The organism is Streptomyces sp. NPDC059668 (genome assembly GCF_042734135.1).
In the GTDB taxonomy this organism is placed as follows: domain Bacteria; phylum Actinomycetota; class Actinomycetes; order Streptomycetales; family Streptomycetaceae; genus Streptomyces.
The window spans coordinates 62,443-117,713 of the sequence record NZ_JBHWEL010000016.1 but is presented as its reverse complement, the minus strand read 5'-3'; the positions used below and the strand labels follow the sequence as shown (position 1 = coordinate 117,713).

Sequence of the window (55,271 nt, the reverse complement as noted above, 5' to 3'; positions counted from 1 at the left end):
CGGTCTGGTCGGCGGCGGCGCGCTCGGCTACGACGTCGTGTTCGGCCTCGCGCAGGGCGACCTGGCGACCGGCCTGGTGGCCGGAGCGGCGATCGTCTGCCTCGGCCTGATGCTCGACCGGGTGACCCAGCCGACCCGGCGGTCCACGAAGAAGGGAGCGTGACATGCGACTTCGTACGATGTCGATGACGGCCGGCGTGTCCGCGCTGCTGCTGCTGACCGGCTGCGGCGCGGCCGACATGACCAAGCAGGCCTCGCCCTTCGCCGGCGCCCAGGGCGCCGGGACGGTGACCCTGTCCGTGCAGTCCTGGGTGGGCGCGCAGGCCAACGTGGGGGTCGCGCAGTACCTGCTGGAGCACGAGCTCGGCTATCGCGTCGACACCGTGCAGGTCGACGAGGTCCCCGCGTGGGACGCGCTCAGCCAGGGCCGGGTCGACGCCATCCTGGAGGACTGGGGCCACCCCGACCAGGAGAAGCGGTACGTCGAGGACAAGAAGACGATCGTCCCGGGCGGCGGGCTGGGGGTCACCGGACACATCGGCTGGTACGTGCCCACATACTTCGCCCGGCAGCACCCGGACGTCACCGACTGGAAGAACCTGAACAAGTACGCCGGCCGGCTGCGCACCGCGGAGAGCGGCGGCAAGGGCCAGCTGCTGGACGGCTCACCGTCGTACGTCACCAACGACAAGGCGCTGGTCGGCAACCTGAAGCTGGACTACCAGGTGGTGTTCGCCGGTTCGGAGGCCGCGCAGATCACCCAGATGAAGCAGTTCGCGAAGGAGAAGAAGCCCTTCCTCACCTACTGGTACTCACCCCAGTGGCTCTTCGAGAAGGTTCCGATGACGGAGGTGAAGCTGCCCGCCTACAAGGAGGGCTGCGACGCGGACGCGGCGAAGGTCGCCTGCGCCTATCCGCACACCCCGCTCCAGAAGTACCTCAACACGGACTTCGCGAAGAACGGCGGCAAGGCGGCCGCCTTCCTGAAGAAGTTCAGGTGGACCACCGAGGACCAGAACGAGGTCTCCCTGATGATCGCCAACGACAAGCTGTCGGCGCAGGAGGCGGCGAAGAAGTGGGTGGACCACCACGCGTCGACCTGGCGGGCGTGGCTGTCGTGATCCCGGTCCTCCCCGTGCCGTGGCGACCTCCCGCGGCCTCCGTGCCGCGCGTCACCGCGCCCCCGGCCCGGACCTGATCAGGGGCGGCTCCCCGCTCACCCGCCCGGCGGGCGAGGAGCCGCCGGGCCGGGGCCGATACGCCGGGGGGCCTGGAACGCCCGCTCCCGGCGAGGGGAGCACGCCGGCGACACGCTCGCCGGCGCCGGCGCTGTTACTTGTACTGGCCCGGCGTGTAGTGGCCGGGCACGAGCCGGCAGGTCACGCCGAACCGGTTCCACGCGTTGATCACCGTGATCGAGGCGATCAGCTGTGCCAGCTCGGCCTCCTCGAAGTGCCGGGCGGCGCGCGCGTAGACCTCGTCCGGGACGAAGCCGTCGGTCAGTACGGTGACCGCCTCCGTCAGCTCGATCGCCGCGAGCTCCTTCTCGGTGTAGAAGTGCCGGGACTCGTCCCACGCGCTGAGCTGCACGATCCGTTCGACGCTCTCGCCCGCCGCGAGCGCGTCCTTGGTGTGCATGTCGAGACAGAACGCGCAGTGGTTGAGCTGTGAGGCGCGGATCCGCACCAGCTCGCCCAGCTTCGGGTCGAGCCCCTGCTGGGCCGCCGTGTCGAGCCGGACCATGGCCTTGTAGACGTCGGGGGCCAGCTTGGCCCAGGCCAGACGGGGGCTGTGCTCGGGGGCGTACTCCTCGGTGGTGGCGGTTTCGGTGTCGGTGGGGGCTTGGTTCGTCGTCATGCCTCGACCCTATGAAGCAGGCAGCCCAGGAGTATGGTCCATTTCCATGGTGGAATCTTGGGCCACTTTCGGGATCGACCTGCACGTCGAGCCGACCGGATCCGGTGTCCGCAAGGGGTTGACGGACGCCCTGCGGGAGGCCGTCCGCGGCGGCCGGCTGGCCCCCGGCACCCGGCTGCCCTCCTCCCGTTCCCTCGCCGCCGACCTGGGCGTCGCCCGCAACACGGTCGCGGACGTGTACACCGACCTGGTGGCGGAGGGCTGGCTCACCGCACGCCAGGGCTCGGGCACGAGCGTCGCCGAACGTCCGGTGCCCGCGCCGTCGGCCGCCCCGGAACCGGGCCGCGCCCGCTCCCGGCCGGTGTACGACCTGGCCCCCGGCACCCCGGACCTGTCCTTCTTCCCCCGCGCGGCCTGGCTGAAGGCCTCCCGCCGGGCTCTGGCGACGGCTCCGAACGACGCCCTCGGCTACGGCGACCCGCGGGGCCGGGTGGAACTGCGCGCCGCCCTGGCCGGCTATCTGGCCCGGGCCCGCGGAGTCCACGCCGACCCGGAACGCATCCTGATCTGCTCCGGGTTCGCGCACGGGCTGATGCTGCTCGGCCAGGTGCTGCGCGGGCGGGGAGCGCGGGCGCTGGCCGTGGAGCCGTACGGGCTGGACGCGTACTGGAACCTGCTGGAACGAGCCGGCCTGCGGACGCTGCCGCTCGGCTTCGACGAACTGGGCACGCGCACGGAGGAGTTGACGGCCGGTGGCCCCGCCGGGGCGCGGGCGGTACTGATGACCCCCGCGCACCAGTTCCCGATGGGGATGCCGCTGCACCCCGAACGGCGGGCCGCGGTGGTGGACTGGGCGCGGCGCTGCGGCGGGCTGATCCTGGAGGACGACTACGACGGGGAGTTCCGCTACGACCGCCAGCCGGTCGGCGCGCTCCAGGGCCTCGACCCCGACCACGTCGTCTACCTGGGCACGGCCAGCAAGTCCCTGGCCCCGGGCCTGCGGCTGGGCTGGCTGGTGCTGCCGCCGTCGATCGCGCCGGAGGTGGTCGAGGCGAAGGGCTGGGCGGACTGGTCCTGCGGGGTGCTGGACCAGCTGACACTGGCGGAGTTCCTCACCTCGGGCGCGTACGACCGGCATGTCCGCGCGGCCCGCCTGCGCTACCGCCGTCGCCGGGACGCGCTGGTGACGCAGCTCGCGACGCGGGCCCCCGGGGTCCGGGCCACCGGGATCGCGGCGGGTCTGCACGTGGTGCTGCGGCTCCCGCCGGACACCGAGCGGGCCGCGCTGCGGGCGGCGGCCTGGCACGGTCTCGCCGTCCACGGACTGGACCGCTACCGCCATCCGGACTCGACGGCCGGGCGGACGGACGCGCTGGTGGTGGGGTACGGGACACCTCCGGACCACGCGTGGTCCGGAGCGCTCGAGGCGCTGTGCGCGGCCTTGGCCCCCGCGGGCCGATAGCCCGGAACCGCCGTAGGGGAGCGGAGCGGCTCGCCGCCGAGCCGAGCCGTGTCGTGTCATGTCGTGCCGTGCCGTGTCGAGCCGTGCCGGTGGCTGGTGGCTGGTGTCGGTGTCGTGGTCATCGACGGTGGCGTGACGTCGTGGCCGGCCAGCCACCGCTTCAGACAGGAGAAGACGCTCGCCCGGCCCCTGCGCGGGGGCCGGCCGGCCCGCTCCCCTTCACACCGTCAGGACTCCTCCACCGGTGCCTCCCCGAACCGCGCCAGGGCCAGGGCCCCCGCCACCGCCACCAGGAACCCGAGCACGGCCAGCCACTCCAGCCCCTCGCGCGTACGGTCCCCCAGCCAGACCACCCCCACCAGGGCCGGCCCGATGGTCTCGCCGATCACCAGGCCCGCGGTCGCCGTCGTCACCGAGCCGCGCTGAAGTGCCGTGGTCAGCAGCAGGAACGCGGCACCTCCCCCGACCAGCAGCGCGTACACCGCCGGATTGCGCACCAGCGTTCCCGGCGCGAGGTCGTCGATCAGCCGCACGGACACCTCGACCACCCCGAACCCGAACCCCGCGCCCAGCCCGAGCACCAGCGCCCGCCCGCGCCCCGACAGCCGCCCGCCCACCAGGCCCAGCAGCAGGACCAGCACCGCGGTCCCCAGCATCACGTACTTCAGCGTCATCGAACCCGCCCGGTCGCCCTCGGCCCCGGACGCCAGCCCGAGCATCGCCAGCCCCGCGCACACCACCCCCACCGCGGCCCACTCCGACCCGCTGAGCCGCACCCGCAGCAGCCGCGCCGCCACCACCGCGGTCACCGCGAGGCTCGACGCCAGCGCGGCCCCCACCGCGTAGATGGGAAGCGACCGCAGCGCCGCGATCTGGAACACGAACCCGAGCCCGTCCAGCGCCAGCCCCGCCAGATACCGCCACTGCCGCAGTGCCCGCAGCAGCAGCGCCGCGTCCCCGCCCGGGCCGCCGGCGCCGGCCGCCGTCCGTGCGGCGACCGCCTGCAACACCGTCGCCGTACCGAAACAGACCGCCGCGCCAAGCGCGCACATCATTCCAAAGAGCACGAAGTGACTGTAGGGGAAGGCGAATCGAAGGGGGCCACCGAGTGCGGGCCGCGACCGCTCTCTACGCTGATCGCCGGCACTGAGCCGGACGAACTCGATCTGGACCACGGGGGACCGAACATGGCGGACACACGACGGCGACTGCGCTCCGGCACGGTGGTGCTCGGCGGAATGGGACTGCTCGCGGCGACCCTCGCCGCCTGCTCCTCGGACCCCGACAAGCGCTGTGTCGACCGCGACAGCTACCAGGCGCTCAAGGGCTACAAGGTCGTCGCCGACAAGAACTGCACGTCCACGAAGAGCACGACGCACACCACCTGGTACTACGGCGGCAAGAAGAAGAGCAGTTGGGTCGACGGCGGCTCGTTCACCAAGCCGGGCAAGGGGTCCGGTTCCTCGGGCGGCGGCCACGGCCACGGAGTGGACCGTGGCGGCATCGGCGGTGGCAAGGGCGGCAAGGGCGGCTCCGGCGGCTGACCGCCCCGACGCCACCGACCCCGTACCGCCCAGCACCCGATCGGACACATGCCGCCGTGGAACGCCTGCCCATCGAACCCCGCCCCGACTGGCAGCAGACCGTCGAGCGGCAGGGCCTCATCTACCCGCTGACCCGCTATCCGGACGACTCCCTGCGCCCCTACTGGGACGAGAGCGCGTACTACGCCTTCTCGCTCCCCGAGGTCGAGGCCCTGGAGGACACCGTCGCGGAACTGCACCGCATGTGCCTCGCGGCGGCCGGGCACATCGTCGAGGAGAACCGCTTCGCCGATCTCGGCATCACCGACCCGAGGGTCGCCCGCGCGGTCACCGAGGCCTGGCACCGCCGCGCCGAACTCCCCTCCGTCTACGGCCGCTTCGACCTGCGCTACGACGGTACGGGCCCCGCCAAGCTGCTGGAGTACAACGCCGACACCCCGACCTCGCTCGTCGAGGCCGCGAGCCCCCAGTGGTTCTGGATGGAGGACCGTTTCCCCGGCGCCGACCAGTGGAACTCCCTGCACGAACGCCTCGTCGCCGCCTGGCGGAAGCAGGCCCCGCTCCTCCCGCCGGGCAGCCCCCTCTACTTCGCGCACTCCGCGGAGGACGAGCTCGGCGAGGACCTGATGACCGTCGCCTATCTGAAGGAGACCGCCGAGCAGGCGGGCCTCGACACCGACTGGACATCGGTCGAGGAGATCGGCTGGGACCCGCTGTCCGGCCGCTTCGTCGACAACCGGCTCCGCTTCATCCGCAGCTGCTTCAAGCTGTACCCCTGGGAATGGCTCACCACCGACCGCTTCGCCGGCCACGTCCTGGACACCCTCGACAACGGCGGCGGTACCGGCTCGACGATGTGGATCGAGCCCGCCTGGAAGATGCTCCTCAGCAACAAGGCGCTCCTGGCGATCCTCTGGGAGCTGTACCCGGGCCACCCCAACCTGCTGGCCGCCCACCTCGACGGCCCGCGGGAGCTGGCCGCGACCACGGGGTACGTCGCCAAGCCCCTGCTCGGCCGCGAGGGCGCCGGCGTCACCGTCCACGAACCCGGCGCGGACCCGGTCCTGCGGGACGAACCCTGCTGCTACCAGGAACTGGCCCCGCTGCCGTCCTTCGACGGCAACCGCGTCGTGCTCGGCGCCTGGGTGGTGGACGGCGAACCGGCGGGACTCGGTATCCGCGAGTCGACAGGCCTGATCACCGACGAGTACGCCCGCTTCCTGCCCCACGTGATCGTCTAGCGGCTGCCGTGCCGTCCCTGGCGTGATCGTCCAGCGGCTGCCGTGCCGTCCCCGGCGGATGCGCCCGCCCGCAGTCACGGGACGTCACGGGACAGCGCCCGGAGACCCAGCACACCACGCAGCTGCGCCAGCCCCCAGTCCAGGTCCTCCCTGGTGATCACCAGCGGCGGGGCGATCCGGATCGTCGCCCCGTGGGTGTCCTTGACGAGGACGCCCCGGTCCATGAGCTGTTCGGAGACCTCACGGCCCGTCCCGTACGCCGGGTCGATGTCGACGCCCGCCCACAGTCCGCGCCCGCGGACCCCGGTCACCCGGCCGGTGCGGGCCAGCAGACCCAGCTCCCGGTGCAGATGGGCTCCCAGCCGCGCCGCCCGCCGCTGGTACTCGCCCGTCCGCAGCATCGCGATCACCTCCAGGGCCACCGCGCAGGCCAGCGGATTCCCGCCGAACGTGGACCCGTGCTCACCGGGCCTGAACACACCGAGCACCTCACCGCTCGACACCACCGCCGACACCGGCACGACCCCGCCGCCGAGCGCCTTGCCCAGCACGTACACGTCCGGCACCACACCCTCGTGCTCGCACGCGAAGGTCTTCCCGGTCCGGCCCAGTCCCGACTGGATCTCGTCCGCGACGAACAGCACGTTCCGCTCGCGGGTCAGGGCCCGTACCTCGGCGAGATAGCCGGCGGGCGGCACCACCACCCCCGCCTCGCCCTGGACCGGTTCCAGCAGCACGGCGACCGTCTCGTCGGTGAGCGCCGCCCGCAGCGCGTCCGCGTCCCCGTACGGCACGATGTCGAAGCCCGGCGTGAACGGACCGAAGTCGGCCCGCGCCGCCGGGTCCGTGGAGAAACCGACGACGGTCGTGGTGCGCCCGTGGAAGTTGTCGGCCGCCACCACGATCCTCGCCCTGCCGTCGGGAACCCCCTTGACGCGGTACCCCCACTTCCGGGCCGTCTTCACCGCCGTCTCCACCGCCTCCGCGCCCGTGTTCATCGGCAGCACCATCTCCATGCCGCACAGCTCCGCCAGCTCCGCGCAGAAGGCACCGAACCGGTCGTGGTGGAAAGCCCGCGACGTCAGTGTCACCCGCTCCAGCTGCGCCTTGGCCGCGTCGATCAGCCGCTGGTGACCGTGTCCGAAGTTCAGCGCCGAGTAGCCGGCCAGCAGGTCGAGATAGCGCCGGCCCTCGACGTCCGTCATCCAGGCGCCGTCCGCCGTCGCCACGACGACCGGCAGCGGACGGTAGGTCGGCGCGCCGTGCGCGTCGGCAGCGGCGATCAGCCGTTCGGTGAGGGTCACGGGGTCTCCGTCTCCTGCGGCACCAGGGCCTTCCTCCCATCGTCGCGCGCCCGGGGCGCCGGCGGCGAGCGCGCGCCCTCCGGCGTCGCGTGGCCCGTGATCCGGCGTGCCCGGTAGGCTGACCGGCGGAGCCGTGACTGGCGCGCTGGGATGGGACCGACCATCGGGGAGCGGCTCCGTGAACTGTGTGCCGTGCGCCTGGGCCGACCCGTGAACGCCGAACGCCACGTCCGGAGGCCGTCATGTCCCAGCCCCTGTCCAACGAGTCCACCGCCTTCCGCAGCGCCCTCGACGTGATCCGGGCCGTGGAGCCCCGCGTCGCGGACGCCATCGGCCAGGAAGTCGCCGACCAGCGCGACATGCTCAAGCTGATCGCCTCCGAGAACTACGCCTCCCCGGCCACGCTGCTGGCCATGGGCAACTGGTTCAGCGACAAGTACGCCGAGGGCACCGTCGGCCGCCGCTTCTACGCCGGCTGCCGCAACGTCGACACCGTCGAGGCCCTCGCCGCCGAGCACGCCCGCGAACTCTTCGGCGCCGAGCACGCCTACGCTCAGCCGCACTCCGGCATCGACGCCAACCTCGTCGCCTTCTGGGCGGTCCTCGCCGCCCGCGTCGAGGCTCCCGCCCTCGCCAAGGCCGGCGTCCGCAACGTCAACGACCTCTCCGAGGCCGACTGGGCCGAACTGCGGCAGGCCTTCGGCAACCAGCGCATGCTCGGCATGTCCCTGGACGCCGGCGGTCACCTCACGCACGGCTTCCGCCCGAACATCTCCGGCAAGATGTTCGACCAGCGCTCCTACGGCACGGATCCCGCCACCGGCCTCATCGACTACGAGGCCCTGCGCGTCTCCGCCCGCGAGTTCAAGCCGATGATCCTCGTCGCCGGCTACTCGGCCTACCCCCGTCTGGTGAACTTCCGGATCATGCGGGAGATCGCCGACGAGGTCGGCGCGACGCTGATGGTCGACATGGCGCACTTCGCCGGCCTCGTCGCCGGCAAGGTCCTCACCGGCGACTTCGACCCGGTCCCGCACGCCCAGATCGTCACCACCACCACCCACAAGTCGCTGCGGGGCCCGCGCGGCGGCATGGTCCTGTGCGACGAGTCCCTCGCCGAGCAGGTCGACCGCGGCTGCCCGATGGTCCTCGGCGGCCCGCTCCCGCACGTCATGGCCGCCAAGGCCGTCGCGCTGGCCGAGGCCCGCCGGCCCGAGTTCCGCGACTACGCCCAGGCCGTCGTCGACAACGCCCGCGCCCTCGCCGAGGGCCTGATGCGCCGCGGCGCGACCCTGGTCACCGGCGGCACCGACAACCACCTGAACCTGATCGACGTCGCCTCCTCCTACGGCCTCACCGGCCGCCAGGCCGAGTCCGCGCTGCTCGACTCGGGCATCGTCACCAACCGCAACGCCATCCCCGCCGACCCCAACGGCGCCTGGTACACCTCGGGCATCCGCATCGGTACGCCCGCCCTGACCACCCGTGGTCTCGGTACGGCCGAGATGGACGAGATCGCCGGCCTGATCGACCGCGTCCTCACCGTCGCCGAGCCCGGTACCACCGCCAAGGGCAGCCCGTCCAAGGCCCAGCACGTCCTGGACCCGAAGATCTCCGACGAGATCTCGCACCGTGCCACCGATCTGCTGGCCCCCTTCCCGCTGTACCCGGAGATCGACCTCGGCTGACCCTCCTCGGAGGCGGCCCCGACCTTTCCTACAGGTCGATCAGTTCCTGTCGTGGTTCCCGCGGCGGTCCGGCGACGTCGTGCCGGGCCGCCGCGCGGCGTATCAGCCCTGTGCCGCCCGCACCGAGGAGCAGGCCCACCGCCAGTCCGGCCACCGCCCACTTCGCGCACACGGCCGGCCCGGCGGCCCGCGCCGCGGCGGGTGTTACCGGCGTCCCGGGACCCAACGGACCCCCGCGCTCCACCAACTGGTCGAACACCGAGCGGGGCGCCCGGTGCCAGCGGACGTCGTCGTCCGCCACGTCCGGGGAGGGGTCCGACCGCACCCAGGGCGTGCCGTCCGACGCCAGGAACACCTGGTCCTCACGCTCGATGGCGACGTCTCCGCCGGGTGCCCGGCTCGTCTGCGGCCAGCCTCCGACGCCCGTCATCCCCCAGATCACGGTGGCGCGCGCCGGCGGATGGTCGCCCGCCGCCCAGGCGTCGGGCACCGCCTCCGTCCCCGTGAACCGCGGTGCCAGCAGGCGCCAGAGCAGCGCGAAGTCCTGGTCCCCGGAACGCAGGAGGGTGGTGTGCCCGGTGCCCGCGGCGACGACCAGGGCCATGTCCGGTGTGTCGGCCCGCGCGGCTGCCTCGCCGGGTGCCGAGGCCCGGGCCGCGGGCGCGCCGAGCACGGTCAGCACCAGTGGCACCAGGATCGGCAGCCACCGTCCCGCACGCCCGCCGGACCACTCCGTCCGACTCCCTCGCCACCGCACCGCCCAGCCTTCTCGCCACCACACTGCCCGGCCCGCCCAGCCTTCTCGCCACCACGCCGTCCGGCGCTCGCGCCACCTCGCCGCCCGCTCGTCCCGGCCCACGGCCCCTTCGCCGGGGCGGTGTTCCGTGTGCTTGCCCAGGTCCTCGGTTCCGGCGGCTCGCCGCCACACCGCCCGCTCGTCCCCGGCTCCCGCCGGCTCGTTGGGGCGGTGGCCCGGCCGCGCGCCCCGGCCCTCGGCCGCTCCGCCGCGGCGGTGTTCCGTCCCTCCGCCCCGGCATCCCGTCCCGCCTTCCCTCCGACGCTCGGTCCGCCCGTCCCGTACCCCCTCCCGAGGGACCGCCCCGCCCGTCCGTCCTCCCCGGCCACCCGTACGCAGGTCCTGCCACCTCATCCGTTCCCCCCGACGCTCGTAGGCCCGAACCGCCCCTCATCCATTCCCCGGCCCCGGGGCGATCCGCGCGCCCGGCCGCCGGTCCTGGTACTTCACCCACCGTCTCCGCCCGCCGGAGTGGGCTGCTGCCTGTCGCCCCCGCATCCCGCCCCCGCTCCCCGCATTCCGATGGCCGCTCCACGGGTCCCGCGGCGTGCGGGGCCTCCGCGGCCCCGCACGCCGTGTGTCACTTCTGGTACACCGCTCGACCCGCCGGGGTTCCCACTTCCGGGCCGCCGCCTACGGCCGCCGCCTACTTCCGCCGCTCCAGCGACCGCGCGATCTCCACCGCGCGCGCCTTCGACGCCACACCCTCCAGACGGAGGGTCACCTCGCCCCCGCGCGTCCACAGCAGCGTGGGCCCCGCGGTCCGCTCCGAGCGGGTGAAGCGGTCACCGGACGCGTCGATCAGCCAGAAACCGAGCAGATGCGGCCGGGGGAACCACAACGCCGGATCACCGAAGCCGGCGTCCCCGTCCCCGTCCCCGCCCCCACTCGCGTCCCCGCCCAGCGACAGCCACTCCGGCGGCTCCCGCACCGTCTTGGCGAAGGCGATGTCCAGGCCGGCCGGGTACTCGTCCAGCCGGATCGTGTGCCCCCGCTCGCGCCAGCACAGAGTCATCAGGAACCGCACCTTCGGCTCCCGCGTGACCGTCACCGCGTCCGGCACCCCGAGCGCGTCCGGCACGAGCGGCGCGAACCCCGCCCGGCGTGTCGCCCCGGCCATGGTGAGCGAGGGTCCGCAGCCCGGCACCTCGGCCCCCGGGGACGGCACCGCCGACGGGTCGTACCGCACCTCGACCCCGCCGAAGCCGAACCAGTCCACGACCGCGGCGCGCACCGGAGGCGTGAGCACGAGCACCGTCAGCAGACCGCACAGGCCCGCGACCAGCACGCGCCCCCTCAGCCGCACCCAGCGGCGCACCGCCCGGACACGCTCGCCGGGCCCCGGCCGGACGGCCACCGGGACCGGGAGCCGCTCAGCGAGTATCCGCTCCAGCACCCGCTCGGCCATCGACTCGTCGCCGGCCGTGCCGCGTCCGTCCGGCGACCGCCCGTCCAGCGAGCGCCCGAGCGCGCGCAGCTCGTCCGTGAGTCGCGGGGCGGCCTCGCGACCCGCCCGCTCCCGGTCACCCGAGGGCCCCGGGCCCTGTTCCCCGTGCGGCTCAGACACGCGCGTCACCCCCTTCCCGGGGCTCGCCCGGCTCGAAGCCCGGCAGCAGTCGGCCGAGCTTGCGCAGGGCGCGGTTCAGGCGGGACTTCACGGTGCCCCGGGGCCAGCCCAGGGCCTGGGCCGTCTCCGGTTCGTCCATCTCCAGGAGATAGCGGTAGGTCACGACGAGCCGGTGCTCCTCGCTCAGCTGGTCGAGCGCCGCCAGCAGGGCCGCCCGGCGCTCCGCCCCGAGCGCGGCGGCCGCCGGGTCCGCCGATTCCGGTATCAGCGGGTCCGCTTCCGCGAACGCCGCCTCCCGGCCGGCCAGCGTCCGCTGCCGCGCCGCCGTGCGCACTGTGTTCCTCGTCTCATTGGCGACGATCGAGAGCAGCCACGGCTTGAACGCCGCGTCGTCCCGGAAACGCCCCAGTGCGCAGTACGCCTTGAGGAAGGCCTGTTGCACCACGTCCTCCGCGTCCGCACCCGCTCCGAGCGCCCGGGCCGCCCTGATCGCGATGCCCGTGTGGGCGCGGACCAGCTCCGCGTACGCCTCCGGCTCCCCGGCGCGTACGCGTGCGATCACCACGGCCTCGTCGACGACGATGCGGCCCCCCTCCCGCGTCCTCACACTCTTGCTACACCGCCGAAGGCCGATCGGTTCCCACCCGTGCCGCCTCTGTTTCGCGCCAGTTCCGGACCGGGCGCCCACACCTGAGAGAATGGTGGGCATGGCCTCTGATCGTCCCCGCGTGCTCTCCGGAATCCAGCCCACGGCAGGCTCGTTCCACCTCGGCAACTACCTCGGCGCCGTGCGCCAGTGGGTGGCTCTGCAGGAGTCCCACGACGCGTTCTACATGGTCGTCGACCTGCACGCGATCACCGTTCCGCAGGAGCCGGCGGACCTGCGCGCCAACACCCGGCTCGCCACCGCCCAGCTGCTGGCCGCGGGCCTCGACCCGGAGCGCTGCACGCTCTTCGTCCAGAGTCATGTCCCCGAGCACGCCCAGCTGGCCTGGATCATGAACTGCCTCACCGGTTTCGGCGAGGCGTCCCGCATGACCCAGTTCAAGGACAAGTCCGCCAAGCAGGGTTCCGACCGCGCCTCCGTCGGCCTCTTCACGTACCCGATCCTCCAGGTCGCGGACATCCTGCTGTACCAGGCCAACGAGGTTCCGGTGGGGGAGGACCAGCGCCAGCACATCGAGCTGACGCGCGATCTCGCCGAGCGCTTCAACGGCCGTTTCGGCCAGACCTTCACGGTCCCGAAGCCGTACATCCTCAAGGAGACGGCGAAGATCTTCGATCTCCAGGACCCGTCGATCAAGATGAGCAAGTCGGCCTCCACGCCGAAGGGCCTCATCAACCTGCTCGACGACCCGAAGGCGACCGCCAAGAAGGTCAAGAGCGCGGTCACCGACACGGACACCGTGATCAGGTACGACACCGAGCTCAAGCCGGGTGTCAGCAATCTGCTGACCATCTACTCGACCCTCACCGCGACCGGTGTCGCGGAACTCGAGGAGAAGTACGCGGGCAAGGGCTACGGTGCGCTGAAGACGGACCTCGCCGAGGTCATGGTCGACTTCGTGACGCCGTTCCGGGAGCGCACCCAGCAGTATCTGGACGACCCGGAGACGCTCGACTCGATCCTGGCGAAGGGGGCCGAGAAGGCCCGCGCCGTCGCCGCGGAGACGCTCGCGCAGGTGTACGACCGGGTGGGTTTCCTGCCCGCCAAGCACTGAGAGCGCCCGCGCGACACCGTTCGACAGCCCGTACGAGACGAGAGCAACACCGGTACGACGGCCGGTATCGGGCCGTATCGCCGTACAGTCGATAGCCGAACCGGCAGTCGTTCCTGCGCGCAGGAAGACCGGACATCGACACAACGACAGGAGACGACGTGGGGACCGTAACGATCGGAGTGTCGATCGCGGTCCCGGAGCCTCACGGCAGCCTGCTCCAGGAGCGGCGCGCGGGCTTCGGTGACCCCGCGGCTTGTGGCATTCCCACACACGTCACCCTGCTGCCTCCGACGGAGGTGGACGCCTCGGCGCTGCCGACGGTCGAGGCGCACCTCCTGGAGGTCGCCGCCGCCGGGCGCCCCTTCCCGATGCGGCTGTGCGGCACGGGCACCTTCCGGCCGCTGTCGCCGGTCGTCTACGTCCGGGTGGTGGAGGGCGCGGAGGCCTGCACCTGGCTTCAGAAGCAGGTCAGGGACGCGTCGGGGCCGTTGGCACGCGAACTGAACTTCCCGTACCACCCGCACGTCACCGTGGCGCACGCCATCGACGAAGCGGCGATGGACCGGGCCTACGAGGAGCTCGCGGGGTACGAGGCCCAGTGGCCGTGCACCGGCTTCGCCCTCTACGAGCAGGGCACCGACGGCGTCTGGCGCAAGCTGCGCGAGTACGCGTTCGGCGGCGCGGTCGTCCCGCCGCAGGCCTGCGCGCCCGCGGACCAGGACACGACGCTGACGGCCTAGGGCCCGTCGTTCGGACCAGGTGGCGCCGGGGGGCGGTGCCCGTTCCGGACGCCTGCCCCTAGATCGGCAGCCGCCGGAACAGCGCCCGCGGCAGATGCCGCAGCGCCGACATCACCAGCCGCAGCGCCCCCGGCACCCACACCGTCTCCGAACGCCGGCGCAGCCCCACCTCGATGGCCGTCGCGACCGCCTCCGGGGTGGTGGACAGGGGGACGTCGCCGAGGTCCGCCGTCATCTTCGTGCGGACGAAGCCGGGGCGTACGACCATCACGTGTACGCCGGTGCCGTGGAGCGCGTCGCCCAGGCCCTGGGTGAAGACGTCCAGGCCCGCCTTGCTGGACCCGTAGATGAAGTTGGAGCGGCGGGCCCGCTCGCCCGCGACCGAGGAGAGCACCACCAGCGAGCCGTGCCCCTGCGTCTGGAGGGACCGCGCGCACACCAGCCCCGCGGACACCGCGCCCGTGTAGTTGGTCTGCGCGATCCGTGCCGCGGCGAGCGGCTCCCGTTCGTCGCGCGCCTGGTCGCCGAGGATCCCGAAGGCGAGCAGCACCATGTCGAGGTCGCCCTCGGCGAAGACCTTGCCGAGCACCGCCTCGTGGGACTCGCAGTCGAGCGCGTCGAAGGCGACGGTACGGACGTCCGCGCCGAGTCCGCGCAGGTGCTCGGCGTCCCGTTCCAGGGCCGCCGAGGGACGTCCGGCGAGCCACACCGTGTGGGTGCGGCGCGCGATCAGACGGCGCGCCGTGGCGAGCGCGATCTCGGACGTGCCGCCGAGGATCAGCAGGGACTGGGGGGCACCGAAGGCGTCCTTCATGTCAGCTCCTAGAAGGTGGTGGGGGCGTGGGGCGGCGTGCGGTCGCTCAGAGTCCGAGCCGGCGGGACAGGTCCGAGGTGAACACGCCGCCGGGGTCCAACTCGGCGCGCAGCCGCCGGAACTCGGCCAGCCGCGGGTACATCCGGCCGAGCAGCTCGGGCCGCAGCCGTGCGTCCTTGGCGAGGTAGACGCGCCCGTCCGCCCCGGCCACCTCCTCGTCCAGTCCGTCGAGGAAGGTGTCGAGTCCGGGCAGGTTCGCGGGGATGTCCAGGGCGAGGGTCCAGCCGGGCATCGGGAAGGACAGCCAGCCGGGGTCGGCCGTTCCGAAGCGCTTGAGGACGGCGAGGAAGGAGGCGCAGCCGCGCTCCGAGACGCGCCGCACGATCCGGCGCAGGGTCTCCTCCCGGCCGTGTCCGACGACGAACTGGTACTGCACGAAGCCGGCGCGTCCGTAGATCCGGTTCCAGTGCGGCACCCCGTCGAGGGGGTGGAAGAAGGCGGGGATCGTCTGCAGTTCCCTGGTGCGCGCGCGGGGCGCCCTGCGGTACCAGAGCTCGTTGAAGAGGCCGACCGTGGTGGGGCCGAGCAGCCCCTCCGGTACGAAGGCGGGCGCGGCCGGAAGCCGGCGGGGGCGGAACGCGAGGGGCCGTCTGCGCGCGCGGGCGGGCAGGGCGTCGAGGGGCGCGTGCTCGCCCCGGGTGAGGACCGCGCGTCCCGTCGACCGGCCGCGCGCGAGCAGGTCGATCCAGGCGACCGAGTAGCGGTGGCGGTGGTCGGTGGCGGTGAGGCGGGCCATCAGGTCGTCCAGGTCCGCCGCGCGTTCGGTGTCGACGGACATCAGCGAGGTCTCCACGGGCAGGAGCCGGACGGTCGCCGAAAGGATCACGCCGGTCAGGCCCATGCCGCCGGTGGTGGCGTCGAAGAGGGGGCTGCCGCGGTCCACGGTGCGGATCCCGCCGTCCGCGGTCAGCAGGTCGAAGGAGAGCACATGGCGGGAGAAGGAGCCCGCGCCGTGGTGGTTCTTGCCGTGGATGTCCGCGCCGATCGCCCCGCCGACCGTGACGTGGCGGGTGCCGGGCGTGACCGGTACGAACCAGCCGAGCGGGAGCAGGACCTCCATCAGCCGGTGCAGACTCACCCCGGCGTCGCACAGCACGGTGCCGCAGACGGCGTCGACGGTGTGGACGCGGTCCAGGCCCGTCATGTCGAGCACGGCCCCGCCCGCGTTCTGCGCCGCGTCGCCGTACGCACGGCCCAGCCCCCGTGCGATGCCCCCGCGCGCCCCGCACATGCGGACCGCGGCCGCCGCCTCCGCGTAGCTGCGCGGGCGGACCAGCCGCGCGGCGGTGGGGGCGGTGCGGCCCCAGCCCGTGACGGAGACGGTCTCGGTCGTGACGGGGACGGAGACGCGCCGGGGGGCGGGAGGGGGAGCGGAGCCGGTGTCGGAGCCGGCGTCGGCGGCGGTGTCGGCAGGCATGACCGTGACCGTATCGCCGAAAAAGGTGCATAACACCCCGCTCTCCCTGGTGCCAACGGCTCCTCACCGAAATGGGTGATTAATGAGATGTCATCACTGATTGCCGTAATTCTTCGGTCACTCTCTAGAAGAGTGAGATCACATGGACGACCTTGACGACATGGACCGCCGGCTGCTGTCGGCATTCCACGCGTGCGGCACGGATCCACGGGTGGCGGCGGTCGCGCGCGCCCTGTCCTGGAGCGGGGAGCACGGCGCGCTGTGGCTGGCGGCCGGGCTCACGGGGGCGGCCGTCGACCGGGGGCGGCGCGGCGCGTGGCTGCGCGGCACCGCGCTCACCGGTACCGCGCACCTCGCCAGCATGGGCCTGAAACGGATCGTGCGCCGTCCGCGCCCCGCGCACCTCGCACCCCTGGTCCGTACGGCCGGACGTCACTCGTTCCCCAGCTCGCACGCCACCTCGGCGACGGCCGCCGCGGTGGCGTTCGGACGGCTCGGCGCCCGGGTGGTACCGCCGCTCGCCGCCGCCATGTGCGTCTCACGGCTGGTCGCCGGCGTCCACTACCCCTCCGACGTCGTCGCGGGCGTGGTCCTCGGAGCCCTGACGGCCTGGCTGGGCGTCCAGGGGACGGAGACCGGTCATGGCTGAGCGCACGGTGCTCCTGGAGCACCGCGGCACCCCGCCCGTGCCCGCGCGCACCGGGAGCCTCGCGCTCGGCCTGCTGAAGACCGCCCGCCCCCGTCAATGGGTGAAGAACCTGCTGGTGGCGGCGGCTCCGGCGGCCGCGGGGCAGCTCTTCTCCCGGCACGCGCTGACCCAACTCGCCCTCGTCTTCGTCCTGTTCACGGCCTGCGCCGCCGCCGTGTACCTGATCAACGACGCTCGGGACGCCGTCGCCGACCGTGCCCACCCGGTCAAACGCCGCCGCCCGGTGGCCGCCGGTCAGGTCCCGGTCAGGGTCGCCTACGGCGTCGGGGGCGTCCTCGCCGTCCTCGGCCCCGCCCTCGCCGCCTGGCTGTCCTCCCCGGTCACCGCGGCGCTGCTGACCGCCTACCTCGGCATGCAGCTGGCCTACTGCGTCAGCCTCAAGCACGTCCTGGTCGTGGATCTCGTCGTGGTGACGACCGGATTCCTGATGCGGGCGATGATCGGCGGCCTCGCCCTCGGCATCCCGCTCTCGCGCTGGTTTCTGATCACCACGGGCTTCGGCGCGCTCTTCATGGTGTCGGCGAAACGATACTCCGAGGCTGTCCAGATGGCGGGGAAGGCGGGGGTCACCCGCGCGCTCCTCACCGAGTACACCACCGGCTACCTGCGCTTCGTCTGGCAGCTGGCGGCCGGGGTCTCCGTCCTCGGCTACTGCCTGTGGGCCCTCGAAGGCGGCGGCGTGCCCGGTGCCGGTGCGCTGCCCTGGCGCCAGCTGTCGATGGTCGCCTTCATCCTCGCCGTCCTGCGGTACGCGGTCTTCGCCGACCGGGGCACCGCCGGCGAACCCGAGGACGTCGTGCTGCGCGACCGGCCGCTCGCCCTCATCGGCCTGGTGTGGCTCGCGATGTACGGCCTCGCGGTCGTGAAGTGGTGACTCCGGCCCGGCGCGCCGCGGCCCCCCGGCTCACCCGGGAACCGCGCGGCGTCGCCACCGTCGGCCACCACGCCCTCGGACTCACCTCGCACCGCGCCGACACCGCCCCGGGAGCGGGGATCGGCATGGCGTCCGCCACTGTCCTGCGATTTCGGGGTACCCGGACATTGGTTTCCCGAGGCGAGGGCAGATTCGGATCATGGACTGGCTGAGCAAGCTCCCCGGCGTGGGCCCTTTGGTCATCCGCCTGATGGCCACGCACGCATGGCGGTCGTACGAACGGCTGGACCGGGTGAAGTGGACGCGGCTCGCCGCCGCGATGACCTTCGTCAGTTTCGTGGCGCTCTTCCCGCTGCTGACCGTCGCCGCCGCGGTCGGCGCCGCCACGCTCAGCGTCCATCAGCAGAAACAGCTCCAGGACAAGATCGCCGAGCAGGTGCCGGGGATCTCCGACCAGCTGGACATCAACACGCTGGTGCAGAACGCGGGCACGATCGGCGTCATCGCGGGCGCCGTCCTGCTGCTCACCGGCATCGGCTGGGTCGGCCAGATGCGGGACTGTCTGCGCGCGGTCTGGGAGCTGCCCGACAGCGAGGAGAACCCCCTGCTGCGCAAGCTCGTGGACGGCGGCGTCCTCGTCGGGCTCGGCGGCGCGGTGCTCGTCACGGTCGGCGCCTCGGCCGCCGCCTCCACGACGGTCGGCTGGACGGCCCGGCTGTTCGGCGTCGACAAGGACGGCTGGGGCGGGGGGCTGCTCCAGGCCGCAGCGTTCGGCGTCGCCGTGCTCGCCGACTTCCTGCTGCTCCTGTACCTGCTGACCCTGCTGCCCGGCGTCGAACCGTCCCGTCGCCGGCTCGTCGTCGCGGCCCTCATCGGCGCCGCGGGGTTCGAACTGCTCAAGCTGCTGCTCAGCAGTTACATGAGGGGCATCGCGTCGAAGAGCATGTACGGCGCCTTCGGGGTGCCCGTCGCGCTGCTGCTCTGGATCAACTTCACCGCGAAACTGCTCCTGTTCTGCGCGTCCTGGACGGCGACGGAGCACGAGGAGCCGGAGCACGAGGACCAGGGGTCCGAGGAGCCGGAGCCCGGGGAACCGGAGCCCGGGGCCGGCACACGCGCCGGCCCCGCGGCCGACGCACCGGGCGGCCCCGGGACCGAAGGGGTCAGCGGCGCCGGCGCATCAGGTCCGGCAGCGGCCACCGCCGGTTGACCAGGAAGGCGCTGCCTGCCAGCAGCACGAGGAGACCGCCGGCGACGGCCAGCGCGATCCCGACCCCGCTCGAACCGTCCTTGGCGCCCGCGGAGGCGGCCACCGGCGCCGTCGATCCCCGGCCCGTGCCGGACGCGGCGGACGGGGCGCCGGCCGACGGGTCCGAGCCCGCCTGCGTACTGGTGTCCGCGCTCTTCGGCGGTACCAGCTCACCCACCGGCGTGACCTTGTCCGCGGCCTTGAAGCCCCAGTCGAGCAGCTGCGCGGCCTCCTTGTAGACCTCGTTGTGCTCGTGCTTCTCCGGGTTCATCACGGTGACCAGCAGCACTTTGCCGTTGCGTTCGGCGACACCGGTGAAGGTCGCCCCCGCGTTGGTGGTGTTGCCGTTCTTCACGCCCGCGATGCCCTGGTACGTGGAGATGTCGCTGTCTCCGGTCAGCAGCCGGTTGGTGTTCTGGATCTCGAAGGACTCACGGTTGGTCTTGCCCTTCTTGTCCTTCTTCGTCTCGCCGGGGAACTTCGCCCGCACCGTCGAGCAGTACTCCCGGAAGTCCTTCTTCTGTAGTCCCGAACGGGCGAACAGGGTCAGGTCGTACGCCGAGGACACCTGGCCCTTCTCGTCGTAGCCGTCGGGGGTGACCACGTGCGTGTCCAGGGCCTGAAGGTCGTCGGCGTGCGTCTGCATCTCCGTGACCGTCTGCGCGACGCCGCCGTTCATCGCGGACAGCACGTGCACGGCGTCGTTGCCCGAGCGCAGGAACACCCCGAGCCACAGGTCGTGCACCGTGTAGGTCTCGTTCTCCTTTATCCCCACCAGGCTGGAGCCCGCGCCGAGTTCCGCGAGGTCGGTGACGGCGACCTTGTGCCGCTCGGTCCGGGGGAACTTCGGCAGCAGCGTGTCGGCGAAGAGCATCTTCAGGGTGCTCGCCGGGGGCAGTCGCCAGTGCGCGTTGTGCGCGGCCAGGACGGCCCCGGACTCGGCGTCGGTGACGATCCAGGAGCGCGCGGTGACGTCCTTCGGCAGCACGGGGGCGCCGCTGCCCAGGTCGGCCTGGGTCCCGGGCAGGCCGAGCCGAGCGCCGCCCACCGTCGACATGTTCGCCGGGGGTGTGGCGCTCGGCGACGGCGAGGCCGACGGCTTGTCGGCGGCCAGGACCGGAGCGGCGGTCAGCGAAAGGGACAACAGAGTGGCTGATGTGACCAACAACGATCGGTTGATGGTCTTCTTGAAGGCGGGCACGGTCGAGAAAGTACAGGGCTCCGGCGGTGAAGTCCTCTCACCCTGCCCACCCCGGCCACGGGTGACGACCGATGGCGGCGATACTGGACCCATGAAGCTCAGCCGCCCCGTCTCCTGGTTCCTGCTCGCCTTCGGGGTGTGGAGCTGGATCATCTGGATCACTTTCGTCAAGAACCTGTGGAAGGACGGCAGCGGGCTCGCGTTCGACGACGCGGGGGATCCGACGGCGTACTTCTGGGTCCATCTGACGCTCGCCGTGGTCTCCTTTGTTCTGGGGACGGTCGTCGGGGCCATCGGGTTCCGCGGGCTGCGCGCCTTGCGACAGACGTCATAGCGGCGGGGGACACGCGGCCGTGGTCATCGTCTTCCTGCTGGTGGGTCTGGCGGTCCTGACCGCCTTCGCGGGTCTGCACCGGTACCTGTGGCGCCGTCTGGTGCGCGACACGACGTCCGGTCCGGGGCTCGCGCGCCGCGCGGGCACCGTGGCCTTCGTCGCCGGCCCCGTACTGATGGTCGGCGCGGTCGCCGCGGAACGCGGGGGAGCGCCCTTCTGGCTCCAGCGGACGCTGGCCTGGCCCGGCTTCCTGTGGATGGCACTTGCCCTCTACCTGCTGCTCGCGGTCGTGGCGGGCGAGGCCGTACGGCCCCTGGTGGCACGGCTCGTGCGGCGGCGGACCGCCGACGGGCCGGTGGCGCCGCGCGCCGTCGTGGGGGCGGCGACGGGACCCGGCACCCCTCCCGGCCCGGCCACGGAGCCTCTCGCCCCGGCCGGCCCGCGGGAAGCCGGTGCCGGCACGCGGGCCGCCACGCCCGGACGGCCCGACGCCCCCGCACGGGCGGCGGCGGGTGCGGGACGGGCGGACGGCGTCGCGCCGGGACCGTCGCGGCGGCTCTTCGTCTCGCGGGCCGTGGGCGGGACCGCCGCCGCCGTCGCCGTGGGAACCGTCGGGTACGGCACCTACGGCGTCCTGCGCGGGCCCCGCGTGAAGCGGGTGACCGTACCGCTGGCCAGGCTGCCCCGGTCCGCGCACGGCTTCCGGATCGCCGTCGTCAGCGACATCCACCTCGGGCCCGTCCTCGGCCGGGACTTCTGCCGGCGGGTCGTCGACACGATCAACTCGACGCAGCCCGACCTGATCGCGGTGGTCGGGGACCTGGTCGACGGCAGCGTGAAGAACCTGGGACCGGCCGCCGCGCCCCTCGCGGGACTGCGGGCGCGGCACGGCTCGTACTTCGTCACCGGCAACCACGAGTACTACTCGGGCGCCGCGCAGTGGGTCGCGGAAGTACGCGAACTGGGGCTGCGTCCGCTGGAGAACGCGCGGACGGAACTGGCCGGATTCGACCTCGCCGGGGTCAACGACGTGGCCGGCGAGAGCGAGGGGCACGGCCCCGACTTCGGCAGGGCGCTGGACGGCCGGGACACCTCACGGGCCGTGGTGCTGCTCGCGCACCAGCCGGTCCAGATCCACGACGCCGTACGCCACGGTGTCGACCTCCAGCTCTCCGGACACACCCACGGGGGCCAGCTCTGGCCCGGGAACTACGTCGCCGAGCTCGCCAACCCCACCGTCGCGGGCCTCGAACGGTACGGCGACACACAGTTGTACGTCTCCCGGGGTGCGGGAGCCTGGGGGCCGCCGACCCGGGTGGGAGCGCCCTCGGACATCACGATCGTGGAGCTGGCCTCCCGGCAGGCCTGAGCGACGGCTTCCGGCGCCGGCCGGCTCACGGGGCCGGAGTCGAGCCGTACGCGGTCATGAAGCGGTCGCGGAAGGAACTCATCTTCCAGACCGGGGCGTTGTGCTCGGGCTGGAGACCGTCCGTCCACCCCCAGTCGGCGATCTTGTCCAGGACCTTCGGGTCCTTGGCGACGATCGACACCGGCACGTCCCGGCTGGCGTGGTTGCCGCTGACCCGGGCGATGGGCTGGTGGTCACCGAGGAAGATCAGCACGGTGTTCTTGTCGCCGTACTTCACCAGGTAGTTGATCAGGCTCGACACCGAGTACTGGATGGACTTGCCGTACTCCTGCTTCGATTTCGCGGAGTCGGTGATGATGTCGGCGGGCTTCTTGCCGGCCTTCTCGATGGCGTCGTAGACCGAGCCGTCGCCGACCTGGTCCTGCGGTACCAGCTCGGGGATCGGCGCCCAGGGCTGGTGGCTGGAGGTCAGGATGATCTCCGACATCAGCGGCTTGTCGTGCTTCTTGCCGTGCACCAGGCGCTCGAACGCGGTCAGCGCGTACTGGTCGGGCATCGTCGACCAGCTGAACTTCGGGCCCTTGTAGCCGAGCTTGTGGGAGTCGTAGACCTTGTCGAGGCCGTAGAACTTGGACTCGGGCCAGGCCTTCTGGACGCCCGGCATGACACCGACGGTGTCCCAGCCGCCCGACTTCTTGAAGGCCTTGGTGAGGGTCAGGTGCTCGCCCGCCGTGACGGTGCGGTACCGCTGCTGGTTGCTGATCCACAGGCCCGACAGGAACGTGGAGTGGCCCAGCCAGCTGCTTCCGCCGTACGTCGCCGAGGTCAGCCAGCCGCTCTTCGCCGCGAACCCGGCCTTGACCAGCTTCTGGTTCTCGGCCGTGAGGGTCGCGTCCACCCCCGGCGCCATGACCGGGTCCTCGATCGCGCTGCGGCCGTAGCTCTCGATGAAGGTGATCATCATGTCCTTGCCGCGCAGGTCCGTCAGGAGCTGGTCCGGCGGGGTGTTGGCGAAGGCGTCCTTCTTCGCGAACTTGGCGAACGCCGCCTCGTCCCGCAGGGTCGCCTGCACCCGCTTGGTGCGGTCCTCGACGGACTTGGCCGTGCGGTCGGAGGCGACCGGCACGCCGGTGAACTGCACGCCGAGCGCCGCGCAGGCGATCCAGACGGTGCCGAGCACCAGGGTCGAGCGGGTGGCCGTCGCGGTGTGGCGGGACAGCAGGCCGGCCAGCCGGACGACCGCCAGCGACATGACGGCGAGCAGGACGATCACGAACAGCACCAGGGCGACGACGATGCCGAGCGTCGCCTGCTTGCCCATCGTGTCCTGGAGATAGGCCTGGGCGTCGCCGAACAGCGCCCAGTCGAGGACGAGGTTGAACCCCCGCCCGAGGTATTCGTTGAAGCCGATGTCGAGGAGGTTCAGGATGGTCAGCGCGCCCAGGGCCAGGCCGGCGACCGCCGCCACCACCAGCCGGGGCCTGCGGGGCAGGACGATCAGCACGGCGGCGCCGAAGATCGCTTCGACCGGGATGCGGACGAACTCGCCGGGCCGGAAGCCGGCGCTGCTGTTCGGCATGAGCAGCGCGAACAGCACGAGCACGGCGGCGAGACCGGTGGTGGTCCAGGTCAGGGCCCGCGCCGCGGCAGGGTGCTTCGCCCGCCACCCCCGCCACCGACGCCACCGGCCCTTGACCGGAGGCGATCCGGCCGTGCTTTCCCCTCCGGGGGCGACGGGTTCGGCGGTCTCCGGGGACCCGGCGGTCTCCGGGGGGCCGGCGGGTTCGGAGTGGTCCGTGGGGCCTGCGGTTTCCGCGGGTTCGCCGTGGTCCGTGGGCCCGGCGTCCTCCGTGGGTACGGCGTGGTCCGTGGGGCTTGCTGTTTCCGCGGGTTCGGCGTGGTCCGTGGGTCCGGAGTCCTCCGTGGGTACCGCGTGCTCCGGGGACGCGGCGTCTTCCGTGAGTTCGGCCGCTTCCGCGGCTTCAGCCGCTTCCACCGCCTCGGCAGGTTCCGAGGATTCGGCGGCGGTGGCGGTGGTCTTCGCGGCCTCGGGGGAGTCGACGGGTTCGGCCGTTCCGGCGGGCGCGGTGACCTCGGCGGAGCCTTCGGGTTCGACCGCTTCGGGGGAGTCGGCGGCCGCGGCGGCCCGCGCGGGCTCGGCAGAGCCGGCGCGTTCGGGAGAGCCGGCGCGTTCGGGAGAGCCGGCGCGTTCGGGAGAGCCGGCGGGTTCGGCGGCGTCGGAACGGTCGGCGGGTTCGGCGGCGTCGGAACGGTCGGCGGGTTCGGCGGCGTCGGAACGGTCGGCGGGTTCGGCGGCGTCGGAACGGTCGGCGGGTTCGGCAGCGTCGGAACGGTCGACGGATTCAGCGGCGTCGGAACGGTCGACGGATTCGGCGTCCACGGCGGCGGGCGCGTCCGGCGTGCGGGTCTGCTGCGGGCGCGCCTCTTCGGGCGTCTCGTCCGTGTCCGGCAGCTGTCGAGAGCTCGTGTTGAACGACAACCCGAAGGTCCTTCCGTGCGAAGCCCGGTGGTGGCGCGGCGGACCGTGCCGAAGAGGCCGGGCCGTCCGCTTCTGTGTACGGCACCACGGCGGGCCGTGTTCAATGCCCTGGGTCTGCTTATGTTCAAGGGCACCACCGCAGATGTTCAAGCAGGTCAGCGCGCAGGCAGGGTCACGGTCACGGCGAGCCCCTCGCCCGGTGCCGTGCGCACCGCCACATCACCCCCGTGAGCCGTCACCACCCCCTGCACGATCGCCATCCCCAGACCGCTGCCCGCACCGCCCCCCGCCCGGAAGAACCGGTCGAAGATGCGGGCCGCGTCGTCCTCGGCGAGCCCCGGACCCTGGTCCGCGACACACAGCCGTACGACCCCGTCCGCGCGCTCCAGACCGAGCCGCACCGGCACCTCGGCGGGCGTGTGCGTACGGACGTTGGCCACCAGGTTGCCCAGGACCTGCCGCAGCCCCGATTCGTCGGCGAGCACCAGCAGGGTGCCGTCCGCGCCCACCGTCACCGGCCGTCCCGGCTGCTGGGCGCGCAGATCCTCGGCGGCGTCCCGTACCAGCCGGCTCAGGTCGACGTTCCTGAACCGCAGCTCCGGCCGCTGGTCGAGCCGGGCCAGGGTGAGCAGCTCGTCCACCAGCCGCCCCATCCGGTCGGCCTCTGCGTTCATCCGGTCCCAGGCCCGCCGGCGCTCGGCCGGCTCGCTCAGCATCCCCTTGTCGTACAGCTGGAGGTAGCCGCGGATCGCGGCCAGCGGCGTGCGCAGCTCGTGCGAGGCGTCGCCGACGAACCGCCGCAGCTGGGCGGCGCTGCGCTCACGCGTCCGGTAGGCCGATTCGACCTGCTGGAGCATGGAGTTGAGGGCCAGCCGCAGCTGTTCGACCTCCTGGGTCGGATGATGGCTGGAGGGCACGCGACGCGTCAGGTCCCCCTCGGCGATCGCCGACGAGGTCTCCACCATGTCCTCCAGCGGCCGCAGCCGACGGCTCACGCTGAGCATGGTCAGGACCGCGAGCAGCGTCAGCAGCAGGGTCCCCACGGCGAGGTCGAGCCGGAGGGCCTTGGCTATGCCCTTGTGGAGCGCGTCGGTGGAGGTGGCGAGCAGCACGTAGGTGCCGTCGGCGAGCCGCGCCCCGGTCGTACGGTAGGCGGCGCCGTGCACCGTGATGTCGTGCAGTGCCCCGCCGCGGACGAGGGCGCGCGGGTCGTCCACCGCGGCGACCAGTGCGCGCTGGGTGCCGGTCGGCTTGAACCCGCCGATGCTGAGCGGCTGCCCCCGGCCGTCCACCGCCGCGAAGATCGAGTCCGGCTGCGGGGAGCCGTCCGGGCGGGGGGTCAGGTGGTTGCGGACGAAGGACAGCGCGGTCAGTGAGTCGATCTGGTGCAGCGTGAGCTGGGAACCGGTCAGCGAGTCCCGCGTCTTGACCAGCTCCGCGTCGACCTGGTCGATCAGGTAGTGCCGCATGCCCATCAGGCTGACGGCGGTCGCCACGATGATGCCCAGGGCCAGCAGGGCCACGTTGGCGAGCGTCAGCTTGCCGCGCAGTGAGTGGATCCCGTGATGGCGGCGGGGGCGCCGGATGCCCGCCCGGGCCGAGAGGACGCGGTCCGGGAGCCTCATGCGAGCCCGTACCCGACTCCCCGCCGGGTCTGGATGACCGGCGGTCCGAGGGGTTCGAGCTTGCGCCGCAGATAGCTGATGTAGGTCTCCACGACGGTCGACTCGGCCGGGTGCTCGTACTGCCACACGTGCCTCAGGAGCTGTTCCTTGGGCACGATCCGGCCGCCGTTGCGCACCAGGAAGCGCAGCAGCGCGTACTCGGTCGGGGTCAGTTCCACGGTCCGCTCGCCGCGGTGCACGGAGTACGTCGTCTCGTCCAGCTCCAGTTCGCCGTAGCGCAGCGGCGGGCGCTGCGGCAGGACGTCGGCGGGGCGGGTGCGGCGCAGGACGGCGGTGATACGGGCGACGACCTCGTCGATGTTGAACGGTTTGGTGATGTAGTCGTCGCCGAAGCCGAGCGCGCCCACGATCTCCGCGGGGGCGTCCCGGGCGGTGAGGAAGACGACCGCCAGATCGGGCTGCCGTACGCGCAGTTCACGGCCCAGGGCCCGGCCGTCGCCGTCCGGCAGCATCACGTCGAGCAGGGCCGCGTCGGGCCGGGTGCGCTCGGCGAGCGTGAGTGCCCGGCGGACGGTGCCCGCGGTCATGACCTCGAAGCGGTGGTAGCGCAGGGCGATCGCGAGGACGTCCGCGATGCTCGGCTCGTCCTCGACGACGAGGACGGTGGCACCCTCATGAGCGGTCATGCCCTCAGTATCCGCGTGCCCGTCGCGCCGGGGGGCGGCTCCCGCCTTGGAGTTCCTTGAGAGTCATGGGCAGGTCGTTCATCGCGCGAGCACGCCGGTCGATGGTTCTTCCAGGACCTGGGGGACCGACCGACCGACTAAGGAGCGTTGAGCGTGGCGACATTGGCACGGTGGTGCTATCGGCACCGGCTGGTGGTCCTGTTGTTGTGGGTGGGGGCGCTGCTCGGACTGGGGGCCGCGGCGTCCACCGCGGGAACGGACTACGCGAACGTGTTCTCCCTGCCCGACACGGACTCCAAGCGCGCGTACGACCTGATGGAGAAGGCCTTCCCGGACCGCGCGGGCGACACCGACACGGTGGTGTGGAAGGTCGACGCGGGTACGGTCCGGGACCCGGCCGTACGCTCCCGGATCCAGCCGGTGCTCGAGAAGATCGGCGGCATGAAGGGGGTCGGCGGCGTCACCAGCCCGTACACGGGCGCGCAGGGCGCGGCGCAGATCAGCGCGGACGGGCGGATCGCCTACGCCCAGGTCACCTTCGCCGAGCAGGCCAACGCCGTGCCCAAGGAGCTGGTGCAGAGCGTCGTCGACACGGCGCAGGGCGCCGATCGCGCCGGTCTGCGGGTGGCCCTGGGCGGCCAGGCGATCCAGCGGGTCCAGGAACCGCCCACCGGGCTCGCCGAGATGGTCGGCATCCTGGCCGCGGCCGTCGTCCTCTTCCTCGCCTTCGGCTCGCTCTTCGCGATGCTGCTCCCGCTCGGCATCGCGATCTTCGGCGTGGGCACCGGGCTGTTCTCCACGCAGCTGATCAGCCATGTCACGGACGTGCCCGACCTGGCTCCGCTGCTCGCCACCCTGATCGGGCTCGGCGTCGGCATCGACTACGCGCTGTTCATCGTCACCCGGCACCGGCGCGGCATCCTGCGCGGCGCGGACCCCGAGGAGTCGGCGGTCACGGCGCTCAACACGTCGGGGCGGGCCGTGCTGTTCGCGGGCGGCACGGTGTGCATCGCGCTGGCCGGGATGCTCGTGACCAACCTGCGTTTCCTGGACGGCGTGGTCATCGGCACCTCGCTGACGGTCGTGTTCAGCGTGCTCGCGGCGGTCACGCTGCTGCCGGCGCTGCTCGGTTTCCTCGGTCCGCGGGTGCTCAGCCGCCGACAGCGGCGCAAGCTGGCCGCCGAGGGCGGCCGTGAGCCGGAGTCCGCGAGCGGTCCGGCCGCGCGCTGGTCGGCGGGCGTGCAGAAACGTCCGCGGACGATCGCCGCGGTGGCCGTGGTCGTCATGGCGGTGCTCGCGCTGCCCGTGCTGTCGCTGCGGCTCGGTGCCACCGACCAGGGCAACGACGACGCGACCACGACGACGCGGAAGGCGTACGACCTGCTCGCGGAGGGCTTCGGGCCCGGCTTCAACGGCCCGCTCCAGGTGGTCTCGTCCGGCGGTGACACGGACGCGCTCGTGCGGAACATCCGCGCGACCGACGGTGTCGCCCGGGTCGCCGCGCTGCCGCCCGCCGGGGGCGTCACGGTGATCCAGGTCGTGCCGACCACCTCGCCGCAGTCCGAGAAGACGGACCGGCTCATCGACGCCCTGCGCGACAGGGCGATCCCGGACGCGGGCGTCCAGGCCCACGTGGGCGGTGTGACGGCGATCTCCAAGGACTTCTCCACGGTGACCGGGGACCGCCTCCCGCTGTTCATCGCGACCATCATCGGCCTCGGCTTCCTGCTGCTGATGGTCGCGTTCCGCTCCCTGGTGGTGCCGCTGACGGCCGCCGTGATGAACCTGATCGCGGCCGCCGCGTCCTTCGGTGTCCTCGTCGCGGTGTTCCAGTGGGGCTGGGGTCTGGACCTGCTGGGCCTCGGCAAGGAGGGGCCGATCAACGCCTTCCTGCCGGTCATCATGCTCTCGCTGCTCTTCGGCCTGTCGATGGACTACCAGGTGTTCCTGGTGAGCCGGATGCACGAGGAGTGGGTGCACACCAGGGACAACGCGCGGGCGGTGCGGGTCGGTCTCGCGGAGACCAGCCGGGTCATCAACTCCGCGGCCCTGATCATGGTCTGTGTCTTCCTGGCCTTCGTCCTGAGCGGCGACTCGGGGGCGGCGATGGCGGGCGTCGGTCTGGCGGCGGCGGTCGCGCTCGACGCGTTCATCCTCCGGACGGCGCTGGTGCCGGCCGCGATGCATCTGCTCGGCAACTCCAACTGGTGGCTGCCGGCCGGGCTCGACAAGCGGCTGCCGCACCTGGCGGTGGAACCGGCGGAGGAGGCCGAGCCGGTGCCGGTGCCCGCGCAGGGCGGAGCGACGGCCGTCCACGGCTTCGTGCGCGACGCGACGGGCGAACCCCTCGACGGGGCGGTCGTCACGCTGCTCTCCAAGGGCGGGCGCCAGCTGGACCGGGTGACGTCACTGGCCGACGGCTCGTACATCGTCTCGGTGCCGGCCCCGGGGACGTACCTCCTGGCGGCGACGGCACCCTCGTACGCGGCCCGTGCCGGTCATGTGCTGGTGGGCGGCGAACCGCTGGTGTACGACGTGGAGTTGTCGGAGGACGAGGTCGACGCGGTCAACTAGCCGTGGACCGGCCTGCCTTCAGGATCTCGTCGACGTCCGGGGCCACCTTGGCGCCGATCGAGTCGGGCAGCACGGCGAGTTCCCCGGGGGCGTGGACGCGATGACCCGCGTACTCGTCCCCGAGGGGCTCGGCCAGCACGTGGAGCCGCTGGTGTGATCACTCGGTCCGCGCCTTGACCGCCGGATCGGGGAGCAGCCTCGTCATCCCCGGCAGGAAGTCCGTGAACAGCTCGTGCACCTCGTGGACGAGCGGTCGCAGCACCCGGAAGCGGGCCAGTGCGACACCCCGGGTGGTGAGCCGGGCGCCGCGCTCGGCGAGCCGGTAGCTGCGCTCGCGTCCCTCCGTGCGGTCGAAGACCCAGTACAGGACGAGCCCCATCTGCGACAGCCACATCAGCTCGGGGAGCACGTCCCGCAGCTCCTCGGGGACCTTCGCCTTCGACCCCGCGAGCACCTTCCGGTGCAGGGCGATGGACTCCTCGCGCGGTCCGGCCGACTCGGGCGAGAAGGGGCTGAGCGGGCTGTCGGGATCGGCGGCGTTCTTGAAGAACTGCGCCGCGAACTCGTGGTACGGCTCCGCCACGTCCAGCCATGCCTTCAGCACGCCCGCGATCCGCGCCTCCAGATCCTTCTCGCGTTCCAGGACCGGCCGGACCGCCACCTGGTGCTCGGCGCCGATCCGGTCGTAGAAGCCCTGGATCAGGTGCTCCTTGCCGGCGAAGTAGTAGTACGCGTTGCCGACCGAGACCCCGGCCTCCTTGGCGATGGCCCGCATGGTCGTCTTGTCGTACCCCCGCTCCTGGAACAGCCGGAGAGCCGTCTCCAGGATCAGGGCGCGGGTCTGCTCGCTCTTGGCGGGGCCTTTGTCCGGGCTCTGGTCCGGGCTCTGGTCCGGGCCCTCGGAGTCCTTGCCGGGGCCGGGGTCCTCTGTCGGTGCTGGCACGGTCATGAGCCTAACGAGTGGAACAGGTGCCGCCGTCACAGCCGGGAGGGTTGTACAGCCATCCGACGGTCGGCTCGTACACCCAGCCGTCGTCCCGCCGGTAGGCCTGCCCGCCCCATCCCTCGGGGCGGCGGTGGCCCGCGCGCCACTTGGCGGCGGCGAGCATCGCGCCCCTCGCGAGCAGGGCACCCGCCGGGGTGCTCAGCCGGTGCGCGAGCGCCCGGTACTCGCGCAGCGCCCACAGGCAGACGACCCAGGCGGCCGCCCCCCGGTAGACCTGGCCGGCGTCGCCCACGACGGTGATCTCGTCGAGGGTGGCCCGGTGGTCGAGGGCCGGGAAGAGCCCTCGGGCCTCTTCGGAGGTGGCCGGCACCAGCCGCAGCGGAACCAGCTGGGACTGTTTCGCCAGCCAGTCGCGCAGGAAGGCGCACAGCGAGCACCGCGCGTCGTAGAGAACGGTGAGCCCGCGGACCGGGACGCGCGCGGCGTCCCGGTCCAGGGTGCCCTGGGAGGCGGCCACCGGGGTCACACCCCGGCCGGGGGCGCGATCCAGTCCGTCGGCCCGACGGGCGGCAGCTGCTCCCGCTCCATCACGCCCCGCCGGCGGATCCTGTTGAGCACGTACACGTTGCCGAGGTGCATGACGCCGAGCACGAGCAGGACGACGCCGAGCTTGGTCGACAGGGCCTCGAAGACCCCGCGGGCGTTCTCGATCTCGTCGTCCCCGTTCAGGTAGAGCGCGACGAAGCCCAGGTTGACCAGGTAGAAGCCCACCACCAGCAGGTGGTTGACGGCTTCGGCGAGCTTCTCGTTCCCGTGCAGCACGTCGGCGAGGAAGATCCGTCCGTTGTGGCTCAGAGTGCGCGCCACCCAGACCGTCAGCGCGATGCTGACCAGCAGATAGATGACGTACGCGACGACCGTGAGGTCCATGTCCCCACCCCTTCTTGAACGCGTTCAAAACGCTGTCGAGCAGAAATGTAGACCTGCTTTTGAACATGTTCAAGTCAGGGGGATGGGTGTGCCCGGCGTCACGCCCGGCGCCCTCTCCCCGCACGCCCCGCGCCGCCCGCCGCCCGCGCGGCGGTGCTTGGTGCCGGGCAGGGCGACGTGTGCGGGCGGGGCGGCGCGTACGGGCGGGGCGGCGCTCAGGGGCGGCGGGCGAGTTCGGGCCGCTTGGTGTAGTCCGTGAAGCCGATGACGTTGCCCCAGGGGTCGGCGATCTCGACGGTCCTGCCGGTGGCGACCGTGAACACGGGGGCGAGCGGAGGGATGCCGGCGGCGGCCAGCGCGGCGGCCGTGGCCCGCGCGTCCCGGACCTCCAGCCACACCCGTGCCGGGGCCCACACCGGCGGCCGCGGACCGAGTCCGTCCTCCAGGCGCAGCAGCAGCCCCGGAGTCTCCTTGCCCACCTTCAGCAGGGCGATCCCGGCCTCGTCGAGGCGGAACGCCACCGGGAACCCGGCCTGTTCGTAGAAGCTCACCGCCGCGCCGAGGTCACCCACCGGCAGCAGTACGTTGTCGAGGCCGAGCAGCTCATGTGACACGTCATCTGACATGCCGTCAGATTAGGTGTTCGTCCGCCTTCGGCCGCGGGGGCTGACCGTGGGGGTCACTCGTTGGGCCGAGACCCGGCCTCCGCGCCGGTGGCGCCCCGCCCCGCCCGCGGGCGGGGAAACGGTGACGGGACGAGGCCGTCGCCGGCGTGTGGACAAACCCACTTCTCCGTCCGGGGTTTCCTGCTGCAAGATGGCGTGACTCATTTCCGACTTTCGTACGTGAGTCCATCGTCCCCACGCACGCGCCTACCAGGAGCCAGCACCTTGACCGATCAGCCGCAGCAGCCGCAGCAGCCCCCGAACCAGCCGCCCGGCTACGGCTATCCGCACGCCGGCGCGACTCCGCCCGGCGGCCCCGGCCCGTACGGCCCCGGACAGCAGGGCCCCGGACAGCAGGGCCCCTACCAGCAGCCGGGGCCCTACGGGTACGCGCAGCCCGGCGGCTACCCGATGGGCGCCGTTCCGCCCGGCACGTACACCGGTGACCCGAACGCGCCGTACGGCTACGACCCCTACGGCCGCCCGTACTCGGAGAAGTCGAAGATCGTCGCCGGTGTCCTCCAGCTCACCCTGGGCAGCCTCGGCATCGGGCGGTTCTACATGGGCAGTGTCGGCATCGGCATCGCCCAGCTCCTCACCTGCGGGGGCCTCGGTATATGGGCCCTGATCGACGGGATCATGCTGCTCACGGGCAGCAGCGCCACGGACTCCGAAGGCCGGGTCCTGCGTGGCTGATTCCGTCGCGGCGCGCGGGGTCGCGCTGCGGCACCCGGCGGCGGCACCCCTCGCGGTGCTCGCCGCCGGGGCGGCCGGGGCGGGCTATCTGTACGTCACCGACCCGCACGAGCCCGGCCATGTCCTGCCCAGGTGCCCGTTCCGTCTGGTCACCGGGCAGCTCTGCCCGGCCTGCGGCGGCACCCGCATGGTGTACGACCTGATGCACGGTCACCTCGCCGGGGCCTGGCTGGACAACAGGGCGCTGTTGCTCGCCTCGCCGTTCGCCCTCGCGCTGCTCGCGCGCTGGGCCTGGGAGGGGCTGCGCGGACGCCGCTGGAGGCCCGAACTGAAGCCGCGCACGCAGGCGTTGATCCTCGTCGTGGCGGTGGCGTGGACGGTGGCCCGCAACCTCGTCTAGGGCGTGGGCGCGGCGGCGGTTCGATCGAGGGACCGCGAGTGGCCGGAATATGATCACGGGATGGGAACGATTGATCTATTTCTCTCCCCTTGAGGTCATTGATCTCCGTACGCTCCCACGGCACAGGGGGGATGGCGTGCACGTGATCCATGGGGGATCTCTGCCATGAGGTCCCTCCTGGACTCCGGCCGGAGCGCTTTGCTCCGGTTGTATTTCAGCCATCCAGGAGCAGCTTTCATGACCGTCCCCACCCCTGACGCCCCCTACGGTTACGACCCGCAGGGCCGTCCCTACTCCGACAAGTCCAAGATCGTCGCGGGCGTCCTCCAGCTCTTCCTGGGCGGATTCGGCGTCGGCCGCTTCTACGTCGGTTCCACCGGCGTGGCCCTCGGCCAGCTCTTCACCTGCGGCGGCCTCGGCATCTGGGCCCTGGTCGACGCGATCCTGTTCTTCACGAGCAACGACCGCACCGACAAGCAGGGACGCGTACTGCGCGGCTGACGACGGCAGGCACGACGAAGGGCCCCGCTCCGGGAAGGAGGGGGGCCCTTCGGGCAGTGTCGGCGGATCAGAAGCGACGCGTGATCAGCGCGCGCTTGACCTCCTGGATCGCCTTCGTGACCTCGATACCGCGCGGGCAGGCGTCCGTGCAGTTGAACGTGGTGCGGCAACGCCACACGCCGTCCTTGTCGTTGAGGATCTCCAGGCGCTGCTCGCCCGCTTCGTCACGGCTGTCGAAGATGAAGCGGTGCGCGTTCACGATCGCGGCCGGGCCGAAGTACTGGCCGTCGTTCCAGAACACCGGGCAGGACGACGTGCACGCCGCGCAGAGGATGCACTTGGTGGTGTCGTCGAAGCGCTCGCGGTCCTCGGCGCTCTGCAGACGCTCGCGCGTCGGCTCGTTGGTGTCCTTCGTGATGAGGAAGGGCATCACGTCGCGGTACGCCTGGAAGAACGGGTCCATGTCGACCACGAGGTCCTTCAGGACCGTCAGGCCCTTGATGGCCTCGACCGTGATCGGCTTCTCGGGGTTGATGTCCTTGATCAGCGTCTTGCAGGCAAGACGGTTCTTGCCGTTGATCCGCATGGCGTCCGAACCGCAGATGCCGTGCGCGCAGGACCGGCGGAACGTGAGCGTGCCGTCCTGGTCCCACTTGATCTTGTGCAGCGCGTCGAGGACACGCTCCTTCGGGTCGATCTCCAGCTGGAAGTCTTCCCAGACCGCGTCCGCCGAGACCTCGGGGTTGAAGCGGCGGATGCGGAAGGTGGCGGTGATGTACGGCGAGTCGGCGAAGCCCGCCTCGGGCTGGCCGGCGCTGTCCGCCTTGTCGAGAGTCGGGGTAGCCATCAGTACTTACGCTCCATCGGCTGGTAGCGGGTCTGGACGACCGGCTTGTAGTCGAGACGGATGGACTCGGTGCCGTCGTCGCCGACCTCGCGGTACGCCATGGTGTGGCGCATGAAGTTGACGTCGTCGCGGTTCGGGTAGTCCTCGCGGTAGTGACCGCCGCGGGACTCCTTGCGGGCGAGCGCGGAGACGGCCATGACCTCGGCCAGGTCGAGCAGGTTGCCCAGCTCGATGGCCTCGAGGAGGTCCGTGTTGAACCGCTTGCCCTTGTCCTGGATCGCGACGTTGCGGTAGCGCTCGCGCAGCTCCGCGATCTTCTCGACCGCCGTCTTGATCGTCTGCTCGGTGCGGAACACCATCACGTTGGCGTCCATGCACTCCTGCAGTTCGAGGCGGAGGGCCGCGACCCGCTCGGTGCCGGTGGAGTCGCGCAGCCGCTCGACCTGGGCGACGACCTGCGAGGCCGGGTTCTCCGGCAGTTCGACGTAGTCGGCCTTCGCCGAGTACTCGGCCGCGGCGATGCCCGCGCGGCGCCCGAACACGTTGATGTCCAGGAGCGAGTTCGTGCCGAGACGGTTGGCGCCGTGCACGGACACGCAGGCGACCTCGCCGGCCGCGTACAGGCCCGGGACGACCGTGGTGTTGTCGCTCAGCACCTCACCCTGGACGTTCGTCGGGATGCCGCCCATCGCGTAGTGCGCGGTGGGCTGGATCGGGATCGGGTCCGTGTAGGGCTCGATGCCGAGGTACGTACGGGCGAACTCGGTGATGTCGGGGAGCTTCGCGTCGAGCTGCTCCGGCGGGAGGTGCGTGAGGTCGAGGTAGACGTGGTCGCCCTCGGGACCGCAGCCGCGGCCCTCACGGATCTCCGTGTAGATGGAGCGGGACACGACGTCACGGGACGCGAGGTCCTTCATGACCGGCGCGTACTTCTCCATGAAGCGCTCGCCGTCCTTGTTGCGCAGGATGCCGCCCTCACCGCGGGCGCCCTCCGTCAGCAGGATGCCCATGCGCCAGATGCCGGTCGGGTGGAACTGGAAGAACTCCATGTCCTCCAGCGGCAGTCCGCGACGGTAGACCGCCGCCTGACCGTCACCCGTCAGGGTGTGCGCGTTGGACGTCACCTTGAAGAACTTGCCGGTACCGCCGGACGCGTAGATCACGGACTTCGCCTGGAAGACGTGGATCTCGCCGGTCGCCAGCTCGTACGCGACCACGCCGGCCGAGCGCTTCACGCCGTCGACCTCGGTGATGAGCTGGTCGAGCACGTAGAACTCGTTGAAGAACTCCACGCCCTCCTTGACGCAGTTCTGGTACAGCGTCTGGAGGATCATGTGGCCGGTGCGGTCCGCGGCGTAGCAGGACCGGCGGACCGGGGCCTCGCCGTGGTTGCGGGAGTGACCGCCGAAACGGCGCTGGTCGATCCGGCCCTCGGGCGTCCGGTTGAACGGCAGGCCCATCTTCTCCAGGTCGAGGACCGAGTCGATGGCCTCCTTCGCCAGGATCTCGGCGGCGTCCTGGTCGACCAGGTAGTCACCGCCCTTGACGGTGTCGAAGGTGTGCCACTCCCAGTTGTCCTCCTCCACGTTGGCCAGCGCGGCGGCCATGCCGCCCTGCGCCGCGCCCGTGTGGGAGCGGGTGGGGTAGAGCTTCGTCAGCACGGCGGTGCGGCTGCGCTTCGTCGCCTCGATGGCGGCGCGCATGCCGGCGCCGCCGGCGCCGACGATGACGGTGTCGTACTTGTGGATCTGCATGAGTCGGTTACCTCAGCCCCGTGCCTAGCGGATGTTCGGGTCGAAGGTGAAGATCACCAGCGTGCCCAGCAGGATGGTGAACACCGTCGCGGTGTAGAGCAGGCCCTTGAGCCACAGGCGGGTGTTCGCGCGCTCGGCGTAGTCGTTGATGACCGTGCGCAGGCCGTTGGCGCCGTGCAGCATGGCGAGCCACAGCATCGCGAGGTCCCAGGCCTGCCACCACGGGGACGCCCAGCGGCCCGCGACGAACGCGAAGCCGATCTTGGAGACACCGCCGTCGAGGACGAGCTGGATGAGCAGGTGGCCGAGGACCAGGACGACGAGGACGATGCCGGACAGGCGCATGAAGAGCCAGCCGTACATCTCGAAATTGCCGCGCGTGGACTTCGGGGTCTTCTTGGTGCGCTTGCGGGGGGCCTCGATGAGCGGCGCCGGGTTGTCGACGCCGTACGCCGAGAACGCGCCCGCGCCCTCGACGGGTCCGATACCGGAAGCGGCGGTCTCTGTGGTGGACATCTGCGTCAGCTCCCGAAGACTTCGCGGAATGCGTGCCCGAGGACGGGGTACAGCGCCCCGGCCATCAGCACGACCCAGATACCGACGACGGACCAGAGCATCTGCTTCTGGTAGCGCGGGCCCTTCGACCAGAAGTCGACGGCGATGACACGCAGGCCGTTGAGCGCGTGGAAGAGGATGGCGGCGACGAGGCCGTACTCCAACAGCGCGACGATCGGCGTCTTGTACGTGGACACGACCCTGTCGTAGTCCTCGGGGGAGACACGGACGAGAGCGGTGTCCAGCACGTGTACGAACAGGAAGAAGAAGATGAGGACGCCGGTGACTCGATGAGCCACCCAGGACCACATTCCTTCCCGGCCGCGGTACAGCGTTCCAGCCGGCACGGAAGAACCCTCCGGGAGCGGGGATTGGGGCCTGCCGGCTTCTGTGTCGGTCGGCCCGGCCGGGTACGGTCCACCGGCCCCGGCCATCGTAGCGACGACTTGTCGGAACGTTTACAGCGGCCCTATCTATGTGATCAAACTGGCAGACAATCAGGCACGGACGGGCTACTGCGGACGCGGATCGCGGGTCGGCGCGGGGTGGCGGCGGGACGCCACGCGCGGAAGCGGGGTGGCGGCCGGCGCTCCTGGAGGGGGGCGCTCCACCACGGGCGGCGCGCAGAAGTGCTGCACCAGGCGGGCCAGACGGCCTCGGGCGAGGCGGCGCAGTTCGTCCGCCGTCGTCACTCGCTCCTCCTCCCGATCGTTCGTCAATCGTGACCGGATGGCGCCGAGTACCTGGTCGAGGGCCTCCGCGGGGGCTATGCCGTCCAGACAGATGACGAACACATGCCCGAAGCGGCTTTCGTACGCGGCGTGCGCGGCGCTCAGCGCGGTGTGGGCGGCGGAGTAGCCGCCGTCCGGGAGCGGCGTGAGCGACTCACCGGCGAGCGCTTCGGCGAGATCGCCGGGCGTGAGGTCGTACGCCGCCTCGTCGGCCGCGGCCAGCAGGGCGTCCAGGTCCGGATAGGGCCGGTGGGCGGCCAGCCGACGGGCCCAGCGCGGATTGCGGCAGCACGTGAGCAGGGCGCGCTCGACCTCGTCGGCGGGCGCGTCGTTGAAGGGCTGGAGGCGCGCCGGGGACGGTGGCGCGCTCTTCTGCTCGGGTAGGGCGACCTGGCCGGGGAGGCGTGGGAGACGGTGCGCGGGCAGCGTGGGTCCTCGGCGATGCGATGGCGGCGGGTGCGTGCCGTGGCGCCCTGTGGACGTCACGTGTGGTGCGGCAGGGGATGAAGTGAGAAGTGTGCCGCCACGGTATCGACGATTGACGGGAGCTGTCCGTCCGATGCCTGAATTTCACCCGGACGGGAGAGTTTCGGAACCTGCGGTGGACGGTTGTGACGGAGAAGGGGACGGTGGTTCATCGGAGGGGTGTACGACGTGAGGTGTACGGGGTGCGGGATGCGTACGTGAAGGTGCGGGCCCCGACGGCCGGGGCGCGAGTGTGATCGTGAAGGGCGTGGTGCGGTGAGCACGGGCAGGCGGCGACGGACGCCGGTGCGGAGCGGGAGACGGCCGGCGCTGACGGCCGCCGGAGCGGTGGCGGCGGTGGGCGCCGTGGTGGCGGCCGTGATGCTGTGGCCCTCCGGCGGCGGCGACACCGGGGCGAACGTGTCCTCGGCGAGCAGGTCGGCCGCCGCGAGCCGGTCCTCCGCGTCCGCCTCGCCCACCCGGACCTACCCGCTCTCCCAGGCCCCCCGCACGATCCCCGCCGTGCGGGAGCACACGCCCGCCCGGGGACCCGGCTGGCGTCCCGCCGCGGGCGGCCGGGTCGTCGTGGGCGACCCGGGCCTCGCCGACGAGGGGAAGCTGATAGCGGGAGAACTCAAACTCTCCTACGCGGGGCGGACCGAGGCCCGCGACGGTGACGTCGAGCTCGCCCTGAACGGCACGGCCGCGGACCCGGAGTCGTACACCCTGACGGTGAAGAACCGCCGGGTCACCATCTCCGCGCCCGGCCAGGCGGGCGTCTTCTACGGCACACGCACCCTGAAGCAGGAGGTGCACGGCGGCGGCACCGCACCGGAGGGCGTCGTACGCGACCGGCCGGCGAAGCCGCGCCGCGGGTTCATGCTCGACATCGCCCGCAAGCACTTCACGGCGGCCTGGATCGAGGACCGCGTCCGTGAACTGGGTGATCTGAAGTTCAACGAACTGGGCCTGCACTTCTCCGACGACCAGGGCTTCCGCATCCAGTCGGACACCCACCCGGAGATCGTGTCCAAGCAGCACCTGTCCAAGACCGAGGTCAAGGACATCGTCGACCTCGCGGCGAGCCGGCACATCCACGTCGTGCCCGAGATCGACTCGCCGGGCCACCTCGGCGCGGTGATCGCCGCCCACCCCGACCTCCAGCTCCGGAACGCCTCGGGGGTCCCCACCCGGGGCGCCGTCGACATCTCCGAGCCCGCGGCGGCGGGCATCGTCGACGACCTGCTCAACGAGTACGCGGGGCTCTTCCCCGGCCCGTACTGGCGCCTGGGCGGCGACGAGTACCAGGCGCTGACCGTGGCGAACCCGGCGGCCTCCTACCCCCAGCTGGCCGCCGCGGCCAGGAAGCTCTTCGGGGCCGGCGGGAGCGTCGCCGACCTCGCGACCGGCTGGCTCAACGACCGCGCCGCGGTGGTGCGCGGACACGACCGGACCGCGCGGGCCTGGAACGACGGGTTCTTCCGCGGGGGCGGCGTCCAGGCCGCCAAGGACATCGAGGTCGCGTACTGGACCGGCAAGGAGATCGGCGCGCGCCCACCGGCCGAGTACCTGAGCGCCGGCCGCGAACTCATCAACTACAACGACGAGTTCCTCTACTACGTCCTCGGCGAACCGCAGACCTTCGTCTATCCGACCGGGCGGCGCATCTACGAGCAGTGGACCCCGCTCGTGCTGCGCGGCACCACACCGGTCCCGTCGAGGTACGACGGCCAGATCCTCGGCGGGAGCTTCGCCGTCTGGTGCGACCTGTCGGCCTCGCAGACCCAGGACCAGGTGGCGGCGGGCATCAGGATGCCGTTGCGCGCGACCGTCCAGAAGCTGTGGGATCCGGGCCGGCCGGCGCTGTCCTGGAGCGCCTTCAAGAGCCTGGCGGACCGACTGGGCTGAACCGGCCCCGCCGGACCCACCGGTCGGCGGCCGCTCGGCGGGCCGGGCGCAATCGGTTGGACGCCGGGGCCGGATGAACGTATCTTCCGATGGTTCGTGTGCCGGGTGTGCCCCTGGGGAGGGAGCGCACCCGGCTTCTTGTGCCGGTACCGCCTCGCGTGCGTGCCGGAGATCCGGGGGGCTCCATGTCCAGTACACCCATGTCCGATGCGCCTCTGCCCGGTGCGCCCCCGCCCGCACCCGCGCCCCTTCCGACGGGCGTCCCCGTGCTGCCGCACGGTCCCGCCCGGCTGAGGTCGCCGGTCGGCCTGGGGAAGGCCACCGCCGCGCTGCTCGGCCTGGTCGTCGCGACCGACCTCTTCGCGATCTGGGCGGACCGCAGGATGCGCGACGTGGCGTCCGCGCTGGTGGACGGCCGGACCGGGGAGGGCATCCGGCACGAGGCGGACCAGGCCGACTCGCTGTACTCCGTGGCCGGATACGCGCAGACGGGCGCCCTGCTCGCGACCATCGTCGTCTTCCTCGTCTGGTTCCACCGGGCGCGGGTCAACGCCGAGGTGTTCGACCCCTTCGGCCACAGCCAGGGCCGCGGCTGGGCGGTCGGGGGCTGGTTCGTGCCGGTGCTGAACCTGTGGCGCCCGCGCCGGATCATGCTGGACATCTGGGACGCGAGCATCCCGCAGGGCTCCCGGATCACGCACGGCCTGGTCAACCTCTGGTGGGCGCTGTGGCTGACCTCGCTGCTCGCCGACCGGGTCTCCATGGCGGAGCACCGCGGCGCCCGGACCGCGCTGGAGATCCAGCACGCGGCCGGCCAGGCGGTGTTCGCGGACGCCGCCGACATCGCCGCCGCGCTGCTGGCGATCCTCGTCGTCCTGCGGCTGACCCGGATGCAGAACGAGAAGGCGCATCGCGGACCGGTCGCGCCGGCCGTCTGACCCCCACCGGTCCGACCGCCCTCCCGGCCTCTCCGAGGCCCCTTCTCCCGTCCCCCTCTCCCTCTCCCTCTCTCTCGCTCTTCCGCTTCCCAAGTCGCCTGCGCCCGCGCTGTGTTCGGCACGGGCCGACCGGGACTCGGGGGCCGGGCGCACGGTCGTCGCCGTACGGGCGGCGGAAGCACGTCGTTGGCCGAAAATCCGCTCTTTCGCCCCCTGGACCGGCTCGGCGTGGTACCCCTGTGACACTCCCGCTGCTGAGCACGCAGTAAGGGAAAGTGCGGGCTCCGTAAGGGGGAGCGCCCTGTCGAGGGGAGGCGCGATGAGTCTGGTGGACCTGATCGCTCAGGCCGACGAGCGTGGACTGGCGGCCAGCGGGCTGGCTTGTTTGGATCGGTGTGTGCCCCTGCTGGGTGGCGACGACGAGGTCCTGAGACCTCTGTGGTCGAGCCTCGCGGACGGGGGCGCCTGGGGTGAGTACCTCGAACAGGCACGGACCGAACTGGAGGTCGCCGGCCCCGGAGAGGCCGTCGACGGCGGCGGTGACGGCGACGGTGACGGCGATGGAGAGGACGAGGCGGCCGCCCTGGTCCGCCGAATGCTCGCCGCCGCTCCCGACGACCCCTTCGCCCCCGACCTGCGGGAGTGGGCCGACGCCTGCTCGGTGGCCGCGCTGCGGATCCACCGGCTGCTCGACGCCGCCGCCGGCGACACCGGCACATGTCCGGTCTCGGCACACCGTGAGGGCCTCACGGACGGCATCTCCCCCCTCGTCGCGGCCGAACTGCGGCGCCAGGTCGCCGTCCTGGAGCTGCTGGCGGGCCGGGGCGCGGGCGGACTGCGCCCCGCGCTGGAGGTGTCCACGGAAGGCCGGCGTGTGCTGCGCGCGGTGGTGTCGCGACGGGCCCGCGGACGTTCGTGACGCGGCGCCCCTGAGCCGGGGCCCGGGACGCCGGACGGGAACCACGGGACCGGACGTAAACCTGATTCCTGCGGGGTTCCTGTGACTGTCCTGCGCGGGCGGATGGGGGTCCTGGGCCGGTGTCGCGGATGCGCCCGGAACGCGTGACGAAACGCGTCCGCCGAGCGCTCTTCCGAGTGTGAACGCACAGCGAACAACCAGGCCCCAGGCGGCGACGAAGCCCGTGCGCTGGGCGGCGGACGCCGTCGCCACGATGCGCGAGGGCGCCCGGCTGCGCCTCGACTACTCGGCCCAGAGTCTGTGGCGCGTCGACCGGCTGATCGACGAGATACGCCGCGAACGGGCGCCGTACGCCGCCGTGGAGAGCGTGCTGCGCGGCTTCGGCGCGTACGCCGGCGAGGTCGTCGCCCGCTACACCGGCGCGGAGTGGTGGGAGACCGGCGGCGAGCACTGGCTGCGGACGCCCGACGGGCGGCTGTGGGACCCGATCGACGAGGCCCGCCGCTGCTACGGGGGCGACGGTTCGCTGCGGCTGCTGTGCCGGGAGGCCACCGGGGACAGAGCGCGGCGCTGACGGCCCCGTCCTCGGGCCGCGGGCGGCCGGCGTCGTGCCGCCCGGCCTGTTCGGGCGTGGGTGGAGAGCCTGACGGCCTGTGACATTTCCGTGGGGGCCGACGCTGATGACCACGGGGACGTCGACACGGCCGGCCGTGTCGCACGGTGGGCATTCAGGCGAACTCGGTACGAACGAGGACAGTGTTGGGCCAGGGAGGGGAACCCCGCCGCGTACAGCTGTACGACGGTGAGCTCGGTGCGGCCGTGGCGCGGGCGCAGGAGGGGGACGAGGCCGCCTTCGCGGTCGCCTACCGGATGGTGCAGCCGGGCCTGCTCGGCTATCTGCGCGGGATCGTCGGGGACGACGCCGAGGACGTGGCGTCCGACGCCTGGCTGGAGATCGCCCGTGACCTCGGACGGTTCCGGGGGGACGGCGCCGGGTTCCGCGGCTGGACGGCGACCATCGCCCGGCACCGCGCGCTCGACCATCTGCGGCGCCAGAAAGTACGGCCCCGGGCCACCCCGCTGGAGAACGAGGCCCTGGAACTGCCCGGCCACCACAGCACCCACGACCAGGCGCTGGAGACCCTCGGCACCGAGCGCGCCCTGGAACTGCTCGCGCGGCTGCCCCGCGACCAGGCCGAGGCCGTTCTGCTGCGCGTGGTCGTCGGACTGGACGGGCCGGCCGCCGCCCGCGTCCTCGGCAAGCGCCCGGGCGCGGTGCGCACCGCGGCCCATCGCGGTCTGAGGCGACTGGCCCAGCAGATCGGCGCCGACGGGGCGGACCTCGCCACGGACGCGGGCACGGGCGAGGGAGCGGCGGGCGGCACGGGCGAGACAACGGCCGGCGGTGTGACGCCCGAAGGGCGCCGGACGCTGGGGGATTCGGGATGAGCGCCGGGAGCGGTCGGTGAGGGGCGGGCGGGGACATGGGTGAACGGCACGCGGACGCCGATCCGTTCTTCGGCCTCGCCGTCGGCCTCTCCCTCGACGCGCTGCTCGCCGCCGTACGGACCACCGCCGTCGATCCCGACGCGGAGGGCCGGGCCGTCGCCGCGTACCGGGCCGCCCGGGAGGGCGGGGCGCACGGGGCACGGACCCGCCGGCGCGACGACTGGACCGAGTGGACCGAGTGGACCGCCCGGGACGACGGCACCGGGGCGGAGACGGACAAGACGGAGTAGAGGCGAAGGGCCGGGGGTCTGGCTGAGGCGATGGGGCCTGGTCCACGGCGGTGTCGGGCGCGTCCCGCGAGAGGCGGTGACGGCGCCCCGAGGACGCCCGTCCGGAGAGCCGATGGCAACGGCCGGGGCCGCCACCCCCCACAGGAGAGGCCCCGGCCGTCGCGCGGCACGGGCCGCGCGGCGGCCCGTACTCTCTACAGCGCCGCGACTGCGTTTTGTGTCACACCCCGCTCCGTCACGACATAGTTGCAAGTTGTACGGACGTGGACGGGGAGCTGTTTCAGGCCGTAACGTGCCATTCGCGCCGGGGCGCGGAGGACAGGCAACCACAACGGCGAGAGCCCGGGCCGCGAGAGCGGCGCCGGTTCAGGCGCAAAGAGGGGCGCGCGGGTGCTGGGGGACGACGCGGAGCTGACCACCGCGGTGCTTGCGGCGCAGGACGGGGACGAGACCGCGTTCCGGACTGTGTACCGCGCGGTGCACCCACGGCTGCTCGGATACGTACGGACGCTGGTCGGTGACCCGGACGCGGAGGACGTCACCTCCGAGGCCTGGTTGCAGATCGCCCGGGACCTGGAGAGGTTCAGCGGCGACGCCGACCGGTTCCGCGGCTGGGCCGCCCGGATCGCCCGCAACCGCGCCCTCGACCACATACGCATGCGCGGCCGCCGCCCGGCGATCGGCGGCGACGAGACCGAACTGACCGGCAGGGCCGCCGAGTCGGACACCGCGGGCGAGGCCATCGAGGCGCTGGCCACCGGCAGCACCCTCTCGCTGATAGCCCAGCTCCCGCAGGACCAGGCGGAGGCCGTGGTGCTGCGGGTCGTCGTCGGCCTCGACGCAAAGACCGCGGCCGAGACCCTCGGCAAGCGGCCCGGAGCCGTCCGCACCGCGGCGCACCGGGGTCTGAAGCGGCTCGCGGAGCTGATCGGCGGCGATCCGGAATCCGCGGTCGCGCTCGGCGCGGTCCCCCCACAACGAGAGTCGCGCACACGCGCGGTGACGTCCGCCGGTGTGACGCATACGCGTTCGCGGACGCAGAAGGACATGTGATGGCCGACGAGGACTACAGGTGGCTGGACCGCGAGGCCGCGGAGCGTCTGCTGCGCGGTGAGCCGCTGGAGGCCGTCGACGCCGACACGAAGGAGCGCGTGGAACGGCTCGCCGAGGCGCTCGCCTCGCTGGTCGCGGAACCCGCGCAGGACGGTACCGAACTCCCCGGCGAGGGCGCCGCGTTGGCCGCGTTCCGGGCCAACCGCGCGGGCCGCGGCGGGGTGCCGGCCCAGCGCGTCGCCGGCCGCGACCCGTGGGGCGCCGCGCACGCGTCCGATGCCGGTCTGGTCCGTCTGGGCAGCCCCGGTCGGGGTGGTCAGCGGGTCCGCTGGGGTCGGCCCGTGCGCTTCGGACTGGCCGCCGCGCTGGCCGTCGGCATGATCGGCGGGGTCGCCGTCGCGGCCGGCACCGGAGTGCTGCCGACTCCGTTCCGTGACGACAGGCCGCACCCGGCCGCCACGGTCTCCGCCGCACAAACACCGCAGCGCCCGCTGGTCTCGCCGTCGCCGGGGGTGTCGCAGGCCGACGGCTCGGAGGTACCGCTGCCCGGGGCCACGACGGGCGGGCCTGCCGGTTCCGGCTCCTCCGACGACGTGGAGGCCGGCGGCTCCGCGAGCGGACAACCCCAGGCGACCGGGCCGGGCCGGCCGGCGCGCTCCCACGAGTGGTGGAGCAGGACGCGCTCGTCGTGCCGGGACGTCCTGGGCGGCAAGAACCTGGAGGCCGGCCGCAGACGCGTCCTGACGGACGCGGCGGGCGGCGGCGGGCGGGTGAAGACGTTCTGCAAGCGTGTCCTCGGCTGGACCGGAACCGGTTCCGGCGAGGGCCGGGACGACCGGGGCGGTCAGGACGGCCGGGGTGACGGACAGAACGGCTCGGGCTCCGGCTCCGGGCACGGGTCCGGCGGCGACAAGGGCGACGACGGCGGTCACATGGTCCCCGGGGGCAACGGCCACCACCACAGCGGGGTGTTCGCCCCGGCCTCGCCCTCGGCCCTGGCACCGGTGCCGCGGAAGTCGGCCCTGACCTCGGCGGCCCTGACCTCGGCGGTCCGGGACATCGCGCGGGCGGGGGACGCGACGCCGCGCCTGTCGGGCGTCTGAGCCGCTGCCCGGCCGTCCGCAGCGGACGCCCGGCCGCAGGTAGCCGGTTCCCGGCCGTCCGTGGCCGGTTCCCGGCCATACGGTGCGTCCCGTCGCCTGTCGCCCGACGCCGACGCCCCCGCACGCACCCGCTCTGAGCTGCGATTTCGTATGGCCCTGAACTTTTTCCCGGGCCGGTGTGACGTTTTCGGCCGCGCCGACGCAGTACTGGGTGAGCCGACTGGTCATCGGCCGTCGCACCGAGCCGGGGTTCCCCCCGTACCCAGGCTCGGTGCACACCGGCGCGGGCGGGACACGTTCCCCCGGTCCCGCCCGCGCCCCGCACACATTCAGCGCCCCGCACGCCGTCACCAGTAGACGACGACCTTGTCCCCCGTGCGGACCTGCGCGAACAGCGCCGAGATCTTCCCCTCGTCCCGTACGTTGACGCAGCCGTGCGAGGCACCCGCGTAGCCGCGGGCCGCGAAGTCGGCGGAGTAGTGCACCGCCTGGCCGCCGCTGAAGAACATCGCGTACGGCATGGACGTGTGGTAGATCGTCGACACGTGGTAGCGGGACTTGAAGTCCACGCTGAACACGCCTTCGCGGGTCGGGGTGTACTGCGAGCCGAACCGCACGTCCATCACCGAGACGGTTCTGCCGTCGATCATCCAGCGCAGGGTGCGGCTCGTCTTGCTGACGCACAGCACCCGCCCGGTCAGACAGCGCGGGTCGGGCGGCGCGGCGGGCATGCCGCCGAACGCGTACAGCTCCCACCGGCCCGGCTCGTGCGTCATCGACAGCAGCCGCTGCCAGGTCACGGCGTCCACCTCGCCGGTGCGCGCGAGCCCCCGCCTGCCCTGGAAGCCGCGTACGGCCGTGACCGTCGCGAAGTCGTACGTCCCCGTCGGGCCCTCGAAGAGCCAGGCGAGCTGGCGCAGCCGGGCCTGGACCTCACGGACGCCCCGGCCGCGGTCGCCGCGGGACCAGAGCACCTCGGGAGGCGGTGTCCTGGAGGCGGTCGGGCCCGGTTCCCGGGACGCGGGAGCCGGCACGGCGCTCCCCGGGCTCGGCTTGGCGTCGTCCGACGCGTCGGTGGAGCCGGCCGTCGCCCGCACCGGCGTCCGCGTCCCGTGCGCGTCGACGGTCTCGACCCGGCAGCCGCTCACCGCGACGAGCGCCAGCAGAGCGGCCAGCGATCCTCCTCTGACTGTGCTGCGCATCCGAACCCCCGTCGTCTCACCCGTCCACCGCACGCCGATGTGCCAGGTATACCCCTGGGAGACACCCTGAGGATGTTCCCCGCGCGTGACCGGTCGTGAACCGCGCGGCATGGTGGAGACGGTGGAGAGCGAAGGCGGTGAGCGACGAAAGGGAGAACGGACCCGCGCACCGGTCTGTGAGCAAGGTCCCAGCCCGGGTCTCTCCACCGGGCGCACGGCCCCCACTACAGTCCGTCGCGAGGGTCGGACCTACCAGTGAGTAACCCAGCGGGAGGCACAGCAATGTCGCGCGAGTCGGAGTCCGGACTGCCCATCGAAGCGGTCTACGGACCGGAGGTCCTCAAGGACTGGGACCCGGCGGAGAAGCTGGGCGCACCCGGCGCCTACCCCTTCACCCGCGGTGTGTACCCGTCGATGTACACCGGCCGGCCCTGGACGATGCGTCAGTACGCCGGCTTCGGCACGGCGGTGGAGTCGAACGCGCGGTACAAGCAGCTGATCGCGAACGGCACGACGGGCCTCTCCGTCGCCTTCGACCTGCCCACCCAGATGGGCCACGACTCGGACGCCGCCATCGCGCACGGCGAGGTCGGCAAGGTCGGCGTCGCGATCGACTCGGTGGAGGACATGCGGATCCTGTTCGACGGCATCCCGCTGGACAAGGTCTCCACCTCGATGACGATCAACGCCCCCGCGGCGCTGCTGCTGCTCATGTACCAGCTGGTCGGCGAGGAACAGGGGGTCCCGGCCTCCCGGTTGACGGGCACCGTCCAGAACGACGTGCTGAAGGAGTACATCGCGCGCGGCACGTACATCTTCCCGCCCAAGCCCTCCTTGCGGCTGATCGCGGACATCTTCAAGTACTGCAGGACCGAGATCCCGAAGTGGAACACGATCTCGATCTCCGGCTACCACATGGCCGAGGCGGGCGCGTCCCCCGCGCAGGAGATCGCGTTCACCCTCGCGGACGGCATCGAGTACGTCCGTACGGCGGTGGCGGCCGGCATGGACGTCGACGACTTCGCTCCCCGCCTGTCCTTCTTCTTCGTCGCCCGTACGACGATCCTGGAGGAGGTCGCCAAGTTCCGTGCCGCGCGCCGCATCTGGGCCCGCGTGATGCGCGAGGAGTTCGGCGCGAAGGACCCCAAGTCGCTGATGCTGCGCTTCCACACGCAGACCGCGGGGGTGCAGCTGACGGCCCAGCAGCCGGAGGTGAACCTGGTGCGGGTGGCCGTCCAGGGCCTGGGCGCGGTCCTCGGCGGCACCCAGTCGCTGCACACCAACTCCTTCGACGAGGCGATCGCGCTGCCCACCGACAAGTCGGCGCGTCTGGCCCTGCGGACCCAGCAGGTGCTGGCCTACGAGACGGACGTCACGGCGACCGTCGACCCCTTCGCCGGCTCGTACGTCATCGAGAGGATGACCGACGACGTCGAGGCGGCCGCCGTCGACCTCATGACGAGAGTCGAGGAGATGGGCGGCGCGGTCAGCGCCATCGAGCACGGCTTCCAGAAGGGCGAGATCGAGCGCAGCGCGTACCGCATCGCGCAGGAGACCGACTCCGGCGAGCGGGTCGTGGTCGGCGTCAACCGCTTCCAGCTCGACGAGGAGGAGCCGTACGAGCCGCTCCGCGTCGACCCGGCCATCGAGGCCCAGCAGGCCGCACGCCTCGCCGGGCTGCGGGCCGGCCGCGACGGGGCGGCGGTCGAGGCGGCCCTCGCCGACCTGAAGAAGGCGGCCGAGGGCACGGCCAACGTCCTCTACCCGATGAAGGACGCCCTGCGCGCCCGCGCCACGGTCGGCGAGGTGTGCGGCGCGCTGCGCGAGGTGTGGGGGACCTACGTGCCGACGGACGCCTTCTGACCTGGGCGATTCCTCCGTACAGGTGATCGGGGGCGAATGCCGCACGCCCCCGGTCGCGCTCATGAAGAGTGATACCTGAATGGAGGACGCCGTGGCCTTACTGCGACACGAGCTGACGCTGACGCCGAGGCGGGCATCCCGGTCCACCTCGTGGCCGACCGCAAGCACGACGAGGTGCTCCTCCACCGTGATCCGGTCAACGGCAAGTGTCCGGCCCCCGAGCGCTACGGACGGGGGCGGAGCGTCCCGGTCCCGGAGTCCGTCGGCGTCACCCTCGAACTCTCCGTGGACACGCTCCTCGACGGTGACTGAACCGCGAGACGGGGACGCGCGGTGTCGTACCCCCGTGCGACACTCCTCCTCATGCTTGGTGTCATCGACCTTCCCACCTATCTGGCGGGACTCGTCCTGATCGTTCTGCTCCCCGGACCGAACTCGCTCTACGTGCTGTCCGTCGCGGCCCGTCGTGGTGTGCGCGCCGGGTACACGGCCGCCGCGGGCGTGTGGTGCGGGGACACGGTGCTGATGACGCTGTCGGCGGCCGGCGTCGCCTCCCTGCTTCAGGGCAACGCCGTGCTGTTCGGGATCGTGAAGTACGCCGGGGCCGGGTATCTGACATGGCTGGCGTTCGGGATGCTGCGGGCCGCGTGGACGATGTGGCGGACCCGGCGGGAGCGGGTCGAGGCGGAGCTCCCGGAGCAGTCGGCGGCCGAGGAGCGGCCGTACCGGAGGGCTCTGGTCATCAGCCTGTTCAACCCGAAGGCGATCCTGTTCTTCGTCGCCTTCTTCGTGCAGTTCGTGGACCCGGGATACGCCTATCCGGCCCTGTCCTTCGTGGTCCTCGGCGCCTTCGCCCAGCTCGCGAGCTTCCTGTACCTCACCGCGCTGATCTTCAGCGGGACGAGACTCGCGGAGGCCTTCCGGCGGCGCAGGCGGCTGTCCGCGGGCGCCACGACCGCCGCGGGTGCCCTCTTCCTCGGCTTCGCGGTCAAACTCACGCTCGCCAGCGCCTAGGCCGAACTCACGCTCGCCAGCGCCTAGGCCGAACCCACGCTCGTCGGTGCCCGGGTCGAACTCACGCTCGTCGGCGCCCGGGACCGAGACGGGGGACGCCCCCGTCGCGGCTCCGGGCACGCGCTCTCGTGCCGTCGTCCGAGGCCGTCCTTCTGACGGCCGGGGCCCTCAGCGGGCGAGGAAGGGGCCGAGCACCGCGGTGAGTTCGGTGGGCGCGTCCAGTGGGATGAGGTGGGCCGCGGTGGCGAACTCGACCAGGGTGGCGCCGGGGATCTCGGCGGCGTAGCGCCGGCCGATGTCCTGGAAGTCGGCGACGTCGAGCTTGCCGATTCCGACCAGGGTGGGGACCGAGACGGACGCGAGGTCGCCGGTCGCGGTGCCCTGGGAGAACTTGCCGACGACGTCCTGGTTCACCAGCGACGTCCGCAGCGGGCCGCGGAGTCCGTCGGCCAGTCCGGGGGCGACGTCCTCCCAGCCGCGGGCGGCCCCGCGCAGCCACATGTCCAGGTTGATACGGACGGCGGCGTCCAGGTCGTCCGCGTCCAGGGCGGCCGTTTCCGCCTCGTCGTACGCGATCATGTCCGCGGACCAGTCGTATCCCGGCCACGGCGCGGCGAACAGCGCCAGCGAGTGCACCCGGTCCGGGTGGGTGAGGGCGAAGTCGACGGCCACGCGGCCGCCCCAGGACGCGCCGACGAGCCGGACCCGGTCGTGGCCGAGGTGGTCGAGGAGACGGCGCAGGTCGTCGGCCTCGCTGAACGGGCCGGTCGGCGGCGCGGACCGGCCGAAGCCGCGCAGGTCGTACCGGACGACGGTGTGCCGTTCCGCCAGGGCGGGTACGACCGCGTCCCACATGCGGTGGTCGGCGATGCCGGCGTGCACGAGCACCACGGGCGGTCCGTCGCCGGTGACGACGTAGGAAAGCTGTCCGAGATCATCATCAAGTGTGAGCATCGGCTCGATGGTCCCAGGGCGACACCACAGGTGCCACCCAATATGGGGAGGCTCCGCCCTCGCCCGCGCAGCCTCCGGCGTCCGGGTCCACCCATGAGCAGGGCGCCGGTTCCCGGATCCGGTGGACCGTCCCGGTCACAGCCCCCGGCCGACGGCCAGCCCCACCCGGTGCGTGTACCGCGGCAGGTCCCGCGCACCGGTGCCCGCCCACCCCACGTAGCCGTCGGGGCGGACGAGGAAGACGCCGGTCCCGTACCGGTCGTACGACGCGAGCCGGACGGTGCGGACGCCCGGGAGCGGTGGCAGTTCCTCCTCGGTGCCGACGGCCAGCAGCGTCCAGTGCGGTCCCCGGAACACGTCGAAGAGACGTACGCCCTCCACGGTTCCGTCGGGCGCGCGGTCGCCCGCCCACAGGGCCTTCTCCGGCAGGTCCGCGCGGGTCTCCACCGCGAGGGAGGAGCCGCGGTAGCCGAGACCGAGCTGGCGGGTCGCCGCGCCGCGCCGGGCCTCGCCGCGGTGTACCCGGGTCGACAGGCCCAGCATCTCCGCGGCGACGGGCAGCCGTTCCTCCTCGTAGGTGTCGAGGAGGGACTCCGGAGCCGCGCCGCTCAGCACGGCGCCGAGCTTCCAGCCCAGGTTGTAGGCGTCTTGGACGCTCGTGTTGAGGCCCTGGCCGCCGGCCGGCGAGTGGATGTGCGCCGAGTCCCCGGCGAGGAAGACCCGCCCGGCGCGGAAGCGCTCCGCCAGCGCGGTGCGCGCCCGGAAGTCCGAGGCCCAGCGCACCTCCGTCACGGCCTCGGGGGAGAGGTGGGACCGCTCGGCGACGGTCCTGCGGATGCCGTCGAGGGAGAGGTCGACATCCGTGCCCTCCGGGAACTGCGCCACCACCTGGAAGTCCTCCGTGCCGGCCAGCGGGCAGATCGCGAGGAAGCCGCCGGTGTCCTCGCGGGGCGGGAAGACATGCCAGTTGTCGCGGTCGAGCCCGGTGATCCGTACGTCCGAGACCAGCATCGGGTGGGGATCGACGGTCTCCCCGGTCATGGCGATGCCGAGCGCGCGCCGCACCGCGGAGCGGCCGCCGTCGGCGGCGACGACGTACCGGGCGCGGACCGGTGTGCCCGAGGCGAACTCCACGCTCACACCGTCCTCGTCCTGCGCGACCGCGACGACCTCGCGGCGGAAGGCGACCCGCCCCCCGGCCTCCTCGAGCCGCGCGAAGAGGATCTCCTGCGTGCGCCACTGCGGCACCATCCACGGCGCGGTGTACGGGGAGTCGTCGCTCGCCTCGGCCGGGTCGAACATCAGGTGCTCGCCGGTCCGGCGGCCGTCCTGCCAGATCATCCCGACCGGGTAGTCGCCGCCCGCCGCGCGGATCGCGCCGAGGACGCCGAGGTCGTCGAAGACCTCCATCGTGCGCGGCTGGATGCCCTTGCCGCGGGAGCCGGGGAACAGCCCGTCGGCCCGCTCCGCGACGAGGACGTCCACCCCGCGCCTGGCCAGGTCGACGCCGAGGGCGAGACCGGTCGGACCTGCGCCGACGACGAGTACGTCCACGTCCACGAGACTCTCCTTAACGTTGTTAAGTTCCATGCCGCGAGCATGCACTTAACGGCGTTAAACTGTCAAGCGTGGCTACCCAGAGACCTCAGCGATCCCCCAAGCTCGACAAGAAGCAGGTCGTCGAGACCGCCCTGCGACTGCTCAACGAGACCGGCCTGGACGGCCTCACCCTCCGGGCGATCGCCAAGGAGCTGAACGTGCAGGCGCCCGCGCTCTACTGGCACTTCCGGAACAAGCAGGAGCTGCTCGACGAGATGGCCACGGAGATGTACCGGCGGATGGTCGACGACGCCGGGGCGGCTCCGGGCGACGGCTGGCGCGAGCGGCTGCTCACCGCCAACCGCGGACTGCGCGCGGCGCTGCTCGGCTACCGCGACGGCGCGAAGGTCTTCAGCGGCTCACGCTTCACCGGCACGCTGCACGCCGTGGAGATGGAACGGACGCTGACGCTCCTCACCCGGACGGGATTCACCCTCACCCAGGCGGTCCGCGCGACGTCGACCACGTACCTGTACACGATCGGCTTCGTCACCGAGGAGCAGGGCGTCCAGCCCCTGCCGGGCGAACGCCGCGAGGGCTACGACGTGACGGAACGCGCCCGCCGTATGGCCGACTTCCCCCTGTCGGCCGCGGCGGGCGCGGAGATCTTCGAGGACTACGGCCGGCACTTCGAGGAAGGGCTGGCCCTGGTGATCGCGGGCATCGGGGCGCGCTACGGGATCGACTGAACGGGGCGGGGCCGGGGGGCCGTCCCGGCGGGGCGGACTCGACGGCGCTTTTGCCGCCCGGCCCCGGCGGAACGTGGGCCGACGCTCTTTTCCCGTGCGGCGATCCCGCGTTTCAGGCCGCTGCCCACGCTGCCCACGCTGTGCGCGGTGTGCGGGTCGAGGGGGTGACGGGAAGTTGAATTCCTCGGCCTTTCCCTTTTCTTGGAATCGTGGAATCCGTTCCCTTGGCGAGCTGGAATTCGCCCTTGTGGCCACTGCTTTCACCTCCGTAACGTGCGGCCCGGGAAACGTCAGCATCACCGAATCAGCAGAGGAGAGCTCGTGAAGTCTCGATTCCGACTGCCGGTCGTTCTCGCCGCCCTGTCGCTGGCCGCCGGATGTGCGGTGGGGCTTTCCGCCACGCCCGCGGCGGCGGCGTCCGTCACGTGTCTCGGGGTCACGGGGAACCTCAACGGGTACGGCGCGGACCTGGTCGCCTGGCAGTACGGGCCGTCCGAGTGCTTCGGCGTCGCGCCGTCGGGGAGCATCTGGCACACCTGGTCGGGGGCGGGCAGCTGGAAGGAGATGCCCGGCAACGGCAGCGCCCTGCGCTTCGTCGCCTATTTCGAGAACTCTGTCGGAAAGTCCGTCAAGGTCGTGACGGAGACCGGAAACTACTACTGCAACTACGACGATTACGCCACCAATACGTGGGGCGGCTGGTACGGCACGTCCACCGACCACTGCTGAACGGCGGACAGATGTTTCCGGGTGGTCACCGCGCCACCCGGAAACGGCAGGGTCCGAATTCGACTTCCCTTCACCTGCCGCGCTCGGTGCCGATTCTCGTCGTACTCGATTACGTCGGCGAATTCGGCACCGGTGAACGGGGTCCGGCGGGGACCGCGTTCACCGGCCGGAAGGGGTCCCTACGCCCGCGGCTTCGCCAGCGCCGCGCGCAGCTTCGGCGTGAGCCAGTTCTCCACGTAGCGGTTGAGCAGCCAGGCCAGCAGCAGCATCGTCGCGACGGCCAGCGGGAGGGTGCCGTACGACGGGATGTGCAGGGTGCGGTGGTAGGCCTTGATGACGACCCAGCCCAGGTGCTCGTGGACCAGGTAGAAGGGGTACGTCAGCGCGCCCGCGACCGTCAGCCAGCGCCAGTTCGCCCAGTTCAGGTAGCCCAGGGCGATCGCGCCGACGGCGAGGTAGCCGAGGGTGACGACCAGGATGATGCCGAACGAGCTGCGGTAGGAGAAGAACTCCGGGTTCGGCGCGTGCCACAGGCGGTCCACCGCGTAGTGCTGGCCGATCAGCCAGCTCACGCCCACGATGCCCCAGGCGTACGCGTCACGCCGGTTGCGGTGGAGGAGGTAGAGGCCGACACCGCCGATGAAGAACGGCGCGTACTCCGGCATCAGGACGGTGTTCAGGAGCGGTTCGTTCGCCGTCTGGGCGATCGCCGCCGCCAGGGTCCAGCCCGCGCAGAACAGGATGACGCGCTGCCGGTTGGCGCCCGGCAGGACGATGCAGAGCGCGAAGAGCGCGTAGAACCGGACCTCCGCCCACAGCGTCCAGCAGACGCCCAGCACCCGGTCCACGCCCAGCGGCTGCTGGAGCATCGTCAGGTTCAGCAGGGCGTCGCTCGGCCCGACGGTCTTGTACGCGACCACCGGCAGCGCGAACACGGCCGTCACGATGATCACCGCGGCCCAGTAGGCGGGCAGCAGCCGGGACGCGCGGGACGCGAAGAACGACCTGAGCGGCCGGCCCCAGCCGCTCATGCAGATCACGAAGCCACTGATCACGAAGAAGATCTGGACGCCGAGGCAGCCGTACGCGAAGTACGAGTGGAGGCTGGGGAACTGGTGCCTGGGGGAGGTGCCCCAGGCCTGCGTGACCTCGCCGTCGCGGCCCCCGTAGTGGTACGCCGCCACCATCAGCGCGGCGATCAGCCGCAGTCCGTCCAGGGCGCGCAGACGGGACTCCCGGGGCTTCGCGCGCGACGGCGGGCGGGTGTCGGGCGCCGGGAGGACGGCGCGGATCGCCGGACCCTCGGACGTCACGCGCGTGTCCTGGGGGGTGTTGGTCACGGAATTCCTCTTCGCGGGCGGTTCATGCTGACGGGTTACACACAGCACGCTAGTCCGATTCGAAGGATGCAGCCGATTGCCCAAGTGACGATTCCCCTTACGGACGCCATGAGTTCACCCGCCCGTCGCTTTCGGTTCCCCGTTTCCCCGGCCGCCCCCAATTCACCGACAAAGCGCCGGCTCGGCAGAGGGAAGGGCGAACGCGAAAACGGGCGTGGGGGGGGGGGGGTGGGGGGTTTTGGGTTTTTGTTGTAGTTGGGGGGGGGGTTTGGGCGGGGGGTGGGGGGTGTTTGGGGGGGGGGGGGTTGGGGTGTTGGGGGGGGGGGGGGGGGGTGTTGGCCGGGGGCGCCGCGCCGACTCGGCGGGGGCGGGGCCCTGCCGGCCGCTCCCGTACCTGTC

The 55,271-nt window shown here is 72.2% G+C and carries 56 protein-coding genes, 1 pseudogene and 1 riboswitch (1 of these 58 running past the window's edge); of the genes and pseudogenes, 31 read left to right on the top strand and 26 right to left on the bottom strand.

Features of this window, described 5'->3' with window-relative positions; genetic code table 11:
• Together ACFV2J_RS15075 and ACFV2J_RS15070 are read left to right on the top strand one after the other, a co-directional pair.
• A protein-coding gene (locus ACFV2J_RS15075) for an ABC transporter permease (protein WP_385081961.1) crosses the window boundary here: on the top strand, positions 1–163 show its 3' portion. 1,796 nt of this gene lie to the left of the window's left edge; the window shows 163 of its 1,959 coding nt (coding positions 1,797–1,959); its start codon lies off the left edge, out of view; the stop codon is at positions 161–163.
• A gap of 1 nt (position 164) precedes the next feature.
• Positions 165–1,121 (top strand): ABC transporter substrate-binding protein, encoded by a 957-nt coding sequence (locus ACFV2J_RS15070; protein ID WP_385081959.1) that lies wholly within the window; start codon positions 165–167, stop codon positions 1,119–1,121.
• A 211-nt stretch (positions 1,122–1,332) separates the two neighbouring features.
• Here ACFV2J_RS15070 and ACFV2J_RS15065 read toward each other — a convergent pair whose 3' ends face one another.
• Positions 1,333–1,857, bottom strand: coding sequence for a carboxymuconolactone decarboxylase family protein (locus ACFV2J_RS15065; RefSeq protein ID WP_385081958.1), 525 nt, complete (start codon positions 1,855–1,857; stop codon positions 1,333–1,335).
• A 46-nt stretch (positions 1,858–1,903) separates the two neighbouring features.
• Between ACFV2J_RS15065 and ACFV2J_RS15060 the strand changes: the two genes are divergently transcribed.
• Positions 1,904–3,319, top strand: a complete 1,416-nt coding sequence (locus tag ACFV2J_RS15060) for a PLP-dependent aminotransferase family protein (protein ID WP_385081957.1) — start codon at positions 1,904–1,906, stop codon at positions 3,317–3,319.
• A gap of 227 nt (positions 3,320–3,546) precedes the next feature.
• Here ACFV2J_RS15060 and ACFV2J_RS15055 read toward each other — a convergent pair whose 3' ends face one another.
• Complete coding sequence (locus ACFV2J_RS15055; RefSeq protein ID WP_385081973.1) at positions 3,547–4,374, bottom strand: hypothetical protein; 828 nt, start codon at positions 4,372–4,374, stop codon at positions 3,547–3,549.
• A gap of 132 nt (positions 4,375–4,506) precedes the next feature.
• Here ACFV2J_RS15055 and ACFV2J_RS15050 point away from each other — a divergent pair, with 132 nt between their 5' ends.
• Together ACFV2J_RS15050 and ACFV2J_RS15045 are read left to right on the top strand one after the other, a co-directional pair.
• Positions 4,507–4,863 (top strand): hypothetical protein, encoded by a 357-nt coding sequence (locus ACFV2J_RS15050; protein WP_385081956.1) that lies wholly within the window; start codon positions 4,507–4,509, stop codon positions 4,861–4,863.
• A 56-nt stretch (positions 4,864–4,919) separates the two neighbouring features.
• On the top strand, positions 4,920–6,104 hold the full coding sequence (locus ACFV2J_RS15045) for a glutathionylspermidine synthase family protein (RefSeq protein WP_385081955.1): 1,185 nt from the start codon (positions 4,920–4,922) through the stop codon (positions 6,102–6,104).
• Between the two features lie 74 nt (positions 6,105–6,178).
• Here the strand turns inward: ACFV2J_RS15045 and rocD are convergent, their stop codons facing one another.
• Positions 6,179–7,408: an ornithine--oxo-acid transaminase gene (gene rocD / locus ACFV2J_RS15040; protein WP_385081954.1), complete on the bottom strand. Its 1,230-nt coding sequence runs from the start codon at positions 7,406–7,408 to the stop codon at positions 6,179–6,181.
• 123 nt (positions 7,409–7,531) lie between these two features.
• Positions 7,532–7,619: riboswitch (ZMP/ZTP riboswitch) on the top strand.
• A gap of 31 nt (positions 7,620–7,650) precedes the next feature.
• On the opposite strand from rocD, the gene ACFV2J_RS15035 reads away from it, so the two are divergent.
• Positions 7,651–9,096 (top strand): glycine hydroxymethyltransferase, encoded by a 1,446-nt coding sequence (locus ACFV2J_RS15035; RefSeq protein WP_385081952.1) that lies wholly within the window; start codon positions 7,651–7,653, stop codon positions 9,094–9,096.
• Between the two features lie 28 nt (positions 9,097–9,124).
• On the opposite strand, the gene ACFV2J_RS15030 is transcribed toward ACFV2J_RS15035, so the two are convergent.
• The 3 genes from ACFV2J_RS15030 to ACFV2J_RS15020 form a co-directional block, all read right to left on the bottom strand.
• Positions 9,125–9,787: a hypothetical protein gene (locus ACFV2J_RS15030; protein WP_385438914.1), complete on the bottom strand. Its 663-nt coding sequence runs from the start codon at positions 9,785–9,787 to the stop codon at positions 9,125–9,127.
• A 751-nt stretch (positions 9,788–10,538) separates the two neighbouring features.
• Positions 10,539–11,459, bottom strand: coding sequence for a hypothetical protein (locus tag ACFV2J_RS15025; protein WP_385081949.1), 921 nt, complete (start codon positions 11,457–11,459; stop codon positions 10,539–10,541).
• Positions 11,452–12,021, bottom strand: coding sequence for an RNA polymerase sigma factor (locus tag ACFV2J_RS15020; RefSeq protein ID WP_385438949.1), 570 nt, complete (start codon positions 12,019–12,021; stop codon positions 11,452–11,454). Before ACFV2J_RS15020 ends, ACFV2J_RS15025 begins: the two co-directional genes overlap by 8 nt.
• Positions 12,022–12,166: 145 nt before the next feature.
• Here ACFV2J_RS15020 and trpS point away from each other — a divergent pair, with 145 nt between their 5' ends.
• Positions 12,167–13,180 (top strand): tryptophan--tRNA ligase, encoded by a 1,014-nt coding sequence (gene trpS / locus ACFV2J_RS15015; RefSeq protein ID WP_385081948.1) that lies wholly within the window; start codon positions 12,167–12,169, stop codon positions 13,178–13,180.
• Between the two features lie 158 nt (positions 13,181–13,338).
• Positions 13,339–13,920 (top strand): 2'-5' RNA ligase family protein, encoded by a 582-nt coding sequence (locus tag ACFV2J_RS15010; RefSeq protein WP_385081947.1) that lies wholly within the window; start codon positions 13,339–13,341, stop codon positions 13,918–13,920.
• 58 nt (positions 13,921–13,978) lie between these two features.
• Here ACFV2J_RS15010 and ACFV2J_RS15005 read toward each other — a convergent pair whose 3' ends face one another.
• Both ACFV2J_RS15005 and ACFV2J_RS15000 read right to left on the bottom strand, forming a co-directional pair.
• Positions 13,979–14,734, bottom strand: coding sequence for a decaprenylphospho-beta-D-erythro-pentofuranosid-2-ulose 2-reductase (locus ACFV2J_RS15005; protein WP_385081946.1), 756 nt, complete (start codon positions 14,732–14,734; stop codon positions 13,979–13,981).
• 46 nt (positions 14,735–14,780) lie between these two features.
• Positions 14,781–16,211 (bottom strand): FAD-binding protein, encoded by a 1,431-nt coding sequence (locus tag ACFV2J_RS15000; protein ID WP_385081944.1) that lies wholly within the window; start codon positions 16,209–16,211, stop codon positions 14,781–14,783.
• Between the two features lie 142 nt (positions 16,212–16,353).
• Here ACFV2J_RS15000 and ACFV2J_RS14995 point away from each other — a divergent pair, with 142 nt between their 5' ends.
• The 4 genes and pseudogenes from ACFV2J_RS14995 (at position 16,354) to ACFV2J_RS14980 (ending at position 19,004) form a co-directional block, all read left to right on the top strand.
• Entirely contained in the window at positions 16,354–16,860 is a 507-nt protein-coding gene (locus ACFV2J_RS14995; protein ID WP_385438909.1) for a phosphatase PAP2 family protein, read from the top strand.
• On the top strand, positions 16,853–17,794 hold the full coding sequence (locus ACFV2J_RS14990; RefSeq protein ID WP_385438906.1) for a decaprenyl-phosphate phosphoribosyltransferase: 942 nt from the start codon (positions 16,853–16,855) through the stop codon (positions 17,792–17,794). The genes ACFV2J_RS14995 and ACFV2J_RS14990 overlap by 8 nt, the downstream gene beginning before the upstream one ends.
• Before the next feature lie 59 nt (positions 17,795–17,853).
• Positions 17,854–18,006: pseudogene (locus ACFV2J_RS14985) on the top strand (GtrA family protein); the annotation flags it as partial.
• Positions 17,994–19,004 carry a YihY/virulence factor BrkB family protein gene (locus tag ACFV2J_RS14980; protein WP_385081939.1) on the top strand — a complete coding sequence of 337 codons (1,011 nt, stop codon included), beginning with the start codon at positions 17,994–17,996 and terminating at the stop codon, positions 19,002–19,004. The pseudogene ACFV2J_RS14985 and the gene ACFV2J_RS14980, both read left to right, overlap by 13 nt.
• Here ACFV2J_RS14980 and ACFV2J_RS14975 read toward each other — a convergent pair.
• A complete protein-coding gene (locus ACFV2J_RS14975; protein ID WP_385081938.1) occupies positions 18,958–20,244 on the bottom strand; it encodes a D-alanyl-D-alanine carboxypeptidase family protein in 1,287 nt (428 codons plus the stop codon). The two genes, ACFV2J_RS14980 and ACFV2J_RS14975, sit on opposite strands and share 47 nt — an antisense overlap.
• A 91-nt stretch (positions 20,245–20,335) precedes the next feature.
• Here ACFV2J_RS14975 and ACFV2J_RS14970 point away from each other — a divergent pair, with 91 nt between their 5' ends.
• Together ACFV2J_RS14970 and ACFV2J_RS14965 are read left to right on the top strand one after the other, a co-directional pair.
• Positions 20,336–20,578, top strand: coding sequence for an SCO4848 family membrane protein (locus ACFV2J_RS14970; protein ID WP_261994617.1), 243 nt, complete (start codon positions 20,336–20,338; stop codon positions 20,576–20,578).
• Positions 20,579–20,597: 19 nt separating this feature from the next.
• The gene (locus tag ACFV2J_RS14965; protein ID WP_385438901.1) at positions 20,598–21,947 is read left to right on the top strand and encodes a metallophosphoesterase; all 1,350 of its coding nucleotides are present in this window, start codon (positions 20,598–20,600) and stop codon (positions 21,945–21,947) included.
• 25 nt (positions 21,948–21,972) lie between these two features.
• Here ACFV2J_RS14965 and ACFV2J_RS14960 read toward each other — a convergent pair whose 3' ends face one another.
• From ACFV2J_RS14960 to ACFV2J_RS14950, 3 genes are all read right to left on the bottom strand, one after another.
• Positions 21,973–24,447 carry a sulfatase-like hydrolase/transferase gene (locus ACFV2J_RS14960; protein WP_385438898.1) on the bottom strand — a complete coding sequence of 825 codons (2,475 nt, stop codon included), beginning with the start codon at positions 24,445–24,447 and terminating at the stop codon, positions 21,973–21,975.
• A gap of 155 nt (positions 24,448–24,602) precedes the next feature.
• A complete protein-coding gene (locus ACFV2J_RS14955) occupies positions 24,603–26,072 on the bottom strand; it encodes a sensor histidine kinase (RefSeq protein ID WP_385081935.1) in 1,470 nt (489 codons plus the stop codon).
• The gene (locus ACFV2J_RS14950; protein WP_385081934.1) at positions 26,069–26,758 is read right to left on the bottom strand and encodes a response regulator transcription factor; all 690 of its coding nucleotides are present in this window, start codon (positions 26,756–26,758) and stop codon (positions 26,069–26,071) included. Before ACFV2J_RS14950 ends, ACFV2J_RS14955 begins: the two co-directional genes overlap by 4 nt.
• Before the next feature lie 162 nt (positions 26,759–26,920).
• On the opposite strand from ACFV2J_RS14950, the gene ACFV2J_RS14945 reads away from it, so the two are divergent.
• Positions 26,921–29,332: an MMPL family transporter gene (locus ACFV2J_RS14945; protein ID WP_385081971.1), complete on the top strand. Its 2,412-nt coding sequence runs from the start codon at positions 26,921–26,923 to the stop codon at positions 29,330–29,332.
• Here the strand turns inward: ACFV2J_RS14945 and ACFV2J_RS14940 are convergent.
• The 5 genes from ACFV2J_RS14940 to ACFV2J_RS14920 all read right to left on the bottom strand — a co-directional run bounded on the left by ACFV2J_RS14940 (position 29,325) and on the right by ACFV2J_RS14920 (position 31,834).
• Positions 29,325–29,471, bottom strand: a complete 147-nt coding sequence (locus ACFV2J_RS14940; RefSeq protein ID WP_385081932.1) for a hypothetical protein — start codon at positions 29,469–29,471, stop codon at positions 29,325–29,327. The two genes, ACFV2J_RS14945 and ACFV2J_RS14940, sit on opposite strands and share 8 nt — an antisense overlap.
• An 18-nt stretch (positions 29,472–29,489) precedes the next feature.
• Complete coding sequence (locus ACFV2J_RS14935; protein WP_385081931.1) at positions 29,490–30,281, bottom strand: TetR/AcrR family transcriptional regulator; 792 nt, start codon at positions 30,279–30,281, stop codon at positions 29,490–29,492.
• A gap of 4 nt (positions 30,282–30,285) precedes the next feature.
• On the bottom strand, positions 30,286–30,795 hold the full coding sequence (locus ACFV2J_RS14930) for a thiol-disulfide oxidoreductase DCC family protein (RefSeq protein WP_385438893.1): 510 nt from the start codon (positions 30,793–30,795) through the stop codon (positions 30,286–30,288).
• A 5-nt stretch (positions 30,796–30,800) separates the two neighbouring features.
• A complete protein-coding gene (locus tag ACFV2J_RS14925; RefSeq protein ID WP_385081929.1) occupies positions 30,801–31,208 on the bottom strand; it encodes a hypothetical protein in 408 nt (135 codons plus the stop codon).
• A 215-nt stretch (positions 31,209–31,423) separates the two neighbouring features.
• Positions 31,424–31,834, bottom strand: coding sequence for a VOC family protein (locus ACFV2J_RS14920; protein WP_385081928.1), 411 nt, complete (start codon positions 31,832–31,834; stop codon positions 31,424–31,426).
• 264 nt (positions 31,835–32,098) lie between these two features.
• Between ACFV2J_RS14920 and ACFV2J_RS14915 the strand changes: the two genes are divergently transcribed.
• The 3 genes from ACFV2J_RS14915 to ACFV2J_RS14905 all read left to right on the top strand — a co-directional run bounded on the left by ACFV2J_RS14915 (position 32,099) and on the right by ACFV2J_RS14905 (position 33,470).
• A complete protein-coding gene (locus ACFV2J_RS14915; RefSeq protein WP_385081926.1) occupies positions 32,099–32,569 on the top strand; it encodes a TM2 domain-containing protein in 471 nt (156 codons plus the stop codon).
• On the top strand, positions 32,562–32,969 hold the full coding sequence (locus tag ACFV2J_RS14910; protein ID WP_385081925.1) for a DUF2752 domain-containing protein: 408 nt from the start codon (positions 32,562–32,564) through the stop codon (positions 32,967–32,969). The genes ACFV2J_RS14915 and ACFV2J_RS14910 overlap by 8 nt, the downstream gene beginning before the upstream one ends.
• A 237-nt stretch (positions 32,970–33,206) precedes the next feature.
• Positions 33,207–33,470 (top strand): TM2 domain-containing protein, encoded by a 264-nt coding sequence (locus ACFV2J_RS14905; RefSeq protein ID WP_385081924.1) that lies wholly within the window; start codon positions 33,207–33,209, stop codon positions 33,468–33,470.
• A gap of 67 nt (positions 33,471–33,537) precedes the next feature.
• On the opposite strand, the gene ACFV2J_RS14900 is transcribed toward ACFV2J_RS14905, so the two are convergent.
• The 5 genes from ACFV2J_RS14900 to ACFV2J_RS14880 all read right to left on the bottom strand — a co-directional run bounded on the left by ACFV2J_RS14900 (position 33,538) and on the right by ACFV2J_RS14880 (position 37,843).
• On the bottom strand, positions 33,538–34,317 hold the full coding sequence (locus ACFV2J_RS14900) for a succinate dehydrogenase iron-sulfur subunit (protein WP_356797264.1): 780 nt from the start codon (positions 34,315–34,317) through the stop codon (positions 33,538–33,540).
• Entirely contained in the window at positions 34,317–36,071 is a 1,755-nt protein-coding gene (gene sdhA, locus ACFV2J_RS14895; protein WP_385081923.1) for a succinate dehydrogenase flavoprotein subunit, read from the bottom strand. The genes ACFV2J_RS14900 and sdhA overlap by 1 nt, the downstream gene beginning before the upstream one ends.
• Before the next feature lie 24 nt (positions 36,072–36,095).
• On the bottom strand, positions 36,096–36,587 hold the full coding sequence (locus ACFV2J_RS14890) for a succinate dehydrogenase hydrophobic membrane anchor subunit (protein WP_148010138.1): 492 nt from the start codon (positions 36,585–36,587) through the stop codon (positions 36,096–36,098).
• 5 nt (positions 36,588–36,592) lie between these two features.
• On the bottom strand, positions 36,593–36,973 hold the full coding sequence (gene sdhC / locus ACFV2J_RS14885; RefSeq protein ID WP_148010139.1) for a succinate dehydrogenase, cytochrome b556 subunit: 381 nt from the start codon (positions 36,971–36,973) through the stop codon (positions 36,593–36,595).
• A gap of 165 nt (positions 36,974–37,138) precedes the next feature.
• Positions 37,139–37,843, bottom strand: a complete 705-nt coding sequence (locus ACFV2J_RS14880; RefSeq protein WP_385081921.1) for a 2-oxo-4-hydroxy-4-carboxy-5-ureidoimidazoline decarboxylase — start codon at positions 37,841–37,843, stop codon at positions 37,139–37,141.
• 360 nt (positions 37,844–38,203) lie between these two features.
• Between ACFV2J_RS14880 and ACFV2J_RS14875 the strand changes: the two genes are divergently transcribed.
• From ACFV2J_RS14875 to ACFV2J_RS14840, 8 genes are all read left to right on the top strand, one after another.
• Entirely contained in the window at positions 38,204–39,730 is a 1,527-nt protein-coding gene (locus tag ACFV2J_RS14875; protein ID WP_385081969.1) for a glycoside hydrolase family 20 protein, read from the top strand.
• A gap of 200 nt (positions 39,731–39,930) precedes the next feature.
• Entirely contained in the window at positions 39,931–40,668 is a 738-nt protein-coding gene (locus tag ACFV2J_RS14870; protein ID WP_385081920.1) for a DUF4328 domain-containing protein, read from the top strand.
• 319 nt (positions 40,669–40,987) lie between these two features.
• Positions 40,988–41,587 carry a hypothetical protein gene (locus tag ACFV2J_RS14865; RefSeq protein ID WP_385081919.1) on the top strand — a complete coding sequence of 200 codons (600 nt, stop codon included), beginning with the start codon at positions 40,988–40,990 and terminating at the stop codon, positions 41,585–41,587.
• A 178-nt stretch (positions 41,588–41,765) separates the two neighbouring features.
• Positions 41,766–42,161 carry a hypothetical protein gene (locus ACFV2J_RS14860; RefSeq protein ID WP_168529855.1) on the top strand — a complete coding sequence of 132 codons (396 nt, stop codon included), beginning with the start codon at positions 41,766–41,768 and terminating at the stop codon, positions 42,159–42,161.
• A gap of 185 nt (positions 42,162–42,346) precedes the next feature.
• Complete coding sequence (locus tag ACFV2J_RS14855; RefSeq protein WP_385438945.1) at positions 42,347–43,036, top strand: RNA polymerase sigma factor; 690 nt, start codon at positions 42,347–42,349, stop codon at positions 43,034–43,036.
• A 35-nt stretch (positions 43,037–43,071) separates the two neighbouring features.
• Positions 43,072–43,326, top strand: coding sequence for a hypothetical protein (locus ACFV2J_RS14850; protein WP_385081918.1), 255 nt, complete (start codon positions 43,072–43,074; stop codon positions 43,324–43,326).
• Between the two features lie 390 nt (positions 43,327–43,716).
• Positions 43,717–44,379 carry an RNA polymerase sigma factor gene (locus ACFV2J_RS14845; RefSeq protein ID WP_385438880.1) on the top strand — a complete coding sequence of 221 codons (663 nt, stop codon included), beginning with the start codon at positions 43,717–43,719 and terminating at the stop codon, positions 44,377–44,379.
• Positions 44,379–45,482: a hypothetical protein gene (locus ACFV2J_RS14840; RefSeq protein WP_385081915.1), complete on the top strand. Its 1,104-nt coding sequence runs from the start codon at positions 44,379–44,381 to the stop codon at positions 45,480–45,482. The genes ACFV2J_RS14845 and ACFV2J_RS14840 overlap by 1 nt, the downstream gene beginning before the upstream one ends.
• Before the next feature lie 347 nt (positions 45,483–45,829).
• Here ACFV2J_RS14840 and ACFV2J_RS14835 read toward each other — a convergent pair whose 3' ends face one another.
• Positions 45,830–46,684 (bottom strand): L,D-transpeptidase family protein, encoded by an 855-nt coding sequence (locus tag ACFV2J_RS14835; RefSeq protein ID WP_385092617.1) that lies wholly within the window; start codon positions 46,682–46,684, stop codon positions 45,830–45,832.
• Between the two features lie 282 nt (positions 46,685–46,966).
• Here ACFV2J_RS14835 and ACFV2J_RS14830 point away from each other — a divergent pair, with 282 nt between their 5' ends.
• The 3 genes from ACFV2J_RS14830 (at position 46,967) to leuE (ending at position 49,561) form a co-directional block, all read left to right on the top strand.
• A complete protein-coding gene (locus ACFV2J_RS14830) occupies positions 46,967–48,547 on the top strand; it encodes a methylmalonyl-CoA mutase (protein ID WP_385092614.1) in 1,581 nt (526 codons plus the stop codon).
• A gap of 150 nt (positions 48,548–48,697) precedes the next feature.
• The gene (locus ACFV2J_RS14825; protein ID WP_385092612.1) at positions 48,698–48,859 is read left to right on the top strand and encodes a hypothetical protein; all 162 of its coding nucleotides are present in this window, start codon (positions 48,698–48,700) and stop codon (positions 48,857–48,859) included.
• 51 nt (positions 48,860–48,910) lie between these two features.
• Positions 48,911–49,561, top strand: coding sequence for a leucine efflux protein LeuE (gene leuE / locus ACFV2J_RS14820; RefSeq protein WP_385092608.1), 651 nt, complete (start codon positions 48,911–48,913; stop codon positions 49,559–49,561).
• Positions 49,562–49,729: 168 nt separating this feature from the next.
• Here the strand turns inward: leuE and ACFV2J_RS14815 are convergent, their stop codons facing one another.
• Both ACFV2J_RS14815 and ACFV2J_RS14810 read right to left on the bottom strand, forming a co-directional pair.
• Positions 49,730–50,515, bottom strand: coding sequence for an alpha/beta fold hydrolase (locus tag ACFV2J_RS14815; RefSeq protein ID WP_385092607.1), 786 nt, complete (start codon positions 50,513–50,515; stop codon positions 49,730–49,732).
• 135 nt (positions 50,516–50,650) lie between these two features.
• The gene (locus ACFV2J_RS14810) at positions 50,651–52,075 is read right to left on the bottom strand and encodes an FAD-dependent oxidoreductase (RefSeq protein ID WP_385092605.1); all 1,425 of its coding nucleotides are present in this window, start codon (positions 52,073–52,075) and stop codon (positions 50,651–50,653) included.
• 68 nt (positions 52,076–52,143) lie between these two features.
• On the opposite strand from ACFV2J_RS14810, the gene ACFV2J_RS14805 reads away from it, so the two are divergent.
• Together ACFV2J_RS14805 and ACFV2J_RS14800 are read left to right on the top strand one after the other, a co-directional pair.
• Positions 52,144–52,803, top strand: a complete 660-nt coding sequence (locus tag ACFV2J_RS14805) for a TetR/AcrR family transcriptional regulator (protein ID WP_385092603.1) — start codon at positions 52,144–52,146, stop codon at positions 52,801–52,803.
• Positions 52,804–53,124: 321 nt separating this feature from the next.
• Positions 53,125–53,532 (top strand): hypothetical protein, encoded by a 408-nt coding sequence (locus tag ACFV2J_RS14800; protein WP_385092601.1) that lies wholly within the window; start codon positions 53,125–53,127, stop codon positions 53,530–53,532.
• Positions 53,533–53,711: 179 nt separating this feature from the next.
• Here the strand turns inward: ACFV2J_RS14800 and ACFV2J_RS14795 are convergent, their stop codons facing one another.
• Entirely contained in the window at positions 53,712–54,872 is a 1,161-nt protein-coding gene (locus tag ACFV2J_RS14795) for an acyltransferase family protein (protein WP_385092598.1), read from the bottom strand.
• Positions 54,873–55,271 lie beyond the last annotated feature (399 nt).

Coding starts and splice junctions, on each gene's coding strand:
- ACFV2J_RS14850 (WP_385081918.1), top strand. CDS start 43,072: ATGGGTGAACGGCACGCGGACGCCGATCCGTTCTTCGGCCTCGCCGTC.
- ACFV2J_RS14920 (WP_385081928.1), bottom strand. CDS start 31,834: ATGTCAGATGACGTGTCACATGAGCTGCTCGGCCTCGACAACGTACTG.
- ACFV2J_RS14815 (WP_385092607.1), bottom strand. CDS start 50,515: ATGCTCACACTTGATGATGATCTCGGACAGCTTTCCTACGTCGTCACC.
- ACFV2J_RS14865 (WP_385081919.1), top strand. CDS start 40,988: ATGAGTCTGGTGGACCTGATCGCTCAGGCCGACGAGCGTGGACTGGCG.
- ACFV2J_RS15070 (WP_385081959.1), top strand. CDS start 165: ATGCGACTTCGTACGATGTCGATGACGGCCGGCGTGTCCGCGCTGCTG.
- sdhA (WP_385081923.1), bottom strand. CDS start 36,071: ATGCAGATCCACAAGTACGACACCGTCATCGTCGGCGCCGGCGGCGCC.
- ACFV2J_RS15050 (WP_385081956.1), top strand. CDS start 4,507: ATGGCGGACACACGACGGCGACTGCGCTCCGGCACGGTGGTGCTCGGC.
- trpS (WP_385081948.1), top strand. CDS start 12,167: ATGGCCTCTGATCGTCCCCGCGTGCTCTCCGGAATCCAGCCCACGGCA.
- ACFV2J_RS15000 (WP_385081944.1), bottom strand. CDS start 16,211: ATGCCTGCCGACACCGCCGCCGACGCCGGCTCCGACACCGGCTCCGCT.
- ACFV2J_RS14900 (WP_356797264.1), bottom strand. CDS start 34,317: ATGGCTACCCCGACTCTCGACAAGGCGGACAGCGCCGGCCAGCCCGAG.
- ACFV2J_RS14890 (WP_148010138.1), bottom strand. CDS start 36,587: ATGTCCACCACAGAGACCGCCGCTTCCGGTATCGGACCCGTCGAGGGC.
- ACFV2J_RS14955 (WP_385081935.1), bottom strand. CDS start 26,072: ATGAGGCTCCCGGACCGCGTCCTCTCGGCCCGGGCGGGCATCCGGCGC.
- ACFV2J_RS14980 (WP_385081939.1), top strand. CDS start 17,994: ATGGACTGGCTGAGCAAGCTCCCCGGCGTGGGCCCTTTGGTCATCCGC.
- ACFV2J_RS15055 (WP_385081973.1), bottom strand. CDS start 4,374: ATGATGTGCGCGCTTGGCGCGGCGGTCTGTTTCGGTACGGCGACGGTG.
- ACFV2J_RS14830 (WP_385092614.1), top strand. CDS start 46,967: ATGTCGCGCGAGTCGGAGTCCGGACTGCCCATCGAAGCGGTCTACGGA.
- ACFV2J_RS14970 (WP_261994617.1), top strand. CDS start 20,336: ATGAAGCTCAGCCGCCCCGTCTCCTGGTTCCTGCTCGCCTTCGGGGTG.
- ACFV2J_RS14925 (WP_385081929.1), bottom strand. CDS start 31,208: ATGGACCTCACGGTCGTCGCGTACGTCATCTATCTGCTGGTCAGCATC.
- ACFV2J_RS14950 (WP_385081934.1), bottom strand. CDS start 26,758: ATGACCGCTCATGAGGGTGCCACCGTCCTCGTCGTCGAGGACGAGCCG.
- ACFV2J_RS14840 (WP_385081915.1), top strand. CDS start 44,379: ATGGCCGACGAGGACTACAGGTGGCTGGACCGCGAGGCCGCGGAGCGT.
- ACFV2J_RS14990 (WP_385438906.1), top strand. CDS start 16,853: ATGGCTGAGCGCACGGTGCTCCTGGAGCACCGCGGCACCCCGCCCGTG.
- ACFV2J_RS15065 (WP_385081958.1), bottom strand. CDS start 1,857: ATGACGACGAACCAAGCCCCCACCGACACCGAAACCGCCACCACCGAG.
- ACFV2J_RS14995 (WP_385438909.1), top strand. CDS start 16,354: ATGGACGACCTTGACGACATGGACCGCCGGCTGCTGTCGGCATTCCAC.
- ACFV2J_RS14875 (WP_385081969.1), top strand. CDS start 38,204: ATGCTGTGGCCCTCCGGCGGCGGCGACACCGGGGCGAACGTGTCCTCG.
- ACFV2J_RS14905 (WP_385081924.1), top strand. CDS start 33,207: ATGACCGTCCCCACCCCTGACGCCCCCTACGGTTACGACCCGCAGGGC.
- ACFV2J_RS14835 (WP_385092617.1), bottom strand. CDS start 46,684: ATGCGCAGCACAGTCAGAGGAGGATCGCTGGCCGCTCTGCTGGCGCTC.
- ACFV2J_RS14935 (WP_385081931.1), bottom strand. CDS start 30,281: ATGACCGTGCCAGCACCGACAGAGGACCCCGGCCCCGGCAAGGACTCC.
- ACFV2J_RS15005 (WP_385081946.1), bottom strand. CDS start 14,734: ATGAAGGACGCCTTCGGTGCCCCCCAGTCCCTGCTGATCCTCGGCGGC.
- leuE (WP_385092608.1), top strand. CDS start 48,911: ATGCTTGGTGTCATCGACCTTCCCACCTATCTGGCGGGACTCGTCCTG.
- ACFV2J_RS15060 (WP_385081957.1), top strand. CDS start 1,904: ATGGTGGAATCTTGGGCCACTTTCGGGATCGACCTGCACGTCGAGCCG.
- ACFV2J_RS14870 (WP_385081920.1), top strand. CDS start 39,931: ATGTCCGATGCGCCTCTGCCCGGTGCGCCCCCGCCCGCACCCGCGCCC.
- ACFV2J_RS15035 (WP_385081952.1), top strand. CDS start 7,651: ATGTCCCAGCCCCTGTCCAACGAGTCCACCGCCTTCCGCAGCGCCCTC.